This is a genomic window from Microbacterium sp., assembly GCF_035687345.1.
Classification (GTDB): Bacteria; Actinomycetota; Actinomycetes; order Actinomycetales; family Microbacteriaceae; genus Microbacterium.
Window position 1 is genome coordinate 1 of record NZ_DASRXZ010000118.1, and the last position, 41,044, is coordinate 41,044.

The window sequence follows — 41,044 nt, forward strand, 5'->3', positions numbered from 1 at the left end:
GAGCGAGTTCGCCGCGGATGTCCCCCGCGGTACGCGCGTCGTAGACCACTACGCGGCGCTCATGCGCGACCCGGATCCCGCGGTGCGGACAGCCGCCGCCGACCGGTGGGACGCGTGGGAGTCGACGCACATCTCACTGGACCCCGCGTGGGAGCCAGGCCCGCTGAACGAAGACCTGCGAGTCCGGCAGAACGTGGCGACCCTCGTCACCCACTACTGGTCCAACGACTGCTTCCTCACCGGCGATCGCGTGGTCCTCGACCGCGCGGGTGAGCTCAGCGGCATCCCGGGCGTCCTCATCCACGGGCGCTACGACGTCAGCGGTCCCGCGATCACGCCGTGGCGTCTGCACCAGGCCTGGCAGGGAAGCCGATACCTCATCGTCGAGACGGAGGGCCACGGCGGCCCGATCGAGATGGGCATGACGGCCGAGGCGATCGACGGGTTCGCACAGCGCGGCGCGTGATCACCGCCGTGTCCCGGGAGAGAGCGAGCGGACGATTCGATCGATGACCCGGATGCCTCGCCGAATCCGCTCCTCGTCGACGTTGCCGAACCCGATCACGAGCGCGGGCGGCAGCGGGTCGGCCTCGGTCGCGGCATCCGTCTCGCCGAAGCGGTACCGACCCAACCCGTTCACGCGAACGCCCCTCGCGGCGGCCGCCTCCGCGACTGCAGTCTCGGATGCGCCGTCCGGCAGCCGCAGCAGAGCATGGCATCCGGCCGCCAGCCCCTCGAGCCGGCCCGGACCGAACGCACGCTCGACCTCCGCGGCGAGCACGTCGCGTCGCGCGCGATAGATGTCGCGCATCCGGCGCAGGTGGCGATCGTAGCGACCCGATTCCATGAGCAGCGCGAGTGCCTCCTGGTCGAGCGCGGGGGCGCCGCGGGTGCTGAGTCGCTTCTCCTCGACGATGCCCGGCACGAATCTCCGGGGTGCGAGCACCCAGCCGAGCCGGATCGCGGGCGCGAGCGTCTTGCTCACCGAGCCCAAGGCGATCACGCGATCGGGGTCGAGGCCCTGGAGCGAGCCCACCGGCTGGCGGTCGTAGCGGAACTCGGCGTCGTAGTCGTCCTCGAGGATGACTCCGTCGACCTCGTTCGCCCACGCGATGAGGTCGCGGCGGCGAGCCGGCGCCAGCGCCACACCGGTAGGACACTGATGCGCCGGCGTGACCAGCGCGGCACGCGCTCCGCTCGCACGCAGGCGCTCCACATCGACGCCCTCCGCATCGACACGCACCGGAACTGCCTCGAGCCCGGCGCGGCGCGCGATGACGTCATGCTCGCGCGGGCCGGGGTCTTCGAGGGCGATGCGACGGATGCCGCTCCCCGCGAGCGCCGCGAGGGCGAAGGTCAATCCCTGGCGGAACCCCGACACGATGACCGCGCCCTCGGGCGACGCGAATCCCGACCGCACCCGCCGGTGGTACGCGGTGACGACCTCGCGCAGATGCCTCGACCCGCTCGGGGTCTCGTCGCCGAGCTCGGCGGTGGGGAGCGTGCGCGTCGCCTCGACGAGCGCTCGACTCCAGTCGCCGAGCGGCACGGAGCGCAGGTCGGGGATGCCGTACTCGAAGTCGACCTCGATGCGCGGGGGCTCCGGCGGCGCGACCGCGGGCGCAGCATCCGTCTCGCGCGCACCCGCAGTGAGCGCGGCCGCCACCCGCGTTCCCGACCCGACCTCCGACTCGAGGTACCCTTCGGCGACGAGCTGCTCGTACGCCTCGACCACCGTGCCGCGCGAGACACCCAGCAGCTCGGCGAGCGTGCGCGTGGACGGCAGGCGCTCGCCGGCCGCAAGGCGACGATCGCGGATCGCGGCCCGCAACTGGTCCTGCACCTGCTCGCCGAGCGGCGCCCCGCCCTTCTCGAGCATCAGCGGAAGGTCGGGCCCGCCCCGCCGCCAGTCCACGGTCACACCCCGAGGCTACGAATGGACCACTCATCCGATCAAGATGTGGCCCTTCACGGTGGACCGTCGCCGGCCCTAGGTTCGGATGCATGAGTTTCGGAGTCGTCCTCGCACTGTCGTCGGCCGTCGCGTACGGCGCGTCGGACTTCGTCGGCGGGGTCGGCGCACGCCGGTTCTCGTCGTGGCAGATCGTGCTCGTCGGGCAGACCACCGGCGCAGTCGTCATGCTCATCGCGGGCCTCGCACGGCCCGGCACCCCAGCGCCGGCCGACTTCGCGTGGGCGCTCCTGGCCGGCGTGGGCTCGGCTACGGGGAGCATCTTCCTCTTCCGCGGACTCTCGCGCGGCCGCATGGGGCTCGTCGCACCGATCTCGGCCGTCGGAGCCGCGGTGCTGCCGGTGCTCGTCGGCGTCGCACTCGGTGAGCGCCCGAGTTGGCTCGTCTGGGTCGGCATGGCCCTCGCGCTGCCGGGCATCTGGCTCGTCTCGCGCCCCGCGGCATCCGATCGCCCCCATGACGTGCGCGGCGCGGTGCTCGACGGTGTGCTCGCCGGCGTCGGTTTCGGGCTCCTGTTCATCGCGCTGGCGCAGATCGCGGATGCCGCGGGCCTCCTGCCCCTCGCGGCCAACCAGCTCTCCGGTGCGGTGCTCACCGTCGTCGTCGCGTCCCTTCTCAAGCAGACGTGGCGTCCGACGCGCGAGGTGCTCGGCTGGGGGAGCGCGACGGGCGTGCTCGGCGCGTGCGGCACCCTCGCGTTCATGGTCGCGACGGGCTTCACGAGCCTCGGGATCGCGGCGGTGCTGGCATCCGTCTACCCCGCCGTGACCGTCCTACTGGCGGCCGGCCTGTTGCGAGAGCGGATGGGCGCGGCGCAGCTCGCGGGCATCGGAATCTGCACCGTCGCCGTCGCATGCCTCGCGCTCGGCTGAAAGGAACGAACCCATGTTTACCCCGGTCGCCGAAGGCGTGTTCATTCATCGGAGCGAGCTCCTCCGCAACAACACGGTCGTCGTGGAAGGCGATGCGGGCGTGCTCGTCGTCGACGCGGGCGTGACCGGCGACGAGCTGGAGTGTCTGGCGGGCGACATCCGTGCGCTCGGGCAGACCGTTGCCGTCGGGTTCTCGACGCATCCGGATTGGGATCACGTGCTGTGGCACGACGCCCTGGGCGACGCGCCCCGCTACGGAACCGCCGGTTGTGCCGAGTTGCTGCGCGCGTTCCGCGCGCAGCCCGGGTGGGAGGCGCGGGCCCGCGAGGCGATGCCGCCCGAGATCGTCGACGCGACTCCGCGCGAGGGCTTCGGGCTCGTCGCGGCGCTGCCGGGCGAGGCGTCCGCGTTGCCGTGGGATGGTCCGACGATCTGCATCATCGACCACCCCGCGCACGCCGTCGGCCACGCGGCCCTGCTGATCGAGGACCGCGGCGTGCTCATCGCCGGCGACATGCTCTCCGACCTCTTCGTTCCGATGCTCGGCGAGTTCGAGGGATCCGCCGACCCGCTCGACGAATACCTGACGGGCCTGCGCCGGCTGGAAGAGACGGCGGATGCCGCATCCGTCGTCATTCCGGGCCACGGATCGCCGGGCCGTGATGTGCGGGCGCGCATCGCGCGCGACCGCGCGTACGTCGAGGCGCTGCGCGAGGGCCGCGAGATCGACGACCCGCGCATCGCATCGCCGGAACCGGGGTGGGAGTGGGTGAGCTTCATCCACGAGGGTCAGGTCGAGCGCGTCGCGCGGTGGCGCGAGAGTGCGTGAGGTGACCGGCTACCCCGGGTGGTCGAGATTGCGCGAATGACGGGTCGCGCTGCGGCGCGGCGGTGATTCGCGCGATCTGGACGGATGCGGCGCGCGGTCGCCGCGGCCTCCGGTGCCGGTATCGTCGTCGCGTGAGCGACTACGAAGTGACCCGGATCGGCTCCCTCGACCGGTGGCGGAGCCACTTCGGAGGGTTCGACGAATCACGATCCCGGGACGGCCGCCGTGTCGTCGACCACGAGCTCACGATGCAGTACATCGGGATGACGGCCAACGCGCTCGTCCCCGGCGAAGAAGCCGGTTACTGGCACTCTCATGAGCGCGTCGAGGAGCTCTACGTCTTCCTCGAGGGGCTCGGCCAGATGGGGCTCGACGACGAGGTGATCGATGTCGAGCCCGGCTCGGTCGTGCGCGTCGGTCAGGGCGTGTGGCGCACGTGGCGTGCGCGCCCCGACAGCCCCGGCGAGCTTCGGTGGCTGTGCATTCGAGCGGGCGGGGAGGAGCTGCCGCACCTGCCGAACGACAGCTCGCGAGCTCCCGAACGCCCGATGCCCTGGAGCGATTGAGGCAAAGCCGGCCGAGATTGCGCGAACGACGGCCGACGCGGCGCAGGCGCGGCGATTCGCGCAGTATCGACGGATGCCGCGCGGGCGCGCTCAGTCGTCGTCGCCGCCCCCACCCGGACCACGGCCGCGACCGGGACCGGAGTTGTCGTCGTCGGGCGGGCCACCGCCCGGGCCGCCGGGACCGTCGTCGTCCGAGTCGGCCGGCGGCGGTGGCGCGGGACGGCGGAGGTACTCACCGGGAGGCGCCGGGAAGCCGCCGCCCGGGTAGAGCTGATTCGCGACCGCCTGGATGTCCCGCGCGAGCGGGAGGCGGATCGTCGACAGCTGGCGGCCGTTGTGCCACGCGCGGAACACGTCGCCGAACCCGATCGCGTTCCCCGCCCACACGCCGGTCGTCACGCGGGTGCTCGACTCGACGAGCCACGTCTGGATCTGCTCGTGCGTGCCGGTCTTGCCGATCATGGGCGTGCCGTCGTTCGGGTTCCCGCCGAATCCGGTGCCGCCGGGCCGCATGACGCCCTGGAGCGCGAACGCCGTCGCAGCGGCGACCTCCGGGCTGATCGCCTGCTTGCAGCGGTTGCCCGGGACGGGGACGTTCTGGCCGTCCGCGTCCACCACACGCTCGATCGCGCGCGGGACGCAGTACACCCCGTTGTTGGCGACCGTGGCGTACGCCGCCGCGAGGGCGACGGGCGCGATGTTCTCGGTGCCGATGATCGCCGCGGCGCCGTTGAGGTCGATCGGGTCGCCCGATCCGCGGGTCACGCCCATGCGCGCCGCGACGTTCTCGATGTCGCACAGATCGAGTTGCTCGGCCATGCCGAGGAAGCCGCTGTTGAGCGACTGCGCGGTGAACTGCATGGGCGTGCCGGTGTAGCCGCGGACGCCCCCGAAATTGCGCACGATGTGGTTCTCGAGGTTCACCCACGTGCCGTCGCAGCGGTCGTTGAGGCGCCGGATCGGGCGCACGTTGCCGTTCACCGGCTGGAAGAGGGACTTGCCCTTCTCCAGCCAGTCCACGAGCGTGAAGAGCTTGAAGGTCGATCCGGTCGGGAAGCCGTCGGAGCGCCCGTGGATCGAGTTGCCCGCGTAGACGAGCGAGGTGTACGCGAGATCCGTCGCGGCGACGTCCCGGTCTTCCGTGAACCGGTTGTTCTGGCCGATCGCGAGGATCCGTCCGGTGTTCGTCTCGATGCTGACGGATGCCGCGCCGAAGTTCATGCCCGGCACCGTCACCGGCGCGTACCGCGACATCGCGTCCTGCGACGCCTGCTGCAGCCGCAGGTCGATCGTGGTGTAGATGCTCAGGCCGTCGCGTGTGAGCGACCGCTGACGCTCCTCGGCGGTCTCGCCGAAGGCGGCGGCGTAGTCCGGGTCGTAGCGCACCGTGTTGACGACGTACTGGCAGAAGAACGGCGCCGACGACGAGGCGCAGCCCGTGCGCGGGGGCCGGATCGCGGGGGTGATCGGCTCGATCGCCGCGGCGACGTACTGCTCGTCGGTGATGCGCCCTTCCTCCCGCATCCGGTCCAGCACATACAGCTGCCGACCCTTGGTCGCGCTGTACGCGTCACCCGCGGCGAGGTGCTGCTCCTCGGTGATCACACCTCGCGCCAGGAGGGAGTCGAGGCCAGCGAGCGTGCCGCGGGTCACGTCTTCGATCGATCCGTCCGCCGCCTTGTTGTAGCGGGTGGTGCCGTCCTCGCTGACGATCGAGCCCTGGGGTTGGTCGATGCGGAACGTGTTCGGGTTCTGCACGATGCCCGCGAGGGTGGCGGCCTGCCCGAGCGTCAGCTTCGACGCGGTCGTGTTGAAGTAGTACCGCGCGGCAGCCTCGATGCCGTAGGTCCGGCCACCGAAGTTCGCGATGTTGAGGTATCCGAGCAGGATGGTGTTCTTGGAGTACTGGCGCTCGACCTGGATCGCGTAGCGGATCTCCTGCAGCTTGCGGTGGTACCCCTCGATGCCGCTGGCCTGGGTCGCGTCGAGCCAGCAGTCCAGCAGCACCTCTTCGCGCGTCTTGATCTTGTCGGTGCCGTCCTCGTTCTTGACAGGATCACCGTTCTCATCGAGGACGGGCTGGGCCTTCGCGTCGCGCTCGCAGCGTTGCACGAGGACGTTCTTGACGTATTGCTGGCTGATCGAGGAGCCGCCCTGGATCTGACTGCCCTGGGCGTTGCGGATGAACGCGCGGGCCGTTCCGATGAGGTCGACGCCGCCGTGCTGGAAGAAGCGCGGGTCTTCGGACGCCAGGATCGCGTCGTAGACGACGGGGGCCACCTGGTTGAACTCGACCGGAACGCGGTTCTGGTCGTAGAACTTGGTCAGCTCGACGTCCTTGCCGGTGTCGGGGTCCCGGGCGTAGATCGTCGTCGGCAGCATCAGCCGCTCGATCTCGAGGTAGCTGGGCAGGCCTTCGAACAGCGTCGCCGCCGAGTTCGCCGCGTGGCCCGCGAGGGCGATCGCGGGAGCGAGGGGGGCGACGACCAGCAGCCCCGCGATGACGCTCAAGACCGCAAGCCCGGCCAGACCGCCGAGCACCCCGGCGATCGTGCGCCTGTAGGGCGGCAGCCCCACCTGCGGAGAACCCTCTGCTGACGGTTTCACGACGGCATCCAATGTGCGGTTGGTGAGAGCATGTCACACCGCTCCGAATTGTGCGACCGGTCGTTATCGGACCGAAAAGTCGGATGCCGCATACGGCATCCTGCGCACGCTGGAGCCCGCCGAGATTGCGCGAATCGCGGTTTCGCCGTTGCCGAGGCGGTGATTCGCGCAATCTCGACGGGGGGGCGGGGGCCCCGGAGTCAGCGCGACGCGCGGAGCGCGGACTGGATCCGGCGGATGTGCGCGCCGAGCTCCCCCGACGCGAGGAGCCCCGACCCGAGCGGGCCGGACGAGTCCTCACCGACGAGCGGCAACCGGCGAAGAGCGGATGCCGCCTGCGCCGTCATGCGCTCGAGCTGCCATGCGAGCTCGGCGGTCGCCGCATCCGCCCCTCTTCCTTCGTCAGCCGCCAGGGCGACGGCCTTCGCGGCGTACGCGGCCGCACCCAGGGCATGCGCGCCCATGTGCGCCACTCCCGCCGCCTGCGCGGCGGCGCGAGCGGCTGCGGCTCCGGCCGGCGATGTCGCGGAATGCGCCGCCCGACCCGCGACGAACCTGCGCCGGATCTCCTCGGCCGCGGTGAGCTCGCCGCGCGAGAAGGCGCGCGCTCGCGCGATCGCGTCGCGCGCGCGGTCGTCGTCGGGAGCCTCCACCTCGAACACGGGCAGCACGCGCTCGGCGCAGTCCGCTGCCCATGCCGCGACGAGGCGGCGGTCCTCCTCGCTCAGGGACTGCGGTGACAGCGGGGATGGCACGTCAGCACTCTCGCACATTCGCGGTCGACCGCGCCGCGTCGGACGCGGGGAGTAGCCTCGGCACGGTACGAGCGAGGAGGCTCCCCCTATGCGCACCGTGACGTTCTCGATGACGATGTCGCTCGACGGATTCATCGTCGATCCGGAAGGGAGCATCGACTGGTCGGCACCCGACGACGAGATCTTCCGGTCCCACATCGAAGAGATCCGCAGCGTCGACGTGCACCTCCTCGGGCGCAGGCTCTACGAGACGATGCTCTACTGGGAGGATCCGGAGGTCGCGCAGTCGTTCAGCGAAGACGAGCGGGAGTGGGCCTCACTGTGGAACCCGCTGCCGAAGGTCGTGTTCTCGAACACGCTCGCCGAGGTGCAGGGCAGTGCGCGGCTCGCCCAGGGGAGCATCGCCGATGAGATCCAGCGACTCCGCGCGGAGCCGGGCGACGGCGAGATCGCGATCGGCGGCGCCACGCTCGCCGCGGCGGCCGCAGACGCCGACCTCATCGACGAGTACCGCGTGCGCATCTACCCCGTGCTCCTCGGGGGCGGCATCCCCTTCTTCGCGCGCGACGAGAAGAAGGTCGACCTCGAACTGCTCGAGACACGCGTGTTCGGCAGCGGCGTCGTCTATCTGCGCCATCGCGTCCGTCACTGACGCCCAAGTCGGCGGATGCTCCGCCACCCCCCCTTTCGCGGCATCCGGTACCGACCTAGCGTGGACCGCCTGGACAGCAACGGGCACGAGGAGGCTCCCAGATGCGACGACTGACCGTGGACTTCATCATCTCCCTCGACGGATACGGCGCCGCAGAAGGCTGGCCGGGGTGGTGGGGCATGGAGAGCCCCGAGTACCTCCAGTGGCTCGACGATTCGCCGGAGAAGAGCGACCCGATTCTCATGGGCGCCAAGACGTACCGGCTCATGTCGGCGTTCGCGACCTCGGGCGAGCCGGGCACCGAGGCGCTCACCGACATGCCGAAGTTCGTCTTCTCTTCGACCCTCACCGAGCCGCTCGAGTGGGCGAACTCGACGCTCGTCACCGGTGACCCGGTCGAGGCCGTGCGTCGGCTCAAGCAGGAGTCCGACCACAACCTCCGCACGCTGGGGAGCGTCTCGCTCTGCCGCACCCTGCTGCAGGCCGGGCTCGTCGACATCTACCGGGTCGTGATCTTCCCGGTCATCACGGGCGCTACGGGCCAGGACCGCATCTTCGACGGGTACCCCGACGTGCGCCTCGATCTCGTGAACAGTCGCACCTTCGAGGGTGGCCTTCAACTGCTGGAGTACGCGCCGACCGTCCTCGAGGGCCCGCCCGGCACGGTCGTGTAGCCCGCCGGCACGGTCGCGTGCGACCGTCAGCGGATCTCGACGTTGCCGGCGTTCGCCGTGCGCCCGCCGACCTCGACGAGCCGGCCGTCGTCGACCACACGCGCGAACAGCTGCGAGCCCTCGCCCTGCGTGATCTCGAGGTCGCGGCCGAGCATCCCGGCGAGACGGATCGCGGCGGCTCCGGTTGCCGGGTCCTCCGGGATGCCGATGGCGGGCCCGAACATGCGCGAGCGCACGCGTCCTGCGCGCTTATCGCTCCAGGCCCAGACGTAGAAGATTCCGCCTCCATAGGCGGCGGGGTCGACGGACTCGACATCCCGCGGCGACTCGAGTTGCTGGAACTCGAACTCGGGCCCCCAATCCGGCACGGCGGTGACGAACACGAGGTCTCGCTCCGTCCGAACGTGAACCGTGCCCGCGGGGACCACGATCGAGCGGATGTCGTCGCCGCTGCCGCGCAACCACGCGGCGAGGCCGACGGTCGGATGCCCCGCGAAGGCGAGCTCTCGCGTCGGGGTGAAGATCCGCGCGCGGCACCGTCCGTCCGAGACCTCGTCGATGAAGATCGTCTCGCTGAAGCCGAGGTCGCTCGCGATCTGCTGCTCCTGCCCGCGCGTCGAGTCGGACGACCAGATGATCCCGAGCGGGTTGCCGTACTGCCCGCGGGGGTCGACGAACACATTCACGACATCGGCGAAGAGGCCCACGCCTCCGGATTCTCGCAGGGTGCGACGGTGAGTGCGAGGCACTTGACGCGGGGGCACACGGATGCGTCGATCCGGCGCGTAGCGCATCTCGAGCACCGCGTCGACCCCCCTCGCGGCATCCGAACCGGTTCTTATCGTTGACCTACTTCCGGGAACGGCCCGGATCTGTCAGGAGGGAGCCGACATGGGTCTTGACGACAAGGTTCAGAACGCCGCCCAGGACATGGCCGGCAAGGCGAAGGAAGCCGTCGGCAAGGGCACCGACGACGAGCGTCTCGAAGCCGAGGGGCAGGCCGACCAGACGAAGGCCAACCTCAAGAAGGCCGGCGAGAACGTCAAGGACGCCTTCAAGTAGATCTGACGTACTGACCGAGCGCCCCCGCCCTCACGGCGGGGGCGCTTCTCGTGACCCACCTGCCGCTCGGCCGAGCCGGGCAGTACCGTGATGCCATGCGCGAGCCGACCGCTACCGCTCGCCGCTCGTGGCTGCCGATGGCGGGGCTGTTCCTCGCTCAGATGCTCATGTCGTACAACGTCGCCGCGCTGCCGGTGTCCCTCGGCGGCATCGTCGAGACGCTCGGTGTGCCGCCGACCGCCGTCAGCACCGCGATCGTCACGTACGGCATCTTCGTCGCGGCGCTCGTCATGGTCGGTGCGAAGGTGGGGCAGCGCATCGGCTGGGTGATCATGTTCCGGATCGTGGTCGCCGTGTTCGGCGCATCCGCGGTCATGATGATCCTCGCCCCTTCCGCTGTGTGGATCATCGTCGCGCAGGCGCTGGTCGGCGCATCCGCCGCCGTCATCGTTCCGTCGCTCGTCGCTCTCATCGCCGAGAACTACCGCGGGCGGCAGCAGGAGACGGCGATCGGATCGCTCGGATCGGCACGTGCGCTCGCCGGCGTCACAGCCTTCATGCTCGGCGGAACGCTCGCGACGCTCGTCGGATGGCGGCCCGTCTTCCTGATCGTGCTCGTGTTCGCGGTCGCCGCGCTCGCGTTGAGCTTCACGCTGCGGCCCGTCCCCGGCAACCGCGAGGTCACGATCGATTACGTCGGCGCTCTCCTCATCGGTCTCGGCATCGTCATGCTCACGCTCGGCGTGAACAACCTCAACACGTGGGGTCTGTTCGCCGCCCGCGTCGATGCGCCCTTCGACATCCTCGGCCTGTCGCCGGCGCCCGTGCTGATCGTGGTCGGGATCGTGCTCGTCCAACTGTTCTTCTGGTGGACGCGACGCTGCGCCGCCAAGGGCCGCGTACAACTGGTGAGCCTTTCGATCTTCGGTTCGACGCAGGAGCGCGCCGCGATCTACGCGATGTTCATCGTCGTCGCGCTCGAGGCGGCGCTGAACTTCTCGATCCCGCTCTACATCCAGATCGTGCAGGGGCGCACGCCGTTCGACACGTCGCTCGCGATGCTGCCGTTCAACTTGACGGTCTTCTTCGCGGCGATCATCGTGGTTCGCTTCTATCGGCGTTTCACCCCGCGCGCGATCGGCATGTTCTCGTTCGGGCTCACGACGATCGCGCTCGTGTGGCTCGCGCTCGTCGTGACGAACAACTGGGAGACGCTGCCCACGATCCTCGGCCTCTTCGTCTTCGGGGTCGGCCAGGGCGCCCTCGTCACGCTCGTGTTCAACGTGCTCGTCACCGCGTCGCCCAAAGAGCTCGCCGGCGACGTCGGCTCGGTGCGCGGGACGACGCAGAACCTCGCGTCGGCGGTCGGCACGGCGGTCGCGGGCGCGCTGCTCGTCGGTCTGCTGAGCGTGAACGTCGCGACCGCCGTCGCCGCGCACCCCGAGCTGCCGGACGAGCTCGTCTCGCAGGTCGACCTCGACCGCACGAACTTCGTGAGCAACGATCGGCTGCGCGAGATCCTGGAGGAGACGGATGCCTCGCCGAGCCAGGTCGACGCGGCCGTCGAGGTGAACGAGTCCGCGCGCCTCGGGGCGCTCAAGGTCGGGCTGCTCATCCTCGCGGGGGTCAGCGCGATCGCGATCGTGCCCGCGAGCCGGCTGCCCGGATTCAAGCCCGGTGACATCCCCGAGTCGGTCGCCACCGGTGAGGCGACGGCCGTGGGCGCATCCGACGTCAGCGATCCCGACGCTCGCTGACGAGCTCTTCGTCCGTCCGGCTCTCCGTCTCGCCTTCGGCTTCGCGCAGGCGACGGCCGTCGGCGATCTCCTCCTCGCGCTTCTTCTGCCGCTTCTCACTGACCCGCGTGTCGCGCGGCGGAAGCTGGATGGCCTCCTCGGCCTCGATACCCGCCTGCAGCTGCCTGCCGCGCTCGACCTCGGCGTCGAGCTCAGCGCCGAACAGCAGGGCCAGATTCGAGATCCACACCCACAGCAGGAACACGATGACGCCGCCGATCACTCCGTACGTCGCCTGGTAGCTCGAGAAGTTGAGGACGTAGAAGCCGAACCCGACGGACGCCACGGCCCACGTCACGAGCGCGACGAGTGCCCCGAGGCTCATCCAGCGGAACTTCGGCTGCTTCACGTTCGGGGTGGCGTAGTAGAGGACCGCGACGATCACGACGGCGAGGAGGGCCACGATGACCCACTTCGCGATGTCCCACACCACGACCGCCGTCTCGCTCAGGCCGAGGGCCGACGCGACCTGCTCCGCAACGGGGCCCGAGAGCGTCACGAGCACCGCGACGACGACGGCCGCGACGACGCCGATGACGGTGATGCCGAGCATCGCGGGGCGCAGCTTCCAGAACGGACGGCCCTCGTCGATCTCGTAGACGCGGTTCATCGCGCGCGAGAACGCGGTGACGTAGCCGGACGCCGACCACAGCGCACCGACGATTCCGACGATGAACGCGAGCCCGGCCGACGGGGATCTGGCCAGGTTCGCGAGCGGCTCCTCGACGATCCCGAGGGTGTCGGGGGGAAGGATCCCGCCCAGGAAGTCGAGCATCCCCTGAACCGTGGTCTCGGGATCCGAGAACAGGCCGATGATCGAGACGATCGCGAGCAACGCCGGGAACACCGCCAGCACCGCGTAATACGTGAGCGCGGCGGCGAGGTCGGTCGCCTGGTCGTCGACGAACTCGCGGTACGTCTTCTTCAGGATGTAGCCCCACGAGCGCTTCTTCACCTCTGCGGGTGTGTCGGGCTTGCGCGGATCCTCCGGATGCGGCGCGCTCGCCGCCTTGCGGTCTGCGGGCTCTTCGTGTCTCGGCTCGCTCATCGCGCTGCCTCCGCTCCGGGCCGATTCTCGGCCATGATGGGTCCTCCGCTGTGTGGGAGAAGGCACGATAGGACGAGACGCCCGGCGCGGCGCAGGGGCTTGACAGCCTCGCACCCGTGCGGTCGGCGGACCCGCGACACGAGAGGAAGCGAGAACGGAATGAAGGCGGCGTTCATGTACGGCCCGGGTGATGTGCGGGTCGAGACGGCTCCCGACCCCGTCCTCCGGCAGCCGACCGATGCGATCGTGCGGACGGTGCGCGCGTGCGTGTGCGGCTCGGACCTGCATCCGTATCACTCGCTCCCGCCCCGCACCGAGGGGCGGCCCATGGGCCACGAGATGATCGGGGTCGTCGAGGAGGTCGGCCCCGGGGTGCGCACTCTCGCCCCCGGTGACTTCGTGATCGCGACGTTCGCGTACCAGGACAACACGTGCGTCTTCTGCCGCGAGGGGTTCCACACCTCGTGCGTGCGCGGCGGCTTCTACGGGTCGCCCGACGTCGGCGGGCTGCAGGCGGAGCTCTGCCGGGTGCCGCTGGCGGACGGCAGTCTCGTGAAGGTTCCGGATGCCGACCCCGCCGCGCTCGACGACCGCATGCTCGCCTCGCTGCTGACGCTCTCCGACGTGTACCTCACGGGGTATCACGCCGCGCACATGGGCCGCGTCGAACCGGGCAAGACGGTGACCGTCGTCGGCGACGGCGCCGTGGGACTCTCGGCCGTGCTCGCGTCGAAGCGTCTCGGCGCAGAGCGTGTCATCCTCATGGGCCGCCACCGCGACCGCACCGACCTCGGCGTCGAGTTCGGGGCGACCGACGTCGTGGCCGAGCGCGGCGAGGAAGGGGTCGAGCGGGTGATGGAACTCACCGGCGGCGAAGGCTCCCATGTCGTGATCGAGGCCGTCGGGCTCATGCCCGCGCTCGAGCAGTCGATCGGAATCGTGCGCCCGGGCGGGGTCGTCAGCAGGGTCGGCGTACCGCAGTACGACGACGCGCCCGTCGGGCGGCCGCTGTTCTACAAGAACGCGACGATCACGGGCGGTCCTGCTCCCGTGCGGGCGTACATCGAGGATGCGCTTCCCGAGGTGCTCGACGGCACGATCGAGCCCGGAAGAGTCTTCGACCGCACGCTCGGCCTGGACGAGATTCCCCGTGCGTACGCCGAGATGGATGCGCGCACCGCCCTCAAGGTGCTCATCACGCCTTAAGGTCCTAGGCATGGCCAATCCGTTCGCCGAGCTGACTGAGATGCCGGACCCGGTCTACGTGATGGTGGGAGACGGGTATCGGATCGCGACGTACGCGTGGGGCGACGACAGCGACCCGACCGTGGTCGTCGTCCACGGGTTCGCGTCGAACACCCGCGACAACTGGGTGAGCACAGGGTGGGTGCGCGACCTCCGTCGAGCGGGCTATCGCGTCCTCGCCATCGACCAGCGGGGTCACGGCGCGAGCGACAAGCCGCACGAACCCGGCCAATACGACCTGCGCCTGCTCGCGAGCGACGTCGAGGCGGTGCTCGACACCTACCTGGTCGACACCGCCCGCTACGTCGGGTACTCGCTCGGCGCTCGCGTCGGGTGGGAGGTCGCGCAGGACTTCGCCGGCCGCATCGAGCGGGTCGTGCTGGGGGGCGTGCCCGACGGCATCCCGCTCGCGCGCCTCGATCTTCCGCAGGCGCGGGCCTATGTCGAAGACGGAACGCCGGTGACGGATGCCGTGACCCAGAACTACATCCGCCTCACCGAGCGCGTCGCGGGCAACGACCTGCGCGCGCTTCTCGCGATCGCCGAGGGCATGCGGATGTCGGGCACCGTCGACCCCGATCCGTCGCGCGCCCCGGGGCAGCCCATCCTCTTCGCGACCGGCTCCGAAGACGCGATCATCGAGGGGTCGCGCGCGCTCGCATCCGCGTCCCCGCAGGGGCGTTTCGTCGAGATCCCCGGCCGCCACCACTTCAACGCGCCCGGATCGCGGTTCTTCCGCGAGGCGGCGATCGAGTTCCTCGGCGAGACGTGACGGCGACGAATCCGTAGTCTCGGCGTATGCCTGTCACGACGCGCCGCCTGCAGGACCTGACGATCGAGGACCACTCGATCACCGTCCCGCTCGTGTGGGGCGACGCCGATGACGGCCGCACGATCGACGTCCACGCCGCGGTCGTCGCGCGCGATGGCGGCGAGAACCTGCCGTACCTCGTGTTCCTCCAGGGCGGCCCCGGCAACGAGTCACCCCGCGCCTTCCACTCGCCGTCCGCGCCGAACTGGCTCGACGCCGCGCTCGAGCACTACCGCGTGGTGCTGGTCGATCAGCGGGGCACCGGCCGGTCGACTCCGGTCGGCGACGCCGACCTCGAGCGGGGCACCGACGAGCTCGTCGAGCACATCACGCATCTGCGTGCGGACGCGATCGTGCGCGACTGCGAGGCGATCCGCGAGCACCTCGGCGCGGCGACATGGAGCGTGCTCGGCCAGTCCTTCGGCGGCTTCACGACCCTCGCGTACCTGTCGACGGACGCATCCTCGCTCGAGGACGTGTTCATCACGGGCGGGCTGAGTGCGCTCGGCCGCCACCCCGACGAGATCTACTCGGCGACGTACGACAAGATGCGCACAGAGTCGGAGCGGTACTACCGGCGGTTCCCGCAGCACCGCGACGCGGTGCGTCGACTCGCCGATCTCGCGGATGCCGGCCGCATCCGCCTCCCGTCCGGCGAGGTCGTGTCGGCCTCGCGCCTGCGCTCGCTCGGGATGCTGCTCGGCACGAACGACGGGTGGCAGACGGTGTGGTCGCTGCTCGAGCACGACCCCGGCACGAACGCGTTCGCGTACGACCTCGCCGCAGCGCTGCCGTACAGCGCACGCAATCCGCTGTATTACGTGTTCCACGAGTCGAGCTACGCCGACGGCTTCGCCACGAACTGGTCGGCCGAGCGCGTCGAGCCCGACGACTTCCGCGACGATCCGACCCTCCTCACCGGCGAGCACGTGCGGCGCGAGTGGCTCGACACGGTGCCCGGCCTGCAGCCGTGGCGCGACGTGACGCTCGCGCTCGCGGAGGTCGAGTGGCCCCGCCTTTACGACGCCGATGCGATCGCGGCATCCGGAGCCCGCGGGGCGACCTCGATCTACGTCAACGACGCGTTCGTCCCGTTCGAGTTCGCGATCGAGACGTCCCGCCTGATCCCGGGCGTCATCCCGTGGATCACGAGCGAGCACGAGCACAACGGCCTGCGCGCGGGTGACGTTCTCGAGCGGCTCATCGATCTCGCGCACGGGCGCCGCGTGCGCTGAATCCGTCCTGCGGGTCGTCGGCCCGCCCGGGTGCGAAACTAATCCTAAAGAAGTCTTGCGAAAGAAACCTTTAGCATCTAGCGTCATGTCATGACCTCCGACGAGAGCCCGCAACGCGACGCGCGCGAGCGCATCTCCGACCCGGCGCGCATCCGCGCCCTGGCCCACCCGGTGCGCCTCAAGCTGCTCGACCACCTCGGCGACGTCGACGAGGCGACGGCGACCGAGTGCGCCGAGGTCGTCGGCGAGTCACCCGCGAGCTGCTCGTTCCATCTGCGGATCCTCGAGAAGTACGGCTACATCGAGCGCGCGGAGCGCCGTGGCCGTGAGAAGCCGTGGCGCGTGCGCACGAACGACTTCGACCTGCGCCCCGACCCCGACGTGCCGGGTTCGCTGCTCGCCGTGCAGGCCGTCGCCGAGCTCGGGCTCGAGTCGGAGTTCCTGCGTGTGCGCGACTACTTCTCGCGCGTCGAGCAGGAGGAGGACCGCTGGGTGCAGGCCTCGACGTTCACGCGCTCGGCGTTCTGGGCGACGGCCGAGGAGCTCGCCGAGTTCAGCCGTGAGGTGCAGAACCTCACCGACAGATTCGCGGGTCGCAGCGCCGACCCGTCCAAGCGGCCCCCCGGAGCGCGCCAGGCGCGGTTCCTCGCGGTCGTCAACCCCGACCCCGAGGAGACCCGATGAGCACCGAGCCATCCGAGACCGGCGACGCCGAACCTCGCCGGCGTCGCCTTCCGATCGCGTTCGAGGCGCCGGGCTTCGGCCGCCTGTCGACGGCCTGGGTCTTCACCAACCTCGGCGACAGCGCGCTCTACCTCATGGTCGCGGTGTGGGTGAAGCAGTTCACCGGGTCTGATGTGGCCGCCGCGTTCGTGTTCGTCGCGCTCGGGCTCCCGGCGATCCTCGCGCCGTTCATCGGAATGATCGCCGACCGGATGTCGCGCAAGCGCCTCCTCGTCGCGAACAACGTCGCCATGGCGCTCATCGTGCTGTCGATGCTGCTCGTGAGCGGACCCGATCACCTGTGGCTCATCTATGTCGTCATCTTCCTCTACAGCGCGGGCGGGTACGTGACCGCGGCGGCGCAGTCCGGCATCATCCGCGGAATGCTGCGCGACGACCAGCTCGCGAGCGGCAACGGCGTGCTCTCGACGATCGACAACGGCCTGCGTCTCGTCTCACCGCTCATCGGGACGGCCCTCTACGTGATGTTCGGCGCGCACGCTGTCGTGCTGCTCACCGCCGCGTGCTTCGCGGTGTGCGCCGTCGTGCTCATCGGACTGCCGGTCCGAGACGCGGCACCCGAGCGCACGGAATCCCGCGGCTACCTCCGCGAGCTCGTGGCCGGGTTCGAGCACCTCGGCCGTGTCGTGCCGCTGCGCCGGCTGACCATCGCCATCGCGGTCGCGTTCGGGGCCACGGGGCTCATGAACGTGATCATCTTCCCGGCGCTCGACGCGATGAAGGCGGATGCCGCGGCCATCGGCTGGCTGGTGCCGCTGCAGGGCGTGGGGGCGCTCGTCGGCGGCATCCTGTCGGCGACGCTCGTGACGAAACTGGGCGAAGGGCGCGCAGCCGCGTTCGGCCTGGTGATGCTCGCCCTCGGCTCGATGCTCCTGCCGCTCGGCTCGCTCCCGCTCGCCGCGTGCGGAATGGTGATCGCCGGCTTCGGCATCCCGATCACGGTCGTCGGATTCTCGACGATGCGTCAGCGCCTCACGCCCGATGCACTCCAGGGCCGCACGGCGGCGGCCGCGAACGTGTCGCTCAACCTGCCGCAGACGGTGGTGTCGATCGTGGGCGCAGGGCTTCTCGCCGTCGCGGACTATCGCTTGCTCATCTGGGTGACGGTCGCGGCTGTGCTCATCGGCGCAGCCCTCGCCGCGATGGCCCGTACGACGACCACGCCACGGCCCGATGAGGGCCTCCCTGGCAACGGAGCGACGGGCGAGGCTGCGGCGTAAGACGCACCGGCTCAGCGAAGCGCGATGCGCGTGTGCGTCTGCTCCGCGCCGCCCTCCTTCTTGAGCGCGCGGAGGAGCGCGTCGAGCGCCGCCATGTCGGACACACGGATGTGCAGGTGGTAGTCGTACGGGCCGGTGACGTGCGCGGCATCCGTCACCGCTGAAAGCGCCCGCGCCCACTCCAGGAATTCGTCCGAGTCGCGGTCGGCGCGCAGCCGCACGTCGATGAAGGCCTCGATGCCGCCCTTCGCGGACGCGGGCGCGTCGACACCGAGCACGGCACGGTAGCCGACGATCACCTCGGCACGCTCGAGACGGCGCACACGCGCCGCCACGGCGTTCGTGCTGAGCCCCACCTCGCGTCCGATGGCGCTGAAAGAAGCGCGGCCGTCCTCGACGAGAATCGCCAGAATCCGCTCATTGAGCTCGTCCATGCGGCGAATCTACCCGTGCGACCGAGCATCTCGCAGTCTGCGTGCGGACGGCGCCCGATACTGCCGGGCATGACACCTCTCGCGGCGCTCGCCGGCGGAGCCCTCGCCGGCTTCGCGATCGCCGTACCCGTGGGTGCGATCGGCGTGCTGCTCATCCAGGAGGGGATGCGGCGCGGCATCCGTCCGGGCCTCGCCGCAGCGACCGGGGTCGCGAGCGTCGACGCCCTCTACTGTCTCGTCGCCGTGGTCGCGGGTGCAGCCGTTGCGCCGCTCATCACGCGCATCGAGCCGTGGCCGGCGGTGGTGGGAGGGATCGCCCTCGTCGCGATCGCGGCGCTCGGACTGACCAAGGGCTTCGCTCGGGCGGTGCCGCGAAGCAGCGGCCGTCCCGTCGAAGGGTCCGCCCTCGGCGGCTTTCCGCTGTTCTTCGGGCTCACCCTCATCAACCCGGCGACGGTCGTCTACTTCGTCGCGATCGCGACCGGGCTCGCCGACCTGCACGCCGACCCGTTCGCGGCGGCGCTCTTCGTCGCCGGCGCCGGCCTCGCATCGCTCGCGTGGCAGACCGTGCTCGTCGTGGCGGGAGCGATCTTCGGGCGGCGTGCGACACCGCGCGTGCAGCACATCACCGTCATCGTCGGCTACGTGATCGTCGCGGGATTCGGGATCACGCTGCTCGTGCGCGCCCTCGTCTAGGGCGCGGCGAGCGGACGGCTGTGCCACCATGAACACGGGAGACGACGTTCGGGCGTGACCCGGCGTGGTCGTGAGAGCGGAGGGGTCACCGCATGTCGGATGGGGCATCCGCTCGAGGCGCGTCGGTGCCGGCTTCGAACCCGCCCGCGGACTCGTTGCCGACACCCGTGCATCTGCTCTACAGGATCGGTGTTCTCACGGCGCTGGCCGCCTTCGTCTCGATCTTCGCCATCTCCGCCGGCGACATCGAGCTCGGCCCGTTCGAGCCCATGATCATCGGGATTCTCGTCGCCTCATCCGTCTCGGCGTTCGTTCCCGCTCTGGTCGCGCACGCGATCGTCGGCGCGATCCGCAGCCGGCGAACCTGACGCTCCGACGCCGCTCGACCCTCTAGATCCCCCGGCGGCTGAGCGTCACGTGCACGACGCCGCTCGGCGACGACACCTGCTCGATGTCGTAGTCCGCCTCGAGGCCCTCGAGGCCGTCCCACACGCGCTCGCCGCGGCCCAGCACGATCGGCACGACGACGAAGTGCGCGACGTCGACGACTCCCGCGGCCAGGAACTCGCGGATCATCGTCGCGCCGCCCCCGAGCCGCACATCGCGGCCACCCGCCGCCTCCTTCGCGGTGGCGACAGCCTCTTCGGGCGTCGCGTCGATGAAGTGGAAAACGGTGCCGCCCTCCATCTCCATGGGCGGCCGGGGGTAGTGGGTCAGCACGAAGACAGGGGTGTGGAACGGCGGGTTCGGTCCCCACCACCCGCGCCATTCGTCCTCTTCTCCCACCTTCGTCCACGGTCCCGTCTCGGGCGTGAACTTGCGGCGTCCCATGATCTCGGCACCGATGCCGAGCGTCTCATGCTGCTCCGCGAACGCGTTGTCGATGCCGTGACCGCCCCCTGACCCGCCGAACATCGCGCGCCCGAAGCGCGTCGCGAACATCCACTCGTGCAGCCGTTCACCGGCGTGGCCGAACGGCTCGTCGAAGCTCTGTGGCTCGCCCGTGCCGAAGCCGTCGAGCGAGATCGAGAAGTTCTGTACGCGGACGAGAGACATGCCGAGCACCTCCGAAAGCGCGGATCCACACGCTCTTGGCACGCTAGACCCACTCGCCGACACCGCGACAGGGGGTGGGTCGCGGTTCAGGCGAGCGAGACGGATGCCGCGGCATCCGCCCTTCGCACCTCAGCGTCCTCATCGGCGAGCCGCCGCGCGATAGCGGCGACCGCCTCAAGACCGGCGCGGTTCGCCCCGACCGTCGACTGCGATGGACCGAAGCCGACGAGGTGCACGCGCGGCTCGCGGAGCGGCTGCGTGCTCCGCATCGTGATTCCGCCGAGCTCGTTGCGCAGCCCGAGCGGATCGAGGTGCGCGAGCGACGCCTTGAAGCCCGTCGCCCACAGGATGGCGTCGACGGGCGTGAACGAGCCGTCCGCCTCGCGCACCCCGTACGGCTCGATCGCCGTGAACATCGGTCGCCGCTCGAGCGCTCCGCGGTCCTTCGCGGCACGGGCGTACGGCGTCCAGGGCAGGCCTGTGTACCCCACGACGCTGCCCGTCGGCCGGCCGGCCTCGACATCGGCGACGACTTTCGCGATGGTCTCGCGGCCTGTCGTCTCGGGCATGAACTCGCCCACGATGAAGACCGGCTCGCGACGCGTGTACCAGAAGGTCGTCGCGACACGCGAGATCTCTTCGAGCTGCTGGATCGCCGAGATGCCGCCGCCCACGATCGCGACTCGCTGCCCGGCGAACTCGCTCGCCGAGCGATAGTCGCGCGTGTGCAGCTGACGGCCCCGGAAGCTGTCCTTGCCGGGGTGGTCCGGAAGCACGGGGTTGTCCCACGTGCCCGTCGCGTTGACGACGAAGCGCGTGATCCACACGCCGATGTCGGTCTCGACGACGAGGTCGCCCGCCGGAGAGTCGTCCGCGCGGCGTACGGCGGTCACGCGCACGGGCCGCACGATGGGCAGGTCGAGCTCGCGCTCGTACGTCGCGAAATACCGGGGCACGGCCTCGCGGCTCTGCTCGCGCTCGTCGACGGGGGGCTGCCCGATGCCGGGAAGGTCGAAGATTCCGTTGACGGTGGCCATCGTGAGCGACGGCCACCGGTGCTGCCATGCGCCACCCGGGGCGGGGGCGGCGTCGAGCACGACGAAGGTACGCGCGGCATCGGGTTCGTCGATCGCGCTCGCGAATCCCCGCCGCTGCAGGTGGTAGGCCGCCGAGAGCCCCGCCTGCCCGGCGCCGATGACGACGACGGTCGCGCGGCGGAGTTCGGAGATCACGGCGGATGCAACAACCGCGGCACCCGGAACCTTCCGTGCGGCATCCGTCGTCGCTTCGCTCTAGCGTTGTCGTCATGATGCACCTGATCGCCGGAGTCGAGACCGGGGGAACCAAAGTCGTCGCGGCCGTGGGGCGCACGGACGACCCGGGTCGCATCGTCGACGAGATGGAGATCCCGACCACGACTCCCGACGAAGTGGGGGCCCGCGTACGTGCATTCCTGGATCGGCATGAGGTGGTCGACCACGTGGGGATCGCGGCCTTCGGCCCCGTCGACATCGACCCCCGCTCGCCCGGCTTCGGCTCGGTCACCTCGACGCCGAAGCCCGGATGGACCGGCGCTCCGCTCGCCGACCTCGTCGGAGGACGCCCGCACACGATCGTCTCCGACGTCACGGGGGCGGCCCTCGGAGAGCACGCCCGCGGCGCAACCGCTGAGATTCCGGATTCGGCATACATCACCGTCGGCACCGGCGTCGGTGTCGGAGCGCTCGTCGGCGGACGCCCGTTCTCGACGACCGCGCACCCCGAGCTCGGCCACATCGCGATGCGCCGCCATGCCGATGACGACTTCGCGGGCGTGTGTCCGTTCCACGGCGGTGACTGCGTCGAGGGGCTCGCGTCGGGTCCCGCGATCGCCGAGCGGTGGGGCCGGCCCACGCGTGAGCTGGGCGACCTGCTCGACCGCGCGGTCACCCTCGAAGCGTGGTACCTCGGCCAGCTCGTCGCGACCGTCACCTACGCATATCGGCCGCAGCGGATCGTCATCGGCGGAGGCGCGATGAAGATCCCGGAACTGCTCGACGCCGTCCGCGAGGCGTCGGTGCGCGAGATCCGCGGGGCACTCGGAGCGGAGCATCCGTCGAATCGACCCGACACCTATCTCGTGCCGCCCGGTCTCGGCGACCGCGCCGGCGTGATCGGCGCGCTCCACCTCGCGGCCGCGCACGTAGGTTGATCGCGCGTACGGCGGGAGCGGTCACGGCCTCGCCGGGTAGTCCGCGCCGCGGGAGAATGGGCGGATGGCGGAATCCGACCAGGTCGAGGTGAGCGCCCTCGCGATCAACGTCGCGATCCCCGAAGGGCTGCGGTGGACGGATGCGCGCCGGGGTCAGAAGTTCGAGTTGCACACCCTCAACGTGCGGCTGATGCCCGACGGCACGCTCGCGGTCAAGGCGTACGGCAAGCCGCTCGAGGGCGGTCGGTCGGGCTACGTCCCGTTCCGGATGCCCGATCGCCCCGAGCTCGTGGCGCTCGTCGAGGCCGCGGCGAGCCGCGCCGCCGAGCGCTGGGCCGGGCACCGCGGGATCAGCTGACGGCTCCGCGCCCACACGCGTCACTCGCCGAGTGCACGACTTCACGCCGAGCGCACGACGTGCCGACGTCGCAAAGCCGTGCACTCGACGAGAGGCCGTGCACTCGGCGCCCACCGTGACCGGGACGAACCGCCCCGGTCAGGGGTACGTTCCCGCCGCGGCCTAGACTGGAGGCGTCCCCTTCGCGTCGAGGAACACCCGTGAGCACATCCCCGCAAACCCGCGCCTTCGAGGTCTGGCACGTCCAGCTCGCGCGCGCCATCTTCGCGGGCATCGCCGCGGTCATGATCACCTTCTCGCCCGACCACTCAGCCGAGGTCGGTCTCGCGGTGTTCAGCGGCTTCGCGCTCGCGACCGGCATCGTGATGCTCGTCGCGGCCTGGCTCGTCTACCCCGTGCGGCGCAAATGGCCGGCGGTCCTGCTCGGAATCGCCTCGGTCGCCGCGGGCATGGCCGGCGGCCTGCCGCCGGTGCGCTCGACGATCCTCTTCTTCGTGCTCGTGATCGCGTGGGCGTTCGCAGCCGGGCTCATCGAGACGATCTCCGGATGGCGCGCACTGCGCGCGGTCAAGCGCGGCGAGCTCGCGCTGGGTCCTGCATCCGAGGCCCGCGACGCCGTCGTCGTCGGGGTCGTGACCCTCGTGCTCGCGGTCGCGCTCCTGCTCGTGCCGGTCGGGTTCTCGCTCGACTACACCGTGGCCGAAGCCGGCCAGACCTACACGCTGACGGGCATCATCCTCGCCGTCGGCATCTTCGGAGGCTACGCCGCCATCGTCGCGGTCTACCTCGCGATCGCGGGGTTCTCGCCGCGCAAGCCGCAGCCGCAGCCGGCGCCGGCCGAGTCGCCCGCCACCCACGACGGAGGTTCCGCATGACCGACCGGCCGACCCGACGCGCCCTCATGAAGCCGCTGCAGCTGCTCGGCCTCGCTCTGCTGGCCGCCGTCTTCGCCGGGGTGGTGACCCTCGTGTCGATGGGCTTCTTCCAGGGCCGCACGCCCGATCAGTCCAGCCGCGCGCTCGTGTTCGCCGCGGTCGTCGCCGGCATCACGTTCATCGTGGCACTCGTGGGCCTCGCGCTCATGCTGCTCGCCGTCGATCCGGCCGAGGTGCAGAAGACGGTCGACCGCCCCGTCCTCATCGAGAAGGACGAGCGCCGCGCGGCGCAGAAGCCGGGCAAGCAGTCGGGCGATGAGCCGGACGCCCCGGCTACCGACACGCGCGAGCCCTGACCGCGCGGACGCCGACGCGTCAGGCGTCGTCGACGAGCGACGCCGCAAGACCCGTGTAGGTCGCAGGCGTCAGTGCGAGGAGGCGCTGCTTCGCGGCATCCGTGATGTCGAGTCCGTTCACGAACTCGGCCAGTTCCGCAGCGCCGACCCGGCGGCCGCGCGTGAGGTCCTTGAGCAGCGCGTACGGATCGGTGATGGAGGAGTGTCCGGCCGCGATCTCGGCGCGCACGACGGTCTGGATCGCCTCGGCGAGCACCTCCCAGTTCGCGTCGAGGTCGGCGCGCAGCACGTCCTCGGCGAGCGAGATCTCACGCAGGCCCCGCTCGAGGTTGTCGAGCGCGAGCAGCGAGTGACCGAACGCGACGCCGATGTTGCGCTGCGTGGTCGAGTCGGTGAGATCGCGCTGCAGGCGGGACGTCACGAGCGTCGACGCGAGGGTCGTGAACAGGCCACCCGAGATCTCGAGGTTCGCCTCGGCGTTCTCGAACCGGATGGGGTTGATCTTGTGGGGCATCGTCGACGATCCGGTCGCGCCGGCCACGGGGATCTGCGCGAAGTAGCCGAGCGAGATGTACGTCCAGATGTCGGTCGCGAGGTTGTGCAGGATGCCGCCCGCGTGCCGCACACGGTCGTAGAGCTCGACCTGCCAGTCGTGTGACTCGATCTGCGTCGTCAGCGGGTTGAAGCCGAGGCCGAGCGACTCGATGAACTCGCGCGTGATGAGCGGCCAGTCCACCTTCGGGTCGGCCGCGGCGTGCGCCGACCACGTGCCGGTCGCGCCCGAGAACTTCGCGAGGTATTCGGATGCCGCGACCTGCGTCGCGACCCGCTCGAGGCGCCACGCGAAGACGGCGAGCTCCTTGCCCATCGTGGTGGGCGTCGCGGGCTGGCCGTGTGTGCGCGACAGCATCGCGGCATCGCGGTGCTTCGCGGCGAGGGAGCGCAGCGACCGGATCACGGTGCGCAGCTTCGGGAGCCAGACCTCGGTGACGGCGCGCTTCACGATGAGCGCGTACGACGTCGAGTTGATGTCCTCGCTCGTGCAGGCGAAGTGGGTGAGCTCGGCGATCGAGTCGAGTCCGAGCTTCGAGAGCCGATCGCGCACGAGGTACTCGACCGCCTTCACGTCATGGCGGGTGACGGCTTCGCGCTCGGCGAGCCAGTCGATCTCCTCCTGCCCGAAGTCGAGGTAGAGCGCGCGCAGGCGCAGCTTCTGCTCCTCGGTGAGCGGCGTCGTGCCGAACAGCGCGTGGTTCGTCAGCGTGATCAGCCACTCGACCTCGACCTCGACCCGGGCGCGGTTGAGACCCGCTTCGGAGAGGTACTCGGCGAGCGGGGCGACGGCGGCGCGGTAGCGGCCGTCGAGCGGGCTGAGGGGCTGGGCGGGGAACTCGGTCACGGGACTCCCGTCGGACGCGGCTGATCGGCTGGGGCCGGAGCCGGGACGTTCGATGCTCGGCGATCGCCGCCGACCTGTTCAGATAGCGGTGCGCATCGCGGGTTCGAGCTGCCGGAAGAGCGCCCGGCTCGCACTCTCGATCATACCGAGCACCTCGTCGAACATCGCGGGCCCCGCGTAGTACGGGTCGGGCACGTCGAGTGTGTGCGCGGCATTGTCGAACGACATGAGCAGCGCGATCTTGTCGGCGTCGGTGTGGCCGCGGGCCCATCCCCGCAGGATGCGCTCGTGCGAGCGGTCGAGCGCGACGATCAGGTCGTTGCGGACGAAGTCGTCGTGGGTGAATTGTCGCGCGCGGTGTCGCGTGCCGTCATAGCCGCGCCGCGCGAGCGCGTCGAGCGTGCGCTGGTCGGCGCGCTCTCCGACGTGCCAGTCGCCGGTGCCCGCGCTGCTCGAGGCGATCCGGTGGCCGAGGCCCGCGGCATCCGCGAACCCTCGGAACACGATGTCGGCCATCGGGGAGCGGCAGATGTTTCCGGTACAGACGAAGACGACGCGGAACGGCTCGATGACGCTCGCGGTCATGGGTTCCATCATGGCGCGGCACGCGCCCTGGTCAAGGGGCCGAAGCCCGATGTGCGAGAGACGGATGCCTCGACTCGGCTCCTCCCCAGGGGCGCGCGCTCGGCGCGTCGCGCACGGGTTGCTCGCGGCCGGGGTTTCCCGGATGACCTTGTCCGCACGATGGGTGCCATGCCTCTCGACATCGCGTGCGCCGCCTCGCCCGCCCAACTCGCGCTCATCGAGGAGCTCGACGGCGTCGTGCGGGCGCTCGCGGCGCTCGGCGACCGGATCCTCGAGGTCGCCGCCGACGCACGCGGACTCGCGGCGCTCACCGACTGGCGGGCGCGTGCGGCGGTGGCGTTCCACGAGCGCGCGGAGGAGTGGGCGGGCGAGATCTCATCGCTGTACTGCCCGACCGACACCGCCCGCCTCCTGGCGGCGGAGGCTCGCGATCGGGCGGCGCTCGCGGTGTGGGAGGGGTGCTGAATGGGCGACGAGCTCGAGATCCGCGCGGGCGGCGCCGTCGCCGTCGACAGCGACACGCTGCGGCACGCGGCGGGGCGGATCGCGGCGGTGAAGGGGGAGCTCGAGGAACTGGGCGGGCGGCTGATCTTCGTGCAGGGCGCGCTCGCGGGCCACCGCGGCAGGGCAGCCGAGGCGTACGACGCCGCCTGTCTCGTGTTCGCACGCCTCACGGAGGCACTCCGTCAGGCGGACGCGCTGGCCGAGAGGCTCGAGGCGGCGGCGGCCGTGTACGAGCTCGTCGAGCTGAACGTCCGTCACGCCGCCGCGCTGCTCGCCGGCGACGCTGGGGCAGCCGCGCGGATCGACATGCTCCGCGATCGTCTCATGGCGGAGTGGCCCGATGCGATGGAGCGGGCCCGAGGTCTCGAGCTCGAACGGGCGGTCATGTGGCCGTCCGAGCTGGCGCGGCAGTCGACGCTGTTCGGCTTCACCGCGGGCGAAGAGGTGAGCGAGCGCGGCGCGATGATCGGGGGCGTCGTCGCGGGGCTTCCGACGATCGCGCTCGCGGCCGCCGCGGGGCTGTCGCGCGCGGGTCTCATCGAGAGGGGCGATCGGCTCGTGGGCGGTCCGGCCTCGGTCTCGATCAGCCGCGTGCGTCCAGACCCCTCCGCGAAGGGCTCGCCGATGTCGCTCGCCGGCGCCGCGCGGCGAATCCCGAACGGCGCCGGCGCCTCCCGCGTACGGGTCGAGAAGTACACGATGCCTGACGGCCGCCGCGAGTTCGCGGTCTACGTCGCCGGCATGCAGTCGCAGGCGTTCGGGCGCTACGAGGCGTGGGACAACGCGTCGAACGTCGAGCTCTACGTCGGCTACGAGTCGGCCTCCTACACCGCGACAGTCGAGGCGCTCGAGGCCGCGGGCGCCCGCCCGGGCGACACCGTCCACGCATTCGGCTTCTCGCAGGGCGCGATGATCGCCTCCCACCTCGCGATGGAGGGCGATTACGACGTGCAGACGCTCGTCACGTACGGATCACCCGTCGAGGCGGATGCCGAGCCCGGCACGCTCTCGGTCGGCATCCGTCACCGCGACGATCCTGTCACCGCGCTCGCGGGTGGCGGGCACATGGCGGCGGTGGGCGCATCCGGAAGCTTCGTCGCCGAACGGGTCTACGACCCCGCCGTGGAGTACGACGACGCCCTGCTGCCCGCGCATCGCCTCACCGCGTACGCCGAGACGGCGGCCCTCGTCGACGCGTCGGACGACCCGCGGGTGGCCGGGTTGAAAGAGGTGTTCGCGCGGCTCGGCGAGGCGAGCTCGGTCGAGGTCAGCGAGTTCGGCGCGCGGCGAGTCGTCGAAGAGTTGCCGTCAGGACCGCCGTCGTGACCGGATCAGCGCTTCTTCGGGCGCAGGATCACGCCGAACACCCAGTTGATGATCGAGATGATCAGCGCCGCCACGACGCCCCACCAGAAGTCCTCGACGCGAAGGCCCCACGTCCACCAGTGGGTGAGCCACGCGGTCAGCCACAGCAGGAACGCGTTGATGATGAGGCCGATGAGCCCGAGCGTCAGGATGTAGATGGGGAACGCCAGCACCTTGATGACCGTGCCGATGATCGTGTTCACGATCGCGAACAGCGCCGCGACGATCAGCAGGGTCAGGATGTACTGCAGCGTGTCGCCCGGCGGGAACGCGATGACGCTGACCTGCAGCGCGGGAATGAGTGTCACGACCCAGATCGCGAACGCGTTGACGACGACTCGGATGAGGAAGCCCATAGTCCCGTCAGTCTGGCACGCGGGTCGGACGGGCGGGAAGGGTGGCGCGCCCCCGACGGCGCGGACCGCCCGTCGCCCTCGCTGTGCTTCGCGAGCGTCGACGTGTCGCGACTCCTAGACTCGTGGCGTGACCGACGTCCCCGACATCCCCGTGCGCGTCCGCCCCGAGATCGCGGCGCTGCCTCCCTACAAGCAGGGGAAGCAGGCCGGATCCGACGCCTTCAAGCTCTCGAGCAACGAGAACCCGTTCGATCCTCTTCCGGGAGTGCTCGAAGCGGTGCGGTCAGCGTCGGCGCTGAACAGATACCCGGATGCCACGGCGGCCCGGCTGCGCGACCGGCTCGCCGACCGATTCGGCGTCCCGGCCGAGCAAGTGCACATCGGGGCGGGGAGCGTGTCGATCCTCGCGCAGCTCGTGCTCGCCACCTCGGGGCCGGGCGACGAGGTGATCTTCGCGTGGCGCTCGTTCGAGGCCTACCCGTGGCTCGCGGTGCTCGCCGGTGCGACACCGGTCATGGTGCCGCTCGCCGAGGGAGCGCGCCACGACCTTCACGCGATGGCGGATGCCGTCACCGACCGCACGCGCGCCGTGATCGTGTGCACGCCGAACAACCCGACCGGCCCGATCGTCACGCAGGAGGAGTTCGACGCGTTCATCGAGCGCGTGCCGTCGGACGTGCTCGTGATCCTCGACGAGGCCTATGCCGAGTTCGTCACCGACCCCGACTCGGTCGACGGCATGCGCGTGCTGGGGAACGCGGGGCATCCGAACGTCGTCGTCCTACGCACCTTCTCGAAGGCGTTCGGTCTCGCCGGGCTCCGCGTGGGCTACGCGGTCGGCCACCCGCGCATCCTCGACGCGGCGCGCAGCGCGAGCATCCCGCTGTCCGTCACCGCGCAGGCCGAGATCGCGGCGCTCGCGAGCCTCGATGCGGAGAAGGAGCTGCTCGAGCGCGTGGGCGTCATCGCGACGCGTCGCGACGCGCTCGTCGCGGCGCTGCGCGACCTCGGATGGGCGATTCCCGACGCGCAGGGCAACTTCGTGTGGTTCCCCCTCGGCGACGAGACGATGGCCGTCGCGGAGCGCTTCGAGGAGGCCGGGCTCATCGTCCGACCGTTCGCAGGAGACGGCATCCGGGTCTCGGTGGGCGAGGAGGAGTCTGTCGAGAAGATACTGGGGATCGCGGCATCCGTTGTTCAAGACCTCCCAGAAGGGCACGCAGGCCGCGGGCTAGCGTAGAACGGTGACTTCGGACCACGGCTTCCAGCCCGAAGAACCCGTCCGCGTTCTCGCCGCGGACGGATCGTTCTCCCCGACACCTGCCGCGGAACGCTATCTGCCCCTCGTCGATGCCCTCACCGACGCCGAGCTCGAAGGCTTCTATCGCGACATGGTCGTGATCCGCGCCTTCGACCGTCAGGCGACGAACCTGCAGCGACAGGGTCAGCTCGCGCTGTGGCCGCCGAGCTACGGGCAGGAGGCGGCCCAGGTCGGCTCCGCCCGTGCGACCCGTCCGCAGGACCACGTGTTCCCCTCGTACCGTGAGCACGTCGTCACCCGAATCCGCGGTGTCGACCCGATGGACATCATCCGCCTCATGCGGGGTCTCACCCACGGCGGGTGGGATCCGTACGACCCGCGCAACGGCAACACCCACATCTACACGCTCGTGCTCGGCGCGCAGACGCTGCACGCGACCGGCCTCGGCATGGGGCTCGTCTTCGACGGACGCACCGGCACGGGCGACCCCGACCGCGACGAGGCCGTCATCGTCTATTACGGCGACGGGGCGTCGAGCGAGGGCGATGTGCACGAGGCGATGGTCTTCGCGGCGAGCTATCAGACTCCCCAGGTCTTCTTCCTGCAGAACAACCAGTGGGCGATCTCGGTGCCCGTGACGACGCAGTCCCGCACGCCGCTGCACCGCCGCGGCGAGGGCTATGGCATGCCGAGCATCGCCGTCGACGGCAACGACGTGATCGCGAGCTACGCCGTCACGAAGGTCGCGCTCGACGAGGCGCGCGCCGGCGGCGGCCCGCGCGCGATCGAAGCGCTCACGTACCGCATGGGCGCCCACACGACGAGCGACGATCCCACGAAGTACCGTGCGTCCGACGAAGAGCAGTCGTGGGCGAAGCGCGACCCGATCGTGCGGCTGCGCGCGTACCTGGAGTCGCGCGGGGCATCTGAAGCGTTCTTCTCGGATGTCGAGGCCGAGGCATCCGCCGTCGCCGACGACACGCGCGTGCGCACCAACGCCCTCGAGGGCATCCCCGCGACGAAGATGTTCGACCACGTCTACAGCGAGCCGCACCCGCTCATCGACGAGCAGCGGCGGTGGCTCGCCGAGTACGAGGCGTCGTTCGAGGAGGGGGCATCGTGACCGAGACCGACCCCGTCGCCGGCATCCACCCGGTCGCCGGCGCCCACCCGGTCGCCGGCACCCGCCCGGTCGCCGGCACCCACCCGGTCGCCGAGCTCGCCGAGGCGTCGTCCAGCCCTTCGACAGGCTCAGGGACCGCGGGAACAGGCTCAGGGACCGGGGGGACAGGCTCAGGGACCGGGGGGACAGGCACGGGCACCGGGGGCGCAGGCACCGGCAACGGAGGGACAGGCTCAGGGACCGAAGAGACAGGCACCGGTAACGGAGGGACAGGCACGGGCACCGGAGGGTCGACGCCGCCGGCGCCGACCGGCACGCAGTCGATGCCGTTCAGCCGAGCCCTCAACGCGGGCCTGCGGGCCTCGCTCGCGAACAGCGACCGAGTGCTGCTCATGGGCGAGGACATCGGCCGCCTCGGGGGCGTCTTCCGCGTCACGGAGGGTCTGCAGGCGGAGTTCGGCGACCGCCGCGTGCTCGACTCGCCGCTCGCCGAGTCGGGACTCGTCGGCACCGCGATCGGCCTCGCGATGGTCGGGTTCCGGCCCGTCGTCGAGATCCAGTTCGACGGATTCGTCTTCCCCGCGTTCGACCAGATCACGACGCAGCTCGCGAAGCTCACGAACCGGCACGAGGGCGCGCTGAGCCTTCCGGTCGTCATCCGCATCCCCTACGGCGGGCACATCGGCGCGGTCGAGCACCACCAGGAGAGCCCCGAGGCGTACTTCACGCACACGCCCGGCCTGCGGGTCGTGAGCCCGTCGACGCCGAACGACGCGTACTGGATGATCCAGGACGCGATCGACTCGAACGACCCCGTCATCTTCCTCGAGCCGAAGGCGCGCTACTGGCAGAAGGGGGAGGTCGACCTCGACGCGCGCGCCCTGCCGTTGCACGCGTCGCGCATCGTGCGCCGCGGCACCGACGTCACGCTCGTCGGGCATGGCGCGATGGTCACGACGCTCCTGCAGGCGGCGGCGATCGCCGAGTCGGAGGGCACGTCGTGCGAGGTCGTCGACCTGCGCTCGCTCTCGCCCGTCGACTACGGCCCGATCCTCGACTCGGTGCGCCGCACGGGCCGCATGGTCTACGCGCAGGAGGCCCCGGGCTTCACCTCGCTCGGCAGCGAGGTCGCCGCGACCGTCATGGAGAAGGCGTTCTACGCGCTCGAAGCGCCTGTGCTGCGGGTGTCGGGCTTCGACACACCGTTCCCGCCCGCCAAACTCGAGGGTGTCTACCTGCCCGACGCCGACCGCGTGCTCGAGGCCGTCGACCGGGCGCTCACGTACTGACGGATGCCGCGAAAGGATCCCGCATGACGACCCAGACCTTCGTGCTCCCCGACGTCGGCGAAGGACTCACCGAGGCCGAGATCGTCTCGTGGCGCGTCAGCCCCGGCGACCGCGTCGCCGTGAACGACGTGATCGTCGAGATCGAGACCGCGAAGTCACTCGTCGAGCTCCCGTCGCCCTTCGACGGCACGGTCGGCGAGATCCTCGCGGCGGAGGGCACGACAGTGGCCGTGGGCGCGCCGATCATCACGATCGTCGGTGACGACAGGGCGACGGATGCGTCCGCCCCGAGCGGGTCGCCGGTCACCGTCGGCCAGACCGAGCACGGCGCGCCCAGCGAACCGCCGGCGGGTGAAGGGTCGGTGCTCGTCGGCTATGGGACGGGCGGACACGTGCAGTCGCGCCGGCGCGTGGTTCGACAGGCTCACCAACCGGGTTCAGAGGCTCGAGAGCGGGTCGCGGCATCCGTCGGCGTCATCGCGAAGCCGCCCATCCGCAAGCTCGCGCGCGACCTCGGCGTCGACCTCGCCGATGTCGTGCCCACCGGGCCCGCGGGCGACGTGACGCGCGACGACGTGCTCAAGCACGCCGAGCAGGCGAGTGTGTTCCGCAACATCCAGACGCCCGATTGGGGCACGGTGCGCGAGGAGACGATTCCGGTCGAGCGCGGCGCGGGTGCGGCATCCGTCACGCCCGTCGTCGCTGCGGCCGCTCCGGTGCCTCCTGCCGACGAGGAGCGCGAGGAGACCATCGAGGTCAAGGGCGTGCGCAAGGCCACGTCGTCGGCGATGGTGCGCTCGGCCTACACGGCGCCGCACGTGTCGGTGTGGACCGACGTCGACGCGACCCGCACGATGGAGCTCGTCAAGCGGCTCAAGGCGTCGCCCGACTTCGCCGACGTCAAGGTGTCACCGCTGCTGATCATGGCGCGCGCGGTCATCTGGGCCGTGCGCCGCACACCGATGGTCAACGCGGCGTGGGTGGACACCGATCACGGTGCCGAGATCCGGGTGCGTCGGTACGTGAACCTCGGCATCGCGGCCGCGACTCCGCGCGGCCTGCTCGTGCCGAACATCAAGGACGCGCAGGACCTTTCGATGCGCGACCTCGCGCGCGCGCTCGAGAAGCTCACGCTCACCGCGCGGGAGGGCAAGACGCAGCCGGCCGACCAGCAGGGCGGCACGATCACGATCACGAACATCGGCGTCTTCGGCATGGACGCAGGCACCCCGATCATCAACCCCGGTGAGTCCGGGATCGTCGCGCTCGGGACGATCCGGCAGAAGCCCTGGGTCGTCGACGGCGAGGTGCGCCCCCGCTACGTGACGACGGTCTCGGGGTCGTTCGATCACCGCGTGATCGACGGCGACGGCATGTCGCGGTTCATCGCCGACGTCGCGTCGATCCTCGAGGAGCCGGCGCTGCTGCTCGACTGATCCACGCGCTCGCCCACGAGCCGCCGCGCGAAGTCGATCGCGCGACGAGGCAGGGAACGGCGATCCGGATGCCGCAGCCCCGCGTCCACGGTCACGCTTCCGTCCTTCGTGCTGATGAGGAACGTCGTCCGCACGGCGTCGCCGCCGAGACGGCCCGACTCGCGCTCCGGCACCTGCGCGTATCGGACGGGACCGGAGCCGCGCATGAGCGCCCGCACCGCGAATCCGCGCGGTGACACGAGACGCACCTCGACCGCGGGCGCGGACCGCACATCGCGCAGCACGCCCGTGACGATGTAGCGTCCGCGGCGCATCCGCACCCTGATCCGGCGCAAAGCGTCGTCGTCGACCGGCGGCCGGCGGGCGTGCCGGTCGAGGGCGTCGCGCTCGATGCCGGCCCACAGCTTGGCGATGCCGGCGTCGTCGTACCGGCGCGCCGTGTCGCGGGCGTGCCGGCGCATCGCGGCGAGCGCGTCGTCGTCCTGCGAGCAGAGGCGCGCGAGCGCCACGGCGGCCGCCTCGACGTCGCCCTCGGGCACGAGGCATCCGTTGCGGCCGTCGTCGACGACGTCCGCCGGCCCGTACAGGATGTCGTAGGCGACGGGAAGGCTGCCGACCGCCATGGCCTCGAGCAGCGCCAGCGACTCGCCCTCGGACCGGCTCGTGACGAGAGTCCACGCGCCGCGGCGCACGAAGTCGTGCGCGTCCTCGCGGTAGCCCGCGAACCGCACCGCGTCGCCGAGGCCGAGCCGGGCGGCCTCCGCTTCGAGCACGGCCCGACGGGGACCGTCGCCGACGATGTCGGCCGTCACCGGAATGCCGCGCTCGCGCACCGCCGCGATGATGCGGAGCGCGTGCTCGATGCGCTTCGCGCTGCTGAGGCGCGACACGATCACGCCGTGCAGGCGGTCGGGCGGCAGGCGCTCCACGTCGGGCGGGACCGTGACGCCGTTCGGGGCCACGACGAGATTGCCGGGATCGCCGAGCAGTTCGATCGCGGCTTCCCGTTGGGTCTTCGTCAGGAATGCGACGGCGTCCCACCGGTGCAGATTCTCGAACACGGGCCGCCGAGCCGCTGTGAGGCGGCCCTGCCGATCGGTGTGCGCTCCGTGCACGACGTGGATGAGCGTGACGTTCGGACGCCAGTAGTGCTGCAGTTGCGCGGCGGCGGTCTTGCTGTCGACGACGGCGACCGCCGGCGCATCCGCGATCAGCTCGTCGAGCCATGCGAATCGGAACTCGCGCGCCGTCCGCCACTGACCGGTCGGCTGGCCGGAGCGGTCCAGCGACGTGATGAGGCGTCCGCCGTAGCGGCGGTGCTCGTCGACCACGGCGGTCGTGCCGTCGAGTCGCCGGTGCTCGATCCTGGTCGCTTCGTCCTTCTCGAGCCAGCGGAGCACCGAGCCGGAGTCGCCGCGGACCTCTTCGTCTGGCGGCCGCCGCATCGGCCCCGGTTCGGGAAGGCTCGGCACCGCCTCGCGGTCGACGTCGCGGAAGTGCTCGTAGATGTTCAGGATCCGGATGCCGTCGCACAGCGCGCCGCGCTCGCGCAGCCTGTCGCGCACGGCGGGGTAGTCGGGGCGCTCGTCGAACGTGACGACGTCCACGTCGGCACCCGCGGCGCGGTGGAACGCCCGCGAGCGGTGGAGGAGCGCGGCGGTCATGCCGCCGTACTCGTCGGGAATGCCCCACGTGATCGCGAGGTGCCGGACCGCCGGAAGTGCGGCGGTCCGCGCGCGGTCGTGCTCGGTGAGGGAGCCCATAGCGGCACGGTACGCCGCGGCCGGCGTCATGCGGCGGGGGTTGACGGGGCGCGCATCGGGCGCTTAACGACCCCCAGGGGAAAACGAAGTTGAGAACGATTATCAGTAGCGTTAGTGTATTTCGCATGCGCACCGCTCGACGCCTCACCACGGTGGCCGGATTGGCCGCGGCATCCGCTCTCGTCCTCGCGGGTTGCGCGAGCAGCGGGGCGGACGCGTCCGACGGGCGCATCGAGGTCGTCGCGTCGACAGACGTCTACGGCCAGCTCGTCGAGCAGATCGGCGGCGACCTCGTCGACGTGACCTCGATCGTGTCGTCGGCGAACGGCGACCCTCACGAGTTCGAGCCGAGCGCCCGCGACCAGCTCGCGGTCGCGCACGCACAGCTCATCGTCGAAAACGGCGGCGGCTACGACTCCTTCGTCGACGCGCTCATCGAGTCGAGCGGCAGCGACGCCGACGTGCTCACCGCGGTCGAGTTCTCGCACGCGTGGGAGGGCGGCGCCGCGCACGACGACTCCGGCGAAGACGAGCACGACGACTCCGGCGAGCACAGCCACGACCACGAGCACATCGAGGGCTTCAACGAACACGTCTGGTACGACGTGCGCGCGATGGCCGACCTCGCGCTCGGGATCGCGTCGAAGCTCGAGGCGCTCGACCCCGACAACGGAGATCTCTTCCACGACAACGCCGCCGCGTTCACGGCCGAGATCGAGGCGATCGAGGCGCAGCTCGCCGAGATCGATGCGGCCGATGCCGGCGCGGGGGTCTTCGTCACCGAGCCCGTGCCGGTGTACTTCGTCGAGGCCGCAGGGCTGATCGACCTCACGCCGGATGCGTTCAGCGAGGCCGTCGAAGAAGGTCAGGACGTGCCGCCCGCGACGCTGCTCGAGGCGCTCGACCTCATCGCGAGCGGCGACGTGCGCGTGGTGATCGCCAACACGCAGACCGGCGGAGCCGAGACGACGCGGGTCGTGAACGAGGCCGATTCGCACGGCATTCCCGTCATCGAGTTCTCCGAGACCCTCCCCGAGGGCCAGACTTACCTCTCGTGGATGCAGGCGAACGCGACGACGCTGGCGGAGGCGCTCGCCGGATGAGCGGAGCCGCCCCACAAGTGCGGAACGACACGGATGCCTCGCCCCTCAGCATCCGCGGAGCCGCGTTGCGTCGCGGCGACCGTGAACTGTGGAGCGGCCTCGACCTCGACGTGCGGCCCGGTGAGCTCATCGCCGTGCTCGGCCCCAGCGGCTCGGGCAAGACGACGCTGCTGCGCGCGATCCTCGGCCTCGAGCCGCTGAGCGCGGGCACGATCACGGCGCTCGGCGTTGTTCGACAGGCTCAGCAGCCCGGATTCGGACATCGCGGCGACCGCCGCATCGGGTACGTGCCGCAGCAGCGGCCGCTCCCTCCCGACACCGCCCTGCGGGGGCGCGACCTCGTCGCGCTGGGCGTCGACGGGCACCGGTTCGGGTTCCCGTGGCCACGCCGCGGAGACCGCGCCCGCGTCGACCGTCTCGTGCACGAGGTGGGCGCGGATGCCTTCGCCAACCGCCCTGCCGGCACGTTGTCAGGCGGAGAGCAGCAGCGCCTCCGCATCGGACAGGCGCTCGCCGACGACCCGCGACTGCTGCTGTGCGACGAGCCGCTCACGAGCCTCGACCTCGCGAATCAGCAGGCGGTGGTCGGCCTCATCGACCGACATCGGCGGAGCGGCGCATCCGTCTTGCTCGTGACCCACGACATCAACCCGCTGCTCGGCAAGGTCGACCGCATCCTCTACATCGCGAACGGGCGGTTCATGCTCGGCAAGCCGCAGGAGGTGCTGCGCTCCGATGTGCTGACCGATCTGTACGGCGCGCACGTGTTCGTGCTGCGCGCGGGCGACCGGTTGGTCGTCGTGGGCGCACCCGATGCCGAGGAGTCGCACCACTACCACGCGGACGGCGAGGCCACCGCATGAACTGGGACGACGTGTGGGACGCGATGTTCGGCGGCCTGCCCTACTACGGCGAGATCCTCGCGCTCGTGTCGAACTCGGTGTGGGCCGGCGCTGTGCTCGGGCTCGTGGGCGGACTCATCGGGGTGTTCGTCATGCAGCGCGACATGGCGTTCGCGGTGCACGGCATCAGCGAGCTGTCGTTCGCCGGCGCCGCGGCGGCGCTGCTCATCGGTGCCGATGTCGTGGGCGGATCGATCGTCGGGTCGCTCATCGCGGCCGGGATCATCGGATGGCTCGGCGCCCGCGCCCGCGACCGCAATTCGATCATCGGGGTGCTCATGCCCTTCGGGCTGGGCCTCGGCATCCTGTTCCTGTCGCTGTACAGCGGTCGCAGCGCGAACCGCTTCAGCCTGCTGACCGGCCAGATCGTGTCGGTGCAGTCCGATCAGCTCGGGTGGCTCATCGTGATCGGCGCAGTCGTGCTGCTCGGCATCCTGCTCATCTGGCGCCCGTTGCGCTTCGACTCCCTCGACCCGCAGGCCGCCGCCGCGCGCGGCGTGCCGACGACCGCGGTGTCGCTCGCCTTCATGCTGCTGCTCGGGCTCATCGTCGCGGTCGCGGTCCACATCATCGGCGCGCTGCTCGTGATGGCCCTGCTCGTGACGCCCGCCGCCGCCGCGATGCGCGTGACCGCCGGACCGCTCGCCGTGCCGGTGCTGTCGGCCGTGTTCGGGCTCGTCTCGGCGGTCGGGGGCATCCTCCTCGCGATCATGGGCACGCTCCCCGTGAGCCCCTACATCACGACGATCTCGTTCGCGATCTACGTCGTGTGCCGCGTGATCGGCGCACGGCAGGGTCGCGTGACGAGGGAGCACGTGCACGCATGACGGATGCCGCGGCATCCGCTGACCGGTCGAGCCGGCGTCCAGGCTCTCGCTCAGGCCCCGCCGGTAGACTCCCGGGCATGTCCGATCGGTCCGGAGTGCAGCGCGCCCACGCGGCACCGGCACCCGCGAACCCGGTTCCGCAGCGCACGACGTGGCAGCGCGAGCGCGTGCGCGAGGCGCTCGCCGATGCGCGCGGCTTCGTGAGCGCGCAGACCCTCCACGCGACGCTGCGCGAAGAGAACACGGGCATCGGACTCGCGACGGTCTACCGCGCGCTCGCCGGACTCGCCGCCCTCGGCGAAGCGGATTCGCTGCAGAGCCCCGAGGGCGAGAACCTCTACCGCGCATGCGAGTCACCCGGACACCACCACCACCTGATCTGCCGCTCGTGCGGACTCACGGTCGAGATCGAGGCGAACGACGTCGAGCAGTGGGCGCGGCGCACCGCCGAGCAGCACGGCTTCATCGAGGCACAGCACGTCGTCGACATCTTCGGGCTGTGCGAGTCGTGCGCGCGGGCGCGGACCGGCGAGCGTGACGCGGACTGATCCCTCCCGGGTCGCTGGGCGAGGCGCGCAGCGACGCGACGAAGCGCGGCGACAGGACGCTTCGTCTCGCTCCGCTCGCTCAGCGACCGGTGGCCTGATCTGGATCGGCGTGGGAATCGCCTTCGTGGCACTCCTCTTCGCGATCGACGCCCTCGCGCCGACGCTCTACGACGCCTCGCTTCCCACTCGCGCGCAGGACGGGCTGACCCTCGCGCTGAGCGTGCTCATCGAGTCGCTGCCCTTCGTGGTGCTCGGGGTCGTGCTCTCGATCGTCGTGCAGGTGTGGGTGCCGCCGGGCGTCCTCGAGCGCTGGATGCCCCGCCGCGCGTGGGCACGCCGCATGGTGCTCTCGCTGCTCGGCATGTTCATCCCCGTGTGCGAGTGCGGCAACGTGCCGTTCGCGCGCGGTCTGCTCATGCGCGGATTCACGGTGCCCGAGACGCTGACGTTCCTCATCGCGGCGCCGATCGTGAACCCGATCGTGATCATCACGACCCACCAGGCCTTCGGATTCGACGACGGAATCCTGGTCGCCCGACTGCTCGGGGGCTACGCGATCGCGAACCTCGTCGGGTGGCTGTACAGCCGGCATCCGTCGCCCGATTCCCTGCTCACCGAGCGGTTCCGAGACACGTGCGCCCTTCGGCAGGCTCAGGGACCGGGTGTCGGCGCCCGCGGCCACTGGAACCGCACCCTCGCCCAGTTCGTGATCGAGCTGCGCGCCGTGATGCCGGCGCTCATCATCGGTTCGGCGCTTGCGGGCGCGGTACAGGTGCTGGTTCCGCGCGACACGCTGCTCGCGATCGGCTCGAACCCGGCGCTGTCGATCGTCGCGATGATCGCGCTCGCGATGGTCGTCTCGATCTGCTCGAACGTCGACTCGTTCTTCGCGCTGTCGTTCGCGTCCACGTTCACGCCCGGGTCGATCGTCGCGTTCCTCCTCGTCGGACCGCTCGTCGACGTCAAGATGCTCGCGCTCATGCGAACGACCTTCACGTGGCGCACGCTGGGCGGCATCGTCGTGATCGTGGTGCTCGCCGCCTTCGCGATCGGGACGGGGGTGAACCTCCTTGTCTAAGTCGCACGCGCTCGCGACGCGCTGGCTCGGCGTCGGGCTCGCGACGGTGCTCGCCGTCGTGACCCTCGGTCTCGGCCTCACCGGGCGCCTCGGTCTCTACATCAACCCCGAATCCGCGTGGTGGGCGATGGGCATGGCGGTTGTGATGCTCGTCGGCGCGATCGCGAGCTTCGCCCTGCCGCTCGGCGCCGAGGAGGATGGTCACGACCACGATCACGGCCACGGCCACGGTGCCTCCCCGGTCGCCGAGCCCTCCCCGGTCGCCGATTCGTCCCCGGTCGCCGAGCCGTCCCCGGTCGCCGAGCCTGTCGAGGCGTCGACCCTTCGACAGGCTCAGGGACCGCGCACGGCTCAGGGACCGCGCACGGCTCAGGGACCGCGCACTGGTCAGGGACCGCGCACGGCTCGGGCGCCGCGCACTGCTCAGGGACCGCGCACGGCTCAGGGGCCGCGCACCCCTCAGGTGCGGCACGCCGCGGCGCTCGTCGCGACGGTGACCGGCGGGGTCGTGGCATCCGGCGTCGTCCTGACCGCCCTCCTGCTGCCGCCCGCGACGCTGTCCGCCGACCTCGCGATGTCGCGGAACATCGGCGCTGCCCCGCTCTTCGCGGGGGCGGATGCCGTGACCCTCGCCGCATCCGGAGACACGACGACCTTCGGCGTCGGCGAGTGGGCGACCGTGTTCGCGACGGCGACGAACCCCGAGACCTTCGACGGTGACGCGGTCGAGCTCACCGGCTTCGCGACGCCCTCCGAGGACGGCGACTTCACGCTCACGCGCCTGGTCATCACGCACTGCGTGATCGACGCACAGCCCGCGGGGCTTCCCGTCGTGACCGATGCCGAGCTGCCCGAGACGGGCCAGTGGGTGAATGTGAGCGGGACCGTGCGCGCAACCTCCGACGGACGCCTCGTGGTCGACGCGACCTCGATCGCGCCGATCGACGAGCCCGGAGACCCGTATGAGTACTGACGCTCCGACGCGGCGCACCCGGTCGCGCGAGCGTCGCGGGCGCTCGTTCGCGCTGACGTTCCTCGCGGTCGCAGGCATTCTCGCCGTGCTCGGCATCGGAGGTGCCGCGGCGAGTGTGCTGCAGGGGCCCCGTGTCACGTCGGTCGAGGTCGATCCCGAGGCAGCGGTCGCGGCATCCGGCTCTCGGCTCATCGTGACGACGACCCAGGCGCTGCAGGAGGTCGATCCCTCGCAGGTCACAGTCGAGCCCGCGACCCCGTTCGCCGTCGACACATCGGGGCGCAGTGTCGGCGTGCGGTTCACGCTGCCGCTGTGGGACGACACCGAGTACACGGTGACGTTCCGCGATGTGCGCGGTACCGCGGCCGGTCCGGCGGCGACGTTCGAGCACACCTTCCGCACGCCCCCCGAAGAGGTGTTCCTGTTGCAGCGCGGTGAGGCGAGCGACACGATCTTCCGCACCGATCTCACGGGCGAG

43 protein-coding genes and 1 pseudogene are annotated in these 41,044 nt (G+C 70.7%); 32 read left to right on the forward strand and 12 right to left on the reverse strand.

Annotated elements, in window-relative coordinates; genetic code table 11:
- On the forward strand, positions 1–466 hold a 466-nt coding region (locus tag VFF97_RS12825), incomplete at its 5' end, for an alpha/beta fold hydrolase (protein ID WP_414684258.1).
- Here VFF97_RS12825 and VFF97_RS12830 read toward each other — a convergent pair.
- The gene (locus tag VFF97_RS12830; protein WP_325033883.1) at positions 467–1,921 is read right to left on the reverse strand and encodes a PLP-dependent aminotransferase family protein; all 1,455 of its coding nucleotides are present in this window, start codon (positions 1,919–1,921) and stop codon (positions 467–469) included. It abuts the gene before it with no gap.
- An 83-nt stretch (positions 1,922–2,004) separates the two neighbouring features.
- Here VFF97_RS12830 and VFF97_RS12835 point away from each other — a divergent pair, with 83 nt between their 5' ends.
- The 3 genes from VFF97_RS12835 to VFF97_RS12845 all read left to right on the forward strand — a co-directional run bounded on the left by VFF97_RS12835 (position 2,005) and on the right by VFF97_RS12845 (position 4,239).
- Entirely contained in the window at positions 2,005–2,844 is an 840-nt protein-coding gene (locus VFF97_RS12835) for a DMT family transporter (protein WP_325033884.1), read from the forward strand.
- 13 nt (positions 2,845–2,857) lie between these two features.
- The gene (locus VFF97_RS12840; RefSeq protein ID WP_325033885.1) at positions 2,858–3,673 is read left to right on the forward strand and encodes an MBL fold metallo-hydrolase; all 816 of its coding nucleotides are present in this window, start codon (positions 2,858–2,860) and stop codon (positions 3,671–3,673) included.
- Between the two features lie 131 nt (positions 3,674–3,804).
- Positions 3,805–4,239 (forward strand): cupin domain-containing protein, encoded by a 435-nt coding sequence (locus VFF97_RS12845; RefSeq protein ID WP_325033886.1) that lies wholly within the window; start codon positions 3,805–3,807, stop codon positions 4,237–4,239.
- A 90-nt stretch (positions 4,240–4,329) separates the two neighbouring features.
- Here the strand turns inward: VFF97_RS12845 and VFF97_RS12850 are convergent, their stop codons facing one another.
- Both VFF97_RS12850 and VFF97_RS12855 read right to left on the reverse strand, forming a co-directional pair.
- Positions 4,330–6,846, reverse strand: coding sequence for a transglycosylase domain-containing protein (locus VFF97_RS12850; RefSeq protein ID WP_325033887.1), 2,517 nt, complete (start codon positions 6,844–6,846; stop codon positions 4,330–4,332).
- 200 nt (positions 6,847–7,046) lie between these two features.
- A complete protein-coding gene (locus tag VFF97_RS12855) occupies positions 7,047–7,601 on the reverse strand; it encodes a putative immunity protein (RefSeq protein WP_325033888.1) in 555 nt (184 codons plus the stop codon).
- 88 nt (positions 7,602–7,689) lie between these two features.
- On the opposite strand from VFF97_RS12855, the gene VFF97_RS12860 reads away from it, so the two are divergent.
- Positions 7,690–8,253: a dihydrofolate reductase family protein gene (locus VFF97_RS12860; protein ID WP_325033889.1), complete on the forward strand. Its 564-nt coding sequence runs from the start codon at positions 7,690–7,692 to the stop codon at positions 8,251–8,253.
- A gap of 101 nt (positions 8,254–8,354) precedes the next feature.
- The gene (locus VFF97_RS12865; protein ID WP_325033890.1) at positions 8,355–8,927 is read left to right on the forward strand and encodes a dihydrofolate reductase family protein; all 573 of its coding nucleotides are present in this window, start codon (positions 8,355–8,357) and stop codon (positions 8,925–8,927) included.
- Between the two features lie 26 nt (positions 8,928–8,953).
- On the opposite strand, the gene VFF97_RS12870 is transcribed toward VFF97_RS12865, so the two are convergent.
- Positions 8,954–9,634, reverse strand: coding sequence for a PhzF family phenazine biosynthesis protein (locus tag VFF97_RS12870; protein ID WP_325033891.1), 681 nt, complete (start codon positions 9,632–9,634; stop codon positions 8,954–8,956).
- A gap of 184 nt (positions 9,635–9,818) precedes the next feature.
- On the opposite strand from VFF97_RS12870, the gene VFF97_RS12875 reads away from it, so the two are divergent.
- Together VFF97_RS12875 and VFF97_RS12880 are read left to right on the forward strand one after the other, a co-directional pair.
- Positions 9,819–9,989 (forward strand): CsbD family protein, encoded by a 171-nt coding sequence (locus VFF97_RS12875; RefSeq protein WP_325033892.1) that lies wholly within the window; start codon positions 9,819–9,821, stop codon positions 9,987–9,989.
- 95 nt (positions 9,990–10,084) lie between these two features.
- Complete coding sequence (locus tag VFF97_RS12880) at positions 10,085–11,746, forward strand: MFS transporter (protein ID WP_325033893.1); 1,662 nt, start codon at positions 10,085–10,087, stop codon at positions 11,744–11,746.
- Here the strand turns inward: VFF97_RS12880 and VFF97_RS12885 are convergent.
- Positions 11,724–12,833 carry a YihY/virulence factor BrkB family protein gene (locus tag VFF97_RS12885; protein WP_325033894.1) on the reverse strand — a complete coding sequence of 370 codons (1,110 nt, stop codon included), beginning with the start codon at positions 12,831–12,833 and terminating at the stop codon, positions 11,724–11,726. The two genes, VFF97_RS12880 and VFF97_RS12885, sit on opposite strands and share 23 nt — an antisense overlap.
- 159 nt (positions 12,834–12,992) lie before the next feature.
- On the opposite strand from VFF97_RS12885, the gene VFF97_RS12890 reads away from it, so the two are divergent.
- The 5 genes from VFF97_RS12890 (at position 12,993) to VFF97_RS12910 (ending at position 18,088) form a co-directional block, all read left to right on the forward strand.
- Positions 12,993–14,039, forward strand: coding sequence for a zinc-binding dehydrogenase (locus tag VFF97_RS12890; RefSeq protein WP_325033895.1), 1,047 nt, complete (start codon positions 12,993–12,995; stop codon positions 14,037–14,039).
- A gap of 10 nt (positions 14,040–14,049) precedes the next feature.
- Positions 14,050–14,850: an alpha/beta hydrolase gene (locus VFF97_RS12895; RefSeq protein WP_325033896.1), complete on the forward strand. Its 801-nt coding sequence runs from the start codon at positions 14,050–14,052 to the stop codon at positions 14,848–14,850.
- Positions 14,851–14,876: 26 nt separating this feature from the next.
- Positions 14,877–16,124: an alpha/beta fold hydrolase gene (locus VFF97_RS12900; RefSeq protein WP_325033897.1), complete on the forward strand. Its 1,248-nt coding sequence runs from the start codon at positions 14,877–14,879 to the stop codon at positions 16,122–16,124.
- Positions 16,125–16,214: 90 nt separating this feature from the next.
- A complete protein-coding gene (locus VFF97_RS12905; RefSeq protein WP_325033898.1) occupies positions 16,215–16,808 on the forward strand; it encodes a winged helix-turn-helix domain-containing protein in 594 nt (197 codons plus the stop codon).
- Complete coding sequence (locus VFF97_RS12910; RefSeq protein WP_325033899.1) at positions 16,805–18,088, forward strand: MFS transporter; 1,284 nt, start codon at positions 16,805–16,807, stop codon at positions 18,086–18,088. Before VFF97_RS12905 ends, VFF97_RS12910 begins: the two co-directional genes overlap by 4 nt.
- A gap of 11 nt (positions 18,089–18,099) precedes the next feature.
- Here the strand turns inward: VFF97_RS12910 and VFF97_RS12915 are convergent, their stop codons facing one another.
- Positions 18,100–18,522, reverse strand: coding sequence for an Lrp/AsnC family transcriptional regulator (locus VFF97_RS12915; protein ID WP_325033900.1), 423 nt, complete (start codon positions 18,520–18,522; stop codon positions 18,100–18,102).
- A 69-nt stretch (positions 18,523–18,591) separates the two neighbouring features.
- Between VFF97_RS12915 and VFF97_RS12920 the strand changes: the two genes are divergently transcribed.
- Both VFF97_RS12920 and VFF97_RS12925 read left to right on the forward strand, forming a co-directional pair.
- Entirely contained in the window at positions 18,592–19,218 is a 627-nt protein-coding gene (locus tag VFF97_RS12920) for a LysE family transporter (RefSeq protein WP_325033901.1), read from the forward strand.
- A gap of 125 nt (positions 19,219–19,343) precedes the next feature.
- The gene (locus VFF97_RS12925; RefSeq protein WP_325033902.1) at positions 19,344–19,586 is read left to right on the forward strand and encodes a hypothetical protein; all 243 of its coding nucleotides are present in this window, start codon (positions 19,344–19,346) and stop codon (positions 19,584–19,586) included.
- A gap of 22 nt (positions 19,587–19,608) precedes the next feature.
- On the opposite strand, the gene VFF97_RS12930 is transcribed toward VFF97_RS12925, so the two are convergent.
- Positions 19,609–20,274 carry a dihydrofolate reductase family protein gene (locus tag VFF97_RS12930; RefSeq protein ID WP_325033903.1) on the reverse strand — a complete coding sequence of 222 codons (666 nt, stop codon included), beginning with the start codon at positions 20,272–20,274 and terminating at the stop codon, positions 19,609–19,611.
- An 86-nt stretch (positions 20,275–20,360) separates the two neighbouring features.
- Positions 20,361–21,503 carry an NAD(P)-binding domain-containing protein gene (locus tag VFF97_RS12935; RefSeq protein WP_325033922.1) on the reverse strand — a complete coding sequence of 381 codons (1,143 nt, stop codon included), beginning with the start codon at positions 21,501–21,503 and terminating at the stop codon, positions 20,361–20,363.
- Between the two features lie 77 nt (positions 21,504–21,580).
- Here VFF97_RS12935 and VFF97_RS12940 point away from each other — a divergent pair, with 77 nt between their 5' ends.
- The 4 genes from VFF97_RS12940 to VFF97_RS12955 all read left to right on the forward strand — a co-directional run bounded on the left by VFF97_RS12940 (position 21,581) and on the right by VFF97_RS12955 (position 24,054).
- A complete protein-coding gene (locus VFF97_RS12940) occupies positions 21,581–22,465 on the forward strand; it encodes an ROK family protein (protein ID WP_325033904.1) in 885 nt (294 codons plus the stop codon).
- A gap of 64 nt (positions 22,466–22,529) precedes the next feature.
- The gene (locus VFF97_RS12945; RefSeq protein ID WP_325033905.1) at positions 22,530–22,823 is read left to right on the forward strand and encodes a hypothetical protein; all 294 of its coding nucleotides are present in this window, start codon (positions 22,530–22,532) and stop codon (positions 22,821–22,823) included.
- Positions 22,824–23,023: 200 nt separating this feature from the next.
- Positions 23,024–23,698, forward strand: coding sequence for an acyl-CoA synthetase (locus VFF97_RS12950; protein WP_325033906.1), 675 nt, complete (start codon positions 23,024–23,026; stop codon positions 23,696–23,698).
- On the forward strand, positions 23,695–24,054 hold the full coding sequence (locus tag VFF97_RS12955; RefSeq protein ID WP_325033907.1) for an amino acid transporter: 360 nt from the start codon (positions 23,695–23,697) through the stop codon (positions 24,052–24,054). Before VFF97_RS12950 ends, VFF97_RS12955 begins: the two co-directional genes overlap by 4 nt.
- 19 nt (positions 24,055–24,073) lie before the next feature.
- On the opposite strand, the gene purB is transcribed toward VFF97_RS12955, so the two are convergent.
- Together purB and VFF97_RS12965 are read right to left on the reverse strand one after the other, a co-directional pair.
- A complete protein-coding gene (purB, locus tag VFF97_RS12960; protein ID WP_325033908.1) occupies positions 24,074–25,453 on the reverse strand; it encodes an adenylosuccinate lyase in 1,380 nt (459 codons plus the stop codon).
- Positions 25,454–25,531: 78 nt separating this feature from the next.
- On the reverse strand, positions 25,532–26,038 hold the full coding sequence (locus tag VFF97_RS12965) for a low molecular weight protein-tyrosine-phosphatase (protein ID WP_325033909.1): 507 nt from the start codon (positions 26,036–26,038) through the stop codon (positions 25,532–25,534).
- A 168-nt stretch (positions 26,039–26,206) separates the two neighbouring features.
- On the opposite strand from VFF97_RS12965, the gene VFF97_RS12970 reads away from it, so the two are divergent.
- Positions 26,207–26,503: a hypothetical protein gene (locus VFF97_RS12970; protein ID WP_325033910.1), complete on the forward strand. Its 297-nt coding sequence runs from the start codon at positions 26,207–26,209 to the stop codon at positions 26,501–26,503.
- Positions 26,504–27,868, forward strand: coding sequence for a hypothetical protein (locus VFF97_RS12975; RefSeq protein WP_325033911.1), 1,365 nt, complete (start codon positions 26,504–26,506; stop codon positions 27,866–27,868). It begins immediately after the preceding gene.
- Between the two features lie 5 nt (positions 27,869–27,873).
- Here the strand turns inward: VFF97_RS12975 and VFF97_RS12980 are convergent, their stop codons facing one another.
- Positions 27,874–28,263, reverse strand: coding sequence for a phage holin family protein (locus tag VFF97_RS12980; RefSeq protein WP_325033912.1), 390 nt, complete (start codon positions 28,261–28,263; stop codon positions 27,874–27,876).
- A gap of 127 nt (positions 28,264–28,390) precedes the next feature.
- On the opposite strand from VFF97_RS12980, the gene VFF97_RS12985 reads away from it, so the two are divergent.
- The 4 genes from VFF97_RS12985 (at position 28,391) to VFF97_RS13000 (ending at position 33,372) form a co-directional block, all read left to right on the forward strand.
- Entirely contained in the window at positions 28,391–29,503 is a 1,113-nt protein-coding gene (locus VFF97_RS12985; protein ID WP_325033913.1) for a histidinol-phosphate transaminase, read from the forward strand.
- Between the two features lie 4 nt (positions 29,504–29,507).
- On the forward strand, positions 29,508–30,647 hold the full coding sequence (locus VFF97_RS12990; protein WP_325033914.1) for a thiamine pyrophosphate-dependent dehydrogenase E1 component subunit alpha: 1,140 nt from the start codon (positions 29,508–29,510) through the stop codon (positions 30,645–30,647).
- A gap of 323 nt (positions 30,648–30,970) precedes the next feature.
- Positions 30,971–31,936: an alpha-ketoacid dehydrogenase subunit beta gene (locus VFF97_RS12995; protein ID WP_325033923.1), complete on the forward strand. Its 966-nt coding sequence runs from the start codon at positions 30,971–30,973 to the stop codon at positions 31,934–31,936.
- Positions 31,937–31,959: 23 nt separating this feature from the next.
- Positions 31,960–33,372: a dihydrolipoamide acetyltransferase family protein gene (locus VFF97_RS13000; protein ID WP_325033915.1), complete on the forward strand. Its 1,413-nt coding sequence runs from the start codon at positions 31,960–31,962 to the stop codon at positions 33,370–33,372.
- Here VFF97_RS13000 and VFF97_RS13005 read toward each other — a convergent pair.
- Complete coding sequence (locus VFF97_RS13005; RefSeq protein WP_325033916.1) at positions 33,285–35,135, reverse strand: glycosyltransferase; 1,851 nt, start codon at positions 35,133–35,135, stop codon at positions 33,285–33,287. The two genes, VFF97_RS13000 and VFF97_RS13005, sit on opposite strands and share 88 nt — an antisense overlap.
- Positions 35,136–35,260: 125 nt before the next feature.
- On the opposite strand from VFF97_RS13005, the gene VFF97_RS13010 reads away from it, so the two are divergent.
- From VFF97_RS13010 to VFF97_RS13040, 7 genes and pseudogenes are all read left to right on the forward strand, one after another.
- Positions 35,261–36,238 carry a metal ABC transporter solute-binding protein, Zn/Mn family gene (locus VFF97_RS13010; protein WP_325033917.1) on the forward strand — a complete coding sequence of 326 codons (978 nt, stop codon included), beginning with the start codon at positions 35,261–35,263 and terminating at the stop codon, positions 36,236–36,238.
- Entirely contained in the window at positions 36,235–37,101 is an 867-nt protein-coding gene (locus tag VFF97_RS13015; RefSeq protein WP_325033918.1) for a metal ABC transporter ATP-binding protein, read from the forward strand. Before VFF97_RS13010 ends, VFF97_RS13015 begins: the two co-directional genes overlap by 4 nt.
- A complete protein-coding gene (locus VFF97_RS13020; protein ID WP_325033919.1) occupies positions 37,098–37,967 on the forward strand; it encodes a metal ABC transporter permease in 870 nt (289 codons plus the stop codon). Before VFF97_RS13015 ends, VFF97_RS13020 begins: the two co-directional genes overlap by 4 nt.
- Positions 37,968–38,044: 77 nt before the next feature.
- Positions 38,045–38,515, forward strand: a complete 471-nt coding sequence (locus tag VFF97_RS13025) for a transcriptional repressor (protein ID WP_325033920.1) — start codon at positions 38,045–38,047, stop codon at positions 38,513–38,515.
- A gap of 124 nt (positions 38,516–38,639) precedes the next feature.
- The gene (locus VFF97_RS13030) at positions 38,640–39,593 is read left to right on the forward strand and encodes a permease (protein ID WP_414684259.1); all 954 of its coding nucleotides are present in this window, start codon (positions 38,640–38,642) and stop codon (positions 39,591–39,593) included.
- Positions 39,586–40,566, forward strand: coding sequence for a TIGR03943 family putative permease subunit (locus tag VFF97_RS13035; protein ID WP_325033921.1), 981 nt, complete (start codon positions 39,586–39,588; stop codon positions 40,564–40,566). The genes VFF97_RS13030 and VFF97_RS13035 overlap by 8 nt, the downstream gene beginning before the upstream one ends.
- Positions 40,556–41,044 (forward strand): annotated as a pseudogene (locus tag VFF97_RS13040) (hypothetical protein); the annotation flags it as partial. The gene VFF97_RS13035 and the pseudogene VFF97_RS13040, both read left to right, overlap by 11 nt.

Bases quoted from the DNA above. Each gene is read 5' to 3' on its own strand.
- VFF97_RS12905 (WP_325033898.1), top strand. From the start codon at position 16,215: ATGACCTCCGACGAGAGCCCGCAACGCGACGCGCGCGAGCGCATCTCC.
- VFF97_RS12965 (WP_325033909.1), bottom strand. From the start codon at position 26,038: ATGACCGCGAGCGTCATCGAGCCGTTCCGCGTCGTCTTCGTCTGTACC.
- VFF97_RS12895 (WP_325033896.1), top strand. From the start codon at position 14,050: ATGGCCAATCCGTTCGCCGAGCTGACTGAGATGCCGGACCCGGTCTAC.
- VFF97_RS13015 (WP_325033918.1), top strand. From the start codon at position 36,235: ATGAGCGGAGCCGCCCCACAAGTGCGGAACGACACGGATGCCTCGCCC.
- VFF97_RS12920 (WP_325033901.1), top strand. From the start codon at position 18,592: ATGACACCTCTCGCGGCGCTCGCCGGCGGAGCCCTCGCCGGCTTCGCG.
- VFF97_RS13025 (WP_325033920.1), top strand. From the start codon at position 38,045: ATGTCCGATCGGTCCGGAGTGCAGCGCGCCCACGCGGCACCGGCACCC.
- VFF97_RS13005 (WP_325033916.1), bottom strand. From the start codon at position 35,135: ATGGGCTCCCTCACCGAGCACGACCGCGCGCGGACCGCCGCACTTCCG.
- VFF97_RS12980 (WP_325033912.1), bottom strand. From the start codon at position 28,263: ATGGGCTTCCTCATCCGAGTCGTCGTCAACGCGTTCGCGATCTGGGTC.
- VFF97_RS12860 (WP_325033889.1), top strand. From the start codon at position 7,690: ATGCGCACCGTGACGTTCTCGATGACGATGTCGCTCGACGGATTCATC.
- VFF97_RS12975 (WP_325033911.1), top strand. From the start codon at position 26,504: ATGGGCGACGAGCTCGAGATCCGCGCGGGCGGCGCCGTCGCCGTCGAC.
- VFF97_RS12945 (WP_325033905.1), top strand. From the start codon at position 22,530: ATGGCGGAATCCGACCAGGTCGAGGTGAGCGCCCTCGCGATCAACGTC.
- VFF97_RS12930 (WP_325033903.1), bottom strand. From the start codon at position 20,274: ATGTCTCTCGTCCGCGTACAGAACTTCTCGATCTCGCTCGACGGCTTC.
- VFF97_RS12885 (WP_325033894.1), bottom strand. From the start codon at position 12,833: ATGAGCGAGCCGAGACACGAAGAGCCCGCAGACCGCAAGGCGGCGAGC.
- VFF97_RS12910 (WP_325033899.1), top strand. From the start codon at position 16,805: ATGAGCACCGAGCCATCCGAGACCGGCGACGCCGAACCTCGCCGGCGT.
- VFF97_RS13020 (WP_325033919.1), top strand. From the start codon at position 37,098: ATGAACTGGGACGACGTGTGGGACGCGATGTTCGGCGGCCTGCCCTAC.
- VFF97_RS13000 (WP_325033915.1), top strand. From the start codon at position 31,960: ATGACGACCCAGACCTTCGTGCTCCCCGACGTCGGCGAAGGACTCACC.
- VFF97_RS12875 (WP_325033892.1), top strand. From the start codon at position 9,819: ATGGGTCTTGACGACAAGGTTCAGAACGCCGCCCAGGACATGGCCGGC.
- VFF97_RS12940 (WP_325033904.1), top strand. From the start codon at position 21,581: ATGATGCACCTGATCGCCGGAGTCGAGACCGGGGGAACCAAAGTCGTC.
- VFF97_RS12995 (WP_325033923.1), top strand. From the start codon at position 30,971: ATGCCGTTCAGCCGAGCCCTCAACGCGGGCCTGCGGGCCTCGCTCGCG.
- VFF97_RS12890 (WP_325033895.1), top strand. From the start codon at position 12,993: ATGAAGGCGGCGTTCATGTACGGCCCGGGTGATGTGCGGGTCGAGACG.
- VFF97_RS12955 (WP_325033907.1), top strand. From the start codon at position 23,695: ATGACCGACCGGCCGACCCGACGCGCCCTCATGAAGCCGCTGCAGCTG.
- VFF97_RS12865 (WP_325033890.1), top strand. From the start codon at position 8,355: ATGCGACGACTGACCGTGGACTTCATCATCTCCCTCGACGGATACGGC.
- VFF97_RS12900 (WP_325033897.1), top strand. From the start codon at position 14,877: ATGCCTGTCACGACGCGCCGCCTGCAGGACCTGACGATCGAGGACCAC.
- VFF97_RS12970 (WP_325033910.1), top strand. From the start codon at position 26,207: ATGCCTCTCGACATCGCGTGCGCCGCCTCGCCCGCCCAACTCGCGCTC.
- VFF97_RS13010 (WP_325033917.1), top strand. From the start codon at position 35,261: ATGCGCACCGCTCGACGCCTCACCACGGTGGCCGGATTGGCCGCGGCA.
- VFF97_RS12880 (WP_325033893.1), top strand. From the start codon at position 10,085: ATGCGCGAGCCGACCGCTACCGCTCGCCGCTCGTGGCTGCCGATGGCG.
- VFF97_RS12840 (WP_325033885.1), top strand. From the start codon at position 2,858: ATGTTTACCCCGGTCGCCGAAGGCGTGTTCATTCATCGGAGCGAGCTC.
- VFF97_RS12835 (WP_325033884.1), top strand. From the start codon at position 2,005: ATGAGTTTCGGAGTCGTCCTCGCACTGTCGTCGGCCGTCGCGTACGGC.
- VFF97_RS12915 (WP_325033900.1), bottom strand. From the start codon at position 18,522: ATGGACGAGCTCAATGAGCGGATTCTGGCGATTCTCGTCGAGGACGGC.